Annotated in this window: 49 protein-coding genes and 1 riboswitch (2 of these 50 running past the window's edge); of the genes, 35 read left to right on the top strand and 14 right to left on the bottom strand. The window is 73.8% G+C overall.

The genetic code is table 11. From position 1 onward, the window contains the following. The 6 genes from aroB to nusB all read left to right on the top strand — a co-directional run. A protein-coding gene (aroB, locus tag ACSUPT_RS03985) for a 3-dehydroquinate synthase (RefSeq protein WP_351962968.1) crosses the window boundary here: on the top strand, nucleotides 1-669 show its 3' portion. 420 nt of this gene lie to the left of the window's left edge; the window shows 669 of its 1,089 coding nt (coding positions 421-1,089); its start codon lies off the left edge, out of view; the stop codon is at nucleotides 667-669. Further along, nucleotides 666-1,106, top strand: coding sequence for a type II 3-dehydroquinate dehydratase (gene aroQ, locus ACSUPT_RS03980; protein WP_351962967.1), 441 nt, complete (start codon nucleotides 666-668; stop codon nucleotides 1,104-1,106). The genes aroB and aroQ overlap by 4 nt, the downstream gene beginning before the upstream one ends. 126 nt (nucleotides 1,107-1,232) lie before the next feature. After that, nucleotides 1,233-2,180 (top strand): AAA family ATPase, encoded by a 948-nt coding sequence (locus ACSUPT_RS03975; RefSeq protein WP_361660164.1) that lies wholly within the window; start codon nucleotides 1,233-1,235, stop codon nucleotides 2,178-2,180. Between the two features lie 190 nt (nucleotides 2,181-2,370). Beyond that, complete coding sequence (locus ACSUPT_RS03970; RefSeq protein WP_351962965.1) at nucleotides 2,371-3,489, top strand: aminopeptidase P family protein; 1,119 nt, start codon at nucleotides 2,371-2,373, stop codon at nucleotides 3,487-3,489. A gap of 57 nt (nucleotides 3,490-3,546) precedes the next feature. After that, on the top strand, nucleotides 3,547-4,113 hold the full coding sequence (efp, locus tag ACSUPT_RS03965; RefSeq protein ID WP_351962964.1) for an elongation factor P: 567 nt from the start codon (nucleotides 3,547-3,549) through the stop codon (nucleotides 4,111-4,113). A 2-nt stretch (nucleotides 4,114-4,115) separates the two neighbouring features. After that, a complete protein-coding gene (gene nusB / locus ACSUPT_RS03960) occupies nucleotides 4,116-4,544 on the top strand; it encodes a transcription antitermination factor NusB (protein ID WP_351962963.1) in 429 nt (142 codons plus the stop codon). A 333-nt stretch (nucleotides 4,545-4,877) separates the two neighbouring features. Here the strand turns inward: nusB and bldD are convergent, their stop codons facing one another. Continuing rightward, complete coding sequence (gene bldD, locus ACSUPT_RS03955) at nucleotides 4,878-5,378, bottom strand: transcriptional regulator BldD (protein WP_005319862.1); 501 nt, start codon at nucleotides 5,376-5,378, stop codon at nucleotides 4,878-4,880. Nucleotides 5,379-5,576: 198 nt separating this feature from the next. On the opposite strand from bldD, the gene pyrR reads away from it, so the two are divergent. The 13 genes from pyrR to metK all read left to right on the top strand — a co-directional run bounded on the left by pyrR (nucleotide 5,577) and on the right by metK (nucleotide 20,291). Then, a complete protein-coding gene (gene pyrR / locus ACSUPT_RS03950) occupies nucleotides 5,577-6,152 on the top strand; it encodes a bifunctional pyr operon transcriptional regulator/uracil phosphoribosyltransferase PyrR (protein WP_351962962.1) in 576 nt (191 codons plus the stop codon). A 265-nt stretch (nucleotides 6,153-6,417) separates the two neighbouring features. Next, the gene (locus ACSUPT_RS03945) at nucleotides 6,418-7,413 is read left to right on the top strand and encodes an aspartate carbamoyltransferase catalytic subunit (protein WP_365727289.1); all 996 of its coding nucleotides are present in this window, start codon (nucleotides 6,418-6,420) and stop codon (nucleotides 7,411-7,413) included. 6 nt (nucleotides 7,414-7,419) lie between these two features. After that, nucleotides 7,420-8,706, top strand: a complete 1,287-nt coding sequence (locus ACSUPT_RS03940) for a dihydroorotase (protein WP_436943477.1) — start codon at nucleotides 7,420-7,422, stop codon at nucleotides 8,704-8,706. After that, on the top strand, nucleotides 8,703-9,290 hold the full coding sequence (locus ACSUPT_RS03935) for a hypothetical protein (protein ID WP_436943476.1): 588 nt from the start codon (nucleotides 8,703-8,705) through the stop codon (nucleotides 9,288-9,290). Before ACSUPT_RS03940 ends, ACSUPT_RS03935 begins: the two co-directional genes overlap by 4 nt. Beyond that, nucleotides 9,287-10,426 (top strand): glutamine-hydrolyzing carbamoyl-phosphate synthase small subunit, encoded by a 1,140-nt coding sequence (carA, locus tag ACSUPT_RS03930; RefSeq protein ID WP_436943475.1) that lies wholly within the window; start codon nucleotides 9,287-9,289, stop codon nucleotides 10,424-10,426. Before ACSUPT_RS03935 ends, carA begins: the two co-directional genes overlap by 4 nt. Further along, nucleotides 10,419-13,727 carry a carbamoyl-phosphate synthase large subunit gene (gene carB, locus ACSUPT_RS03925; protein ID WP_361660174.1) on the top strand — a complete coding sequence of 1,103 codons (3,309 nt, stop codon included), beginning with the start codon at nucleotides 10,419-10,421 and terminating at the stop codon, nucleotides 13,725-13,727. The genes carA and carB overlap by 8 nt, the downstream gene beginning before the upstream one ends. Nucleotides 13,728-13,814: 87 nt before the next feature. Then, a complete protein-coding gene (locus ACSUPT_RS03920) occupies nucleotides 13,815-14,924 on the top strand; it encodes a quinone-dependent dihydroorotate dehydrogenase (RefSeq protein ID WP_351962956.1) in 1,110 nt (369 codons plus the stop codon). Then, on the top strand, nucleotides 14,921-15,754 hold the full coding sequence (pyrF, locus tag ACSUPT_RS03915) for an orotidine-5'-phosphate decarboxylase (protein ID WP_351962955.1): 834 nt from the start codon (nucleotides 14,921-14,923) through the stop codon (nucleotides 15,752-15,754). Before ACSUPT_RS03920 ends, pyrF begins: the two co-directional genes overlap by 4 nt. A 460-nt stretch (nucleotides 15,755-16,214) precedes the next feature. Beyond that, on the top strand, nucleotides 16,215-16,538 hold the full coding sequence (locus tag ACSUPT_RS03910; RefSeq protein WP_010470436.1) for an integration host factor: 324 nt from the start codon (nucleotides 16,215-16,217) through the stop codon (nucleotides 16,536-16,538). 51 nt (nucleotides 16,539-16,589) lie between these two features. Next, nucleotides 16,590-17,183 carry a guanylate kinase gene (gene gmk, locus ACSUPT_RS03905; RefSeq protein WP_023589665.1) on the top strand — a complete coding sequence of 198 codons (594 nt, stop codon included), beginning with the start codon at nucleotides 16,590-16,592 and terminating at the stop codon, nucleotides 17,181-17,183. 32 nt (nucleotides 17,184-17,215) lie between these two features. Next, nucleotides 17,216-17,488, top strand: a complete 273-nt coding sequence (gene rpoZ / locus ACSUPT_RS03900; protein WP_003982715.1) for a DNA-directed RNA polymerase subunit omega — start codon at nucleotides 17,216-17,218, stop codon at nucleotides 17,486-17,488. A 140-nt stretch (nucleotides 17,489-17,628) separates the two neighbouring features. Beyond that, complete coding sequence (coaBC, locus tag ACSUPT_RS03895) at nucleotides 17,629-18,837, top strand: bifunctional phosphopantothenoylcysteine decarboxylase/phosphopantothenate--cysteine ligase CoaBC (RefSeq protein ID WP_361660179.1); 1,209 nt, start codon at nucleotides 17,629-17,631, stop codon at nucleotides 18,835-18,837. 245 nt (nucleotides 18,838-19,082) lie between these two features. Then, nucleotides 19,083-20,291: a methionine adenosyltransferase gene (metK, locus tag ACSUPT_RS03890; protein WP_351962953.1), complete on the top strand. Its 1,209-nt coding sequence runs from the start codon at nucleotides 19,083-19,085 to the stop codon at nucleotides 20,289-20,291. Between the two features lie 68 nt (nucleotides 20,292-20,359). Here metK and ACSUPT_RS03885 read toward each other — a convergent pair whose 3' ends face one another. The 4 genes from ACSUPT_RS03885 to ACSUPT_RS03870 form a co-directional block, all read right to left on the bottom strand. After that, a complete protein-coding gene (locus ACSUPT_RS03885) occupies nucleotides 20,360-21,454 on the bottom strand; it encodes a hypothetical protein (RefSeq protein ID WP_436943474.1) in 1,095 nt (364 codons plus the stop codon). Beyond that, nucleotides 21,451-23,472, bottom strand: coding sequence for a hypothetical protein (locus ACSUPT_RS03880; protein ID WP_436943473.1), 2,022 nt, complete (start codon nucleotides 23,470-23,472; stop codon nucleotides 21,451-21,453). Before ACSUPT_RS03880 ends, ACSUPT_RS03885 begins: the two co-directional genes overlap by 4 nt. Next, on the bottom strand, nucleotides 23,469-24,212 hold the full coding sequence (locus ACSUPT_RS03875; RefSeq protein ID WP_361660188.1) for a toll/interleukin-1 receptor domain-containing protein: 744 nt from the start codon (nucleotides 24,210-24,212) through the stop codon (nucleotides 23,469-23,471). The genes ACSUPT_RS03880 and ACSUPT_RS03875 overlap by 4 nt, the downstream gene beginning before the upstream one ends. Nucleotides 24,213-24,342: 130 nt before the next feature. Next, nucleotides 24,343-25,587: a helix-turn-helix domain-containing protein gene (locus tag ACSUPT_RS03870; protein WP_436943472.1), complete on the bottom strand. Its 1,245-nt coding sequence runs from the start codon at nucleotides 25,585-25,587 to the stop codon at nucleotides 24,343-24,345. 341 nt (nucleotides 25,588-25,928) lie between these two features. Here ACSUPT_RS03870 and ACSUPT_RS03865 point away from each other — a divergent pair, with 341 nt between their 5' ends. Further along, nucleotides 25,929-28,061: a primosomal protein N' gene (locus tag ACSUPT_RS03865; RefSeq protein WP_436943471.1), complete on the top strand. Its 2,133-nt coding sequence runs from the start codon at nucleotides 25,929-25,931 to the stop codon at nucleotides 28,059-28,061. A gap of 658 nt (nucleotides 28,062-28,719) precedes the next feature. Here ACSUPT_RS03865 and ACSUPT_RS03860 read toward each other — a convergent pair. Next, nucleotides 28,720-29,244: a hypothetical protein gene (locus tag ACSUPT_RS03860; RefSeq protein ID WP_361660197.1), complete on the bottom strand. Its 525-nt coding sequence runs from the start codon at nucleotides 29,242-29,244 to the stop codon at nucleotides 28,720-28,722. 329 nt (nucleotides 29,245-29,573) lie between these two features. Here ACSUPT_RS03860 and fmt point away from each other — a divergent pair, with 329 nt between their 5' ends. The 6 genes from fmt to ACSUPT_RS03830 all read left to right on the top strand — a co-directional run bounded on the left by fmt (nucleotide 29,574) and on the right by ACSUPT_RS03830 (nucleotide 36,983). Next, nucleotides 29,574-30,506, top strand: coding sequence for a methionyl-tRNA formyltransferase (gene fmt / locus ACSUPT_RS03855; protein WP_361660200.1), 933 nt, complete (start codon nucleotides 29,574-29,576; stop codon nucleotides 30,504-30,506). A 345-nt stretch (nucleotides 30,507-30,851) separates the two neighbouring features. Continuing rightward, on the top strand, nucleotides 30,852-32,288 hold the full coding sequence (locus ACSUPT_RS03850; protein WP_351962949.1) for an RsmB/NOP family class I SAM-dependent RNA methyltransferase: 1,437 nt from the start codon (nucleotides 30,852-30,854) through the stop codon (nucleotides 32,286-32,288). A gap of 225 nt (nucleotides 32,289-32,513) precedes the next feature. After that, entirely contained in the window at nucleotides 32,514-33,197 is a 684-nt protein-coding gene (rpe, locus tag ACSUPT_RS03845) for a ribulose-phosphate 3-epimerase (RefSeq protein WP_023589672.1), read from the top strand. A gap of 85 nt (nucleotides 33,198-33,282) precedes the next feature. After that, nucleotides 33,283-34,329 (top strand): sugar-binding transcriptional regulator, encoded by a 1,047-nt coding sequence (locus ACSUPT_RS03840; RefSeq protein ID WP_351962948.1) that lies wholly within the window; start codon nucleotides 33,283-33,285, stop codon nucleotides 34,327-34,329. Between the two features lie 167 nt (nucleotides 34,330-34,496). Further along, nucleotides 34,497-35,939: a GuaB1 family IMP dehydrogenase-related protein gene (locus ACSUPT_RS03835; RefSeq protein WP_361660207.1), complete on the top strand. Its 1,443-nt coding sequence runs from the start codon at nucleotides 34,497-34,499 to the stop codon at nucleotides 35,937-35,939. Nucleotides 35,940-36,131: 192 nt separating this feature from the next. Then, a complete protein-coding gene (locus ACSUPT_RS03830; protein WP_399219158.1) occupies nucleotides 36,132-36,983 on the top strand; it encodes an RNA polymerase sigma factor SigF in 852 nt (283 codons plus the stop codon). Between the two features lie 484 nt (nucleotides 36,984-37,467). On the opposite strand, the gene ACSUPT_RS03825 is transcribed toward ACSUPT_RS03830, so the two are convergent. Next, entirely contained in the window at nucleotides 37,468-37,944 is a 477-nt protein-coding gene (locus tag ACSUPT_RS03825; RefSeq protein ID WP_399219159.1) for an ATP-binding protein, read from the bottom strand. 64 nt (nucleotides 37,945-38,008) lie between these two features. Then, nucleotides 38,009-39,061 carry a GDSL-type esterase/lipase family protein gene (locus ACSUPT_RS03820; protein WP_436943470.1) on the bottom strand — a complete coding sequence of 351 codons (1,053 nt, stop codon included), beginning with the start codon at nucleotides 39,059-39,061 and terminating at the stop codon, nucleotides 38,009-38,011. Nucleotides 39,062-39,416: 355 nt separating this feature from the next. Here ACSUPT_RS03820 and ACSUPT_RS03815 point away from each other — a divergent pair, with 355 nt between their 5' ends. Further along, complete coding sequence (locus ACSUPT_RS03815) at nucleotides 39,417-40,889, top strand: amino acid permease (protein ID WP_351962944.1); 1,473 nt, start codon at nucleotides 39,417-39,419, stop codon at nucleotides 40,887-40,889. A gap of 10 nt (nucleotides 40,890-40,899) precedes the next feature. Further along, nucleotides 40,900-41,355, top strand: a complete 456-nt coding sequence (locus ACSUPT_RS03810; RefSeq protein WP_023589679.1) for an Lrp/AsnC family transcriptional regulator — start codon at nucleotides 40,900-40,902, stop codon at nucleotides 41,353-41,355. A 109-nt stretch (nucleotides 41,356-41,464) separates the two neighbouring features. Here the strand turns inward: ACSUPT_RS03810 and ACSUPT_RS03805 are convergent, their stop codons facing one another. Further along, nucleotides 41,465-42,106, bottom strand: a complete 642-nt coding sequence (locus tag ACSUPT_RS03805) for a Repetin (RefSeq protein WP_436943469.1) — start codon at nucleotides 42,104-42,106, stop codon at nucleotides 41,465-41,467. 284 nt (nucleotides 42,107-42,390) lie between these two features. Between ACSUPT_RS03805 and ACSUPT_RS03800 the strand changes: the two genes are divergently transcribed. Together ACSUPT_RS03800 and ACSUPT_RS03795 are read left to right on the top strand one after the other, a co-directional pair. After that, nucleotides 42,391-43,188: a carbon-nitrogen hydrolase family protein gene (locus ACSUPT_RS03800; protein ID WP_436943468.1), complete on the top strand. Its 798-nt coding sequence runs from the start codon at nucleotides 42,391-42,393 to the stop codon at nucleotides 43,186-43,188. An 89-nt stretch (nucleotides 43,189-43,277) separates the two neighbouring features. Continuing rightward, complete coding sequence (locus tag ACSUPT_RS03795; protein ID WP_351962941.1) at nucleotides 43,278-44,969, top strand: flavin monoamine oxidase family protein; 1,692 nt, start codon at nucleotides 43,278-43,280, stop codon at nucleotides 44,967-44,969. 160 nt (nucleotides 44,970-45,129) lie between these two features. On the opposite strand, the gene ACSUPT_RS03790 is transcribed toward ACSUPT_RS03795, so the two are convergent. Both ACSUPT_RS03790 and ACSUPT_RS03785 read right to left on the bottom strand, forming a co-directional pair. Further along, nucleotides 45,130-46,524, bottom strand: coding sequence for a uracil-xanthine permease family protein (locus ACSUPT_RS03790; protein WP_436943467.1), 1,395 nt, complete (start codon nucleotides 46,522-46,524; stop codon nucleotides 45,130-45,132). Nucleotides 46,525-46,809: 285 nt separating this feature from the next. Next, the gene (locus tag ACSUPT_RS03785) at nucleotides 46,810-48,000 is read right to left on the bottom strand and encodes an MFS transporter (protein ID WP_351962939.1); all 1,191 of its coding nucleotides are present in this window, start codon (nucleotides 47,998-48,000) and stop codon (nucleotides 46,810-46,812) included. 127 nt (nucleotides 48,001-48,127) lie between these two features. Between ACSUPT_RS03785 and ACSUPT_RS03780 the strand changes: the two genes are divergently transcribed. After that, nucleotides 48,128-49,426, top strand: a complete 1,299-nt coding sequence (locus ACSUPT_RS03780) for an ROK family transcriptional regulator (RefSeq protein WP_399219171.1) — start codon at nucleotides 48,128-48,130, stop codon at nucleotides 49,424-49,426. An 87-nt stretch (nucleotides 49,427-49,513) separates the two neighbouring features. Here the strand turns inward: ACSUPT_RS03780 and ACSUPT_RS03775 are convergent, their stop codons facing one another. The 3 genes from ACSUPT_RS03775 to ACSUPT_RS03765 form a co-directional block, all read right to left on the bottom strand. Continuing rightward, entirely contained in the window at nucleotides 49,514-50,266 is a 753-nt protein-coding gene (locus ACSUPT_RS03775) for an SDR family oxidoreductase (RefSeq protein WP_351962937.1), read from the bottom strand. A 31-nt stretch (nucleotides 50,267-50,297) separates the two neighbouring features. Then, a complete protein-coding gene (locus ACSUPT_RS03770; protein WP_351962936.1) occupies nucleotides 50,298-51,218 on the bottom strand; it encodes an RNA polymerase sigma-70 factor in 921 nt (306 codons plus the stop codon). 302 nt (nucleotides 51,219-51,520) lie between these two features. Next, nucleotides 51,521-53,857, bottom strand: a complete 2,337-nt coding sequence (locus ACSUPT_RS03765) for a chitinase C-terminal domain-containing protein (protein ID WP_436946166.1) — start codon at nucleotides 53,855-53,857, stop codon at nucleotides 51,521-51,523. Between the two features lie 312 nt (nucleotides 53,858-54,169). Next, a riboswitch (FMN riboswitch) is annotated at nucleotides 54,170-54,300 on the top strand. 164 nt (nucleotides 54,301-54,464) lie between these two features. On the opposite strand from ACSUPT_RS03765, the gene ribD reads away from it, so the two are divergent. The 4 genes in view from ribD to ribB are tightly spaced (each overlapping or abutting the next) and all read left to right on the top strand, a layout consistent with a single transcriptional unit that may run on beyond the window. Beyond that, nucleotides 54,465-55,565, top strand: coding sequence for a bifunctional diaminohydroxyphosphoribosylaminopyrimidine deaminase/5-amino-6-(5-phosphoribosylamino)uracil reductase RibD (gene ribD, locus ACSUPT_RS03760; RefSeq protein WP_351962935.1), 1,101 nt, complete (start codon nucleotides 54,465-54,467; stop codon nucleotides 55,563-55,565). Further along, entirely contained in the window at nucleotides 55,566-56,168 is a 603-nt protein-coding gene (locus ACSUPT_RS03755; RefSeq protein ID WP_361661408.1) for a riboflavin synthase, read from the top strand. Continuing rightward, entirely contained in the window at nucleotides 56,165-56,815 is a 651-nt protein-coding gene (locus ACSUPT_RS03750) for a nicotinamide mononucleotide transporter family protein (RefSeq protein WP_351962933.1), read from the top strand. The genes ACSUPT_RS03755 and ACSUPT_RS03750 overlap by 4 nt, the downstream gene beginning before the upstream one ends. Then, a protein-coding gene (gene ribB / locus ACSUPT_RS03745) for a 3,4-dihydroxy-2-butanone-4-phosphate synthase (RefSeq protein ID WP_436943466.1) crosses the window boundary here: on the top strand, nucleotides 56,812-57,671 show its 5' portion. 514 nt of this gene lie beyond the right edge of the window; the window shows 860 of its 1,374 coding nt (coding positions 1-860); it begins with the start codon at nucleotides 56,812-56,814; its stop codon lies off the right edge, out of view. The genes ACSUPT_RS03750 and ribB overlap by 4 nt, the downstream gene beginning before the upstream one ends.

The raw sequence follows: 57,671 nt of genomic DNA, 5'->3' as shown, positions 1-57,671 counted from the left end.
GCGGTCGGCGGGAAGACCGGCATCAACACCGCCGAGGGCAAGAACCTCGTCGGCGCCTTCCACCCGCCCGCCGGCGTGCTGTGCGACCTGGCCGCGCTGGACTCGCTGCCCGTCCACGACTACGTCAGCGGCCTCGCGGAGGTCATCAAGGCCGGTTTCATCGCCGACCCGGTGATCCTCGACCTCATCGAGGCGGACCCGGCCGCCGCCCGCACCCCCGCCGGACCGCACACGGCCGAGCTGATCGTCCGCTCCATCAAGGTCAAGGCGGAGGTCGTCTCCTCCGATCTGAAGGAGTCGGGCCTGCGGGAGATCCTGAACTACGGCCACACCCTGGCCCACGCCATCGAGAAGAACGAGCGGTACAAGTGGCGGCACGGCGCCGCCGTCTCCGTCGGCATGGTCTTCGCCGCCGAGCTGGGACGCCTCGCCGGCCGCCTGGACGACGCGACCGCCGACCGGCACCGCACGGTGCTGGAGTCGGTCGGGCTGCCGCTGACGTACCGCGGCGACCAGTGGCCGAAGCTGCTGGAGACGATGAAGGTCGACAAGAAGTCCCGCGGCGACCTGCTGCGCTTCATCGTCCTCGACGGCCTGGCCAAGCCGACCGTCCTGGAGGGCCCCGACCCGGCCGTGCTGCTCGCGGCGTACGGGGAGGTGTCGGCGTGACCCGCCGCGTCCTCGTCCTGAACGGCCCCAACCTGGGCCGGCTCGGCTCGCGCGAACCGGACGTGTACGGCTCCACCTCGTACGCGGGCCTGGTGGACGCCTGCCGGACGCTCGGCAAGGAGCTGGGCTTCGACGTCGAGGTGCGCGAGACCAACGACGAGGGCGAGCTGATCCGCTGGCTGCACGAGGCGGCGGACGGCGCGCTCCCGGTCGTCCTCAACCCCGGTGCGTTCACCCACTACTCGTACGGCATGCGCGACGCGGCCGCCCAGCGCACGGCGCCGCTCATCGAGGTCCACATCTCGAACCCGTACGCCCGAGAGGAGTTCCGGCACACGTCGGTCGTCGCCGCGGTCGCCACGGGGACGGTCGCCGGGTTCGGCATCGGGTCGTACCGGCTCGCCCTGCGCGCGCTCGCCGACGAGTTGACGGACTGACGGCAGTTGACGCAACCCTCCCGGACCGTTCACCGTCTGACGGGCCGGGAGGGTACGGTTCGATAACGGCGCGCCGTCGAACGGCCGCCCGATCAGCGTCAGTCGTACGAGACGGAGTGGCACCGGATGCAGCACGCAGTGGGGGCCCCGCTGCCGCCGCCCCACCAGCCGGGCAGCGCGGCGGCCGGGTGGCCCCAGCAGGCACACCACCCCGGCCCGCCGCCACCCCCGCACGCCCCGGCGGCCCCCCAGGCCCCGGCGCCGCAGGGCCCGCCCGCGCACCCGCACCCCGGTCACGCGCCGCAGGGCCCGGCGCCGCACCGGCAGCCCATGCCGCCGCAGGGCCCGCCGCCCGTGCCGCACACACCGGGCCGCGCCTGGCCGGCCCCGCACCACGCCCCGGCGCCGCACGCCCCGCGCGACACGGCGACCGGCCACATCCACCTGCCGCCGGTGCCCCCGGTCACCGCGCCGCCGGCCGCCGAGCCCGGCACCGGCCCCGCACTCGGCACGGGCACCGCCACGCTCGCCGTCCTGCTGATAGGCCCGGCGGGCGCGGGGAAGACGACCGTCGCCCGGTACTGGGCGCAGCACCGCCGCGTCCCCACCGCCCACATCAGCCTGGACGACGTCCGCGAATGGGTGTGCTCCGGCTTCGCCGACCCGCAGTCGGGGTGGAACGACCAGTCCGAGGCCCAGTACCGGCTGGCCCGCCGCACCTGCGGCTTCGCCGCGCGCAACTTCCTGGCCAACGGCATCAGCTGCATCCTGGACGACGCCGTCTTCCCCGACCGCCCGGTCGTCGGCCTCGGCGGCTGGAAGCGCCACGTCGGCCCCGGCCTGCTGCCGGTGGTCCTGCTGCCCGGCCTGGAGATCGTCCTGGAGCGCAACGCCGAGCGCAGCGGGAACCGGCGCCTGTCGGACGAGGAGGTGGCGGGCATCCACGGCCGCATGGCCGGCTGGCACGCCTCGGGCCTGCCCATCATCGACAACTCCAACTACGACGTGGAGACCACGGCCCGGGCCCTCGACGAGGTCCTGGCCCGCTCCCTCACCAGCCCCCCGAGCTGGTAGGCCGCGGCCACGACAGGGCTGGCGGGCGCCGCCCGCCAAACCCCCGCCCCGGCGGCGGCGACCGCCCCGGCGCGGCGACCGCCCCGGCGCGGCGACCGCCCCGGCGCGGCGACCGCCGCGGGGAGCGGGGGCAGCCCCGGTCGGACCCCCACGAACTGCCGGGTCGGGCGACCGCTCGTACGCTCGGGACATGCCCCAGGTGTACGCGGACCGCCGCTCCCGTCTCCGCGCCCGCTGCACAGCAGCCGGTTCCGCGGCGGCACTGGTCTCCCGCCCCGCCAACGTCCGCTACCTCACGGGCGCCTGCCCCCCGGGCGCCGTACTCCTCCTGGGCGCGGGCACCGGCGACGACGCCGACGTCCTGCTGTGCCCCCGCACCCCCACCGGCGATCCCGTGGAGGGCCGCGCCGACGAGGCCCTGCGCCTCACCGTCCTGCCGCCCGCGGCCGCCGACCCCGCCGTCGCCGCCGCCGAGCTCGCGCACAAGGCGGGCGCCGACTCGCTGGCGCTGGAGGAACGCCATCTGAGCGTCGCCCGGTACCGCGCCATCGGCTCCGCCGCCCCGCGACTGCGCCTCGCCGACCTCGGCACCGCCGTCGAGCAGGAGCGGCTCGTCAAGGACGACGAGGAGATCACCTGCCTGCGCATCGCCGCCGAGATCACCGACCAGGCCCTCGGCGAACTCCTGGAGTCCATCCTCGTCGGCCGCACCGAGCGCCACCTCGCCCTGGAGCTGGAGCGGCGCCTCGTCGACCACGGCGCCGACGGCCCCGCGTTCCCCACCTCCGTCGCCACCGGGCCCCACTCCGGGCGCGGCCGCCACCGCCCCTCCGACCGACGGGTGGAGGAGGGCGACTTCCTCTCCGTCTGCCTCGGCGCCAACTACCGCGGCTACCGCTGCGAGATCGGCCGTACGTTCGTCATCGGCTCCACCCCCGCCGACTGGCAGATCGAGCTGTACGACCTGGTCTTCACCGCCCAGCGCGCCGCCCGCGAGACGCTCACGCCGGGGGCCGCGTACAGCGACGTCGACCGGGCCGCCCGGCAGATCCTGGACGCCGCCGGGTACGGCGACGGCCTCGCCCCGTCCCTCGGGCACGGGGTCGGCCTGGAAATCCAGGAGGACCCGCAGCTCTCCCCGTCGGCCATGGGTAAACTGGACGCTTGCGTGCCGGTCACCGTCGAACCAGGGGTTCACCTCCCGGGACGGGGCGGAGTCCGGATCGATGACACGCTCGTCGTACGCCAGGAGGCGGACGGCGGACCCGAGCTACTCACCATCACGACCAAGGAGCTGCTCGCGCTCTAGCGCGTACCGTGCCTTCCTCGGTCGTCCACCAGCGTCAGTCCAGGAGATTCCGCAACCGTGGCCACCACGAACGACCTCAAGAACGGCATGGTGCTCAAGCTCGACAACGACCAGCTCTGGTCCGTCGTCGAGTTCCAGCACGTCAAGCCCGGCAAGGGCCCGGCCTTCGTGCGCACCAAGCTCAAGAACGTGCTCTCCGGGAAGATCGTCGACAAGACCTTCAACGCCGGTGTCAAGGTCGAGACGGCCACCGTCGACCGCCGTGACATGCAGTTCTCGTACATGGACGGCGAGTACTTCGTCTTCATGGACATGCAGACGTACGACCAGCTCCACGTCTCCCGCGCCGCCGTCGGCGACGCCGCGAACTTCCTGGTCGAGGGCTTCACCGCCACCGTCGCCACGCACGAGGGCGAGGTGCTCTACGTCGAGCTGCCCGCCGCCGTCGAGCTGACCGTCGCCGAGACCGAGCCGGGCGTCCAGGGCGACCGCTCCACCGGTGGCACCAAGCCCGCGACGCTGGAGACCGGTCACCAGATCCAGGTCCCGCTCTTCATCACCACCGGTGAGAAGATCAAGGTCGACACCCGTACGAGCGACTACCTCGGCCGGGTGAACAGCTAACCGTGGCTGCCCGCAACAAGGCCCGCAAGCGCGCCTTCCAGATCCTCTTCGAGGCCGACCAGCGCGGGGTCTCCGTGCAGGAAGTCCTCGCGGACTGGATCCGGCACGCCCGGTCCGACGACCGGCAGCCGCCGGTCAACGAGTACACGATGGAGCTCGTGGAGGGGTACGCCGCGTACGCCCGCCGCATCGACGAGCTCATCGCCACCTACGCGGTGGGCTGGACACTCGACCGGATGCCGGTCGTGGACCGGAACATCCTGCGCCTCGGTGCGTACGAGCTCGTCTGGGTCGACGGGACCCCGGACGCGGTGGTCATCGACGAGGCGGTCCAGCTCGCCAAGGAGTTCTCCACGGACGAGTCGCCGTCGTTCGTCAACGGCCTGCTGGCCCGCTTCAAGGAACTGAAGCCGGGCCTCCGCCGGGACTGACGCGAAGAAGGGCCCGCAGCGCGACGCTGCGGGCCCTTCTCCATGCCCGCACGCCGGAGGCGGCGCCCGCCACGCGGTCGCAGTACGGCCCGGGGCCGGGCGCTGCCCGGCCCTCGGGCCGGGCGCGCCCAGGGGTGCCGGCCCGTCCGCGGAGCAGGCGCCCCCGGTGCGGGGTGTCCTCGCGCGGGGCGCGCCGTACCGGCTGGGGCGCCCCACGGGACGCGCCGTACCGGCTGGGGGCGCCGTCCGGGCGTCGGGCGCGGGGTCGGAAACGCACCGGAGGGCGGCCCCGGCTCGCGGGACCGCCCTCCGGCGGCAACGTTTCTGCTGCGGTCAGCTCTCCTCGTGCGCGACCGCGCGGCGGGCGTCCGCGTCCAGGACGCCCCAGCTGATCAGCTGCTCGGTCAGGACCGACGGCGACTGGTCGTAGATGACGGCCAGGGTGCGCAGGTCGTCCTGGCGGATCGACAGCACCTTGCCGTTGTAGTCACCGCGCTGGGACTGGATCGTCGCGGCGTACCGCTGCAGCGGGCCCGCCTTCTCCTGCGGGACGTGCGCCAGGCGCTCCAGGTCGAGGACCAGCTTCGGCGGGGGCTCGGCGGCGCCGCCCGGCGTGGTGCCCGGCAGGAGCTCCTGCACCGGCACGCCGTAGAAGTCGGCCAGCTCGGCGAGACGCTGCACGGTCACGGCGCGGTCACCGCGCTCGTACGAACCGACCACGACGGCCTTCCAGCGGCCCTGGGACTTCTCCTCCACACCGTGGAGGGACAGGCCCTGCTGGGTGCGGATCGCACGGAGCTTGGCCCCGAGCTGTTTTGCGTATTCGCTGGACATATAGCTCCCTGGACACTGTTACAACGTGCGGCTCCGCCGCGTGGCTGGTAACTCACTGTGAGGTTACGCAGCGTTACTTGGGTGCGTCAAGCCGAACGGTGCGTACCGAGCACCTTCCGGGCCCTGGTACGGTTGAACACGCAATTCCGACGTCCTTTAAGGTCCGTCCCGTGAGGCGGAGAAGGAGGTCCGTTCCGTATGGACGCCCCCCAGCAGTCCGATGCCCGCCCCGTCCTCGAGGGCCCGGACATCGCGCGGGTCCTGACCCGCATCGCCCACGAGATCGTCGAACGCGCCAAGGGCGCCGACGACGTGGTCCTCCTCGGCATCCCCACGCGCGGCGTGTTCCTCGCCCGGCGCCTGGCCGAGAAGCTGGAGCAGATCACCGGCCGCGTGACGCCGGTCGGCTCCCTCGACATCACCATGTACCGCGACGACCTGCGGTTGCGCCCCGCGCGCGCCCTCGCCCGCACCGACATCCCCGGTGACGGGATCGACGGCCGCCTGGTGGTCCTCGTGGACGACGTGCTGTTCTCCGGCCGCACCATCCGCGCCGCCCTCGACGCGCTCGGCGACATCGGCCGCCCCCGCGCCGTACAGCTCGCCGTCCTGGTCGACCGCGGCCACCGGGAGCTGCCCATCCGCGCCGACTACGTCGGCAAGAACCTGCCCACGTCGCTGCGCGAGGCGGTCAAGGTCCAGCTGGCCGAGGAGGACGGCCGCGACGCCGTGCTGCTCGGCGTACGCGAGCCCGCCCCCGCCGGCGAGAACTAGCCACCCGTACGCCTCCGCCGCCCCGCGCACGTCCACGCGCCCGCGCACACCCGCGCACGGGTCCGGCGCACCGGGTGGACGGCCGGGCGCACCGCCCCGCCGCGCCCGCGCACCGGCACCGGCCGCGAACCGCCCCCGACCGGCACACCCCGGCCGCCCGCGACCGGCACCCGGCGGCCACGCCCGCCCGGAGAGCGCCCGGAAAGCCCCCATACGCCCGGTACGCCCACGGAACCGACCTCCACACCCACCGGAGAACACCCAGATGAAGCGCCACCTCATCTCGGCCGCCGACCTCACCCGGGACGACGCCGTACTCGTCCTCGACACCGCCGAGGAAATGGCCCGCCTCGCCGACCGGCCGATCAAGAAGCTGCCCACCCTGCGCGGCCGCACGATCTGCAACCTCTTCTTCGAGGACTCCACCCGTACCCGGATCTCCTTCGAAGCCGCCGAGAAGCGCCTCTCCGCCGACGTCATCAACTTCTCCGCCAAGGGCTCCAGCGTCTCCAAGGGCGAATCCCTCAAGGACACCGCCCAGACCCTCGCCGCCATGGGCGTCGACGCCGTCGTCATCCGGCACAGCGCCTCCGGCGCCCCCTACCGGCTCGCCAACTCCGGATGGATCGACGCGCCCGTCATCAACGCCGGCGACGGCACCCACCAGCACCCCACGCAGGCGCTCCTCGACGCCTTCACCCTGCGCCGCCGCCTCATCGGCCACGAGGCCGGCATCGGCCAGGACCTCTCCGGCAAGCGGATCACCATCGTCGGTGACGTCCTCCACAGCCGCGTGGCCCGCTCCAACGTCGACCTGCTCCACACCCTCGGCGCCGAGGTCACCCTGGTCGCCCCGCCCACCCTCGTCCCGGTCGGCGTCGACCACTGGCCCTGCGAGGTGTCGTACGACCTCGACAGCGCCCTGCCCAAGGCCGACGCCGTCATGATGCTGCGCGTCCAGCGGGAGCGGATGAACGCCGCGTTCTTCCCCACCGAGCGCGAGTACTCCCGCCGCTACGGCCTCGACGCCGAGCGGATGGCGAAGATCCCCGAGCACGCCGTCGTCATGCACCCCGGCCCCATGGTCCGCGGCATGGAGATCACCGCCGAGGTCGCCGACTCGCCCCGCTGCACCGTGGTCGAGCAGGTCGCCAACGGCGTCTTCACCCGCATGGCCGTCCTCTACCTGCTGCTCGGCGGCAACGAGCCCGCCGTCACCCAGCCGTCGTCCCCGTCGTCGTCCCGTACCGAGGAGAAGTAACCCAGCATGAGCAAGACCCTGATCCGTGGTGCGAAGGTCCTCGGCGGCGAGGTCCAGGACGTCCTCGTCGACGGCGAGACGATCGCCCAGGTCGGCACCGGCCTCAGCGCGGACGGCGCGACCGTGGTCGAGGCCGAGGGGCAGATCCTGCTGCCCGGCCTCGTCGACCTCCACACCCATCTGCGCGAGCCCGGCCGCGAGGACTCCGAGACCGTCCTCACCGGCACCCGCGCCGCCGCGAGCGGCGGCTACACCGCCGTCTTCGCCATGGCCAACACCTTCCCCGTCGCCGACACCGCCGGCGTCGTCGAGCAGGTCTGGCGCCTCGGCCGCGAGCACGGCTACTGCGACGTCCAGCCCATCGGCGCCGTCACCGTCGGCCTGGATGGCAAGAAGCTCGCCGAGCTCGGCGCCATGCACGAGTCCGCGGCCGGCGTCACCGTCTTCTCCGACGACGGCAAGTGCGTGGACGACGCCGTGATCATGCGCCGCGCCCTGGAGTACGTGAAGGCCTTCGGCGGCGTCGTCGCCCAGCACGCCCAGGAGCCCCGCCTCACCGAGGGCGCCCAGATGAACGAGGGCGTCGTCTCCGCCGAGCTCGGCCTCGGCGGCTGGCCCGCCGTCGCGGAGGAGTCGATCATCGCCCGCGACGTCCTCCTCGCCGAGCACGTCGGCTCCCGCGTCCACATCTGCCACCTGTCGACCGCCGGCTCCGTCGAGATCGTCCGCTGGGCCAAGTCCCGCGGCATCGACGTCACCGCCGAGGTCACCCCCCACCACCTCCTCCTCACCGACGAGATGGTCCGCACGTACAACCCCGTCTACAAGGTCAACCCGCCGCTGCGCACCGAGCGCGACGTGATGGCGCTGCGCGAGGCGCTCGCCGACGGCACGATCGACATCGTCGCCACCGACCACGCGCCCCACCCGCACGAGGACAAGGACTGCGAGTGGGCCGCCGCCGCCATGGGCATGGTCGGCCTGGAGACCGCGCTCTCCGTCGTCCAGCACACCATGGTCGACACCGGCCTCCTCGACTGGGCCGGCGTCGCCGACCGGATGTCCTTCGCCCCCGCCCGGATCGGCTCCGCCGCCGGCCACGGCCGCCCCGTCTCGGCTGGCGAGCCCGCCAACCTCACGCTGGTCGATCCGGCATACCGTGGAACCGTGGACCCCGCGGGCTTCGCCTCCCGCAGCCGCAACACCCCCTACGAGGGCCGCGAGCTGCCGGGACGCGTCACCCACACGTTCCTGCGGGGCAGGGCAACGCTCATGGACGGGAAGCTCGCGTGACATCTCTCATCCCCCTCGCCGCCGAACCCCGCTCGGCCGAGGTGACCGACTGGACCGCCCGGCTCGGCTGGGTCGGCGTACTGCTCCTCTTCATCGCCCTGGCCTACTGGCTGATGCGCCAGGGCTGGAAGTGGCGCGGCAGCGTCCAGGCGGCCGCCCTGCCGGAACTGCCCGCGGCCCCGGACGCCCCCGGCGAGCCCAGGCTGACCATGAGCGGCCGCTACCACGGCTCCACCACCGCCGGGCAGTGGCTCGAACGGATCGTCGCCCACGGCCTCGGCACCCGCAGCCGCGCCGAGCTCACCCTCACCGACGCGGGGCTGGACGTCGTACGCCCCGGGGCCACCGACTTCTTCATCCCGGCCGACCGGCTGCGCGGCGCCCGCCTCGACAAGGGCATCGCCGGCAAGGTCCTCACCGAGGGCGGCCTGCTCGTCGTCACCTGGGCCCACGGGGACCAGCTGATCGACTCCGGCTTCCGCTCCGACCGCGCGTCCGAGCACGCCGCCTGGGTCACCGCACTCACCGCCCTCAGCACCACCCCCAGCACCGAGAACACCACGACGGAAGGCGCCGCACGATGACGACCTCCACCCGGGGAACCAGGGTTCCCGCCGTACTCGTCCTGGAGGACGGCCGCAGCTTCCGCGGCCGCGCCTACGGGGCCGTGGGGGAGACGTTCGGCGAGGCCGTCTTCTCCACCGGCATGACCGGCTACCAGGAGACGCTGACCGACCCCTCGTACCACCGCCAGGTCGTCGTCATGACGGCCCCGCACGTCGGCAACACCGGCGTCAACGACGAGGACCCCGAGTCCGCCCGCATCTGGGTGTCCGGGTACGTCGTCCGCGACCCCGCCCGCACCCCCTCCAACTGGCGCGCCACCCGCACCCTCGACGAGGAGCTGGAGCGCCAGGGCGTCGTCGGCATCAGCGGCGTCGACACCCGCGCCCTCACCCGCCACCTGCGCGAGCGCGGCGCCATGCGCGTCGGCATCTTCTCCGGCGACGCCGTCGCGAGCGACGCCGACATGCTCGCCAAGGTCAAGGCGCAGCCCGAGATGAAGGGCGCCGACCTCTCCGCCGAGGTCGCCACCAAGGAGCCGTACGTCGTCCCCGCGATCGGCGAGAAGAAGTACACCGTCGCCGCCGTCGACCTCGGCATCAAGGGCATGACCCCGCAGCGGATGGCCGAGCGCGGCATCGAGGTGCACGTCCTGCCCGCCACCGCCACCGCCGACGACGTGTACGCCGTCAACCCCGACGGGGTGTTCTTCTCCAACGGCCCCGGCGACCCGGCCACCGCCGACCACCCCGTCGCCGTGATGCGCGCCGTCCTGGAGCGCAAGACGCCCCTGTTCGGCATCTGCTTCGGCAGCCAGATCCTGGGCCGCGCCCTCGGCTTCGGCACCTACAAGCTGAAGTACGGCCACCGCGGCATCAACCAGCCCGTGCAGGACCGCACGACCGGCAAGGTCGAGGTCACCGCGCACAACCACGGATTCGCCGTCGACGCCCCGCTCGACACCGTCTCCGACACCCCCTTCGGCCGTGCCGAGGTCACCCACGTCTGCCTCAACGACAACGTGGTGGAGGGCCTCCAGCTGCTCGACCAGCCGGCCTTCAGCGTCCAGTACCACCCGGAAGCGGCCGCGGGTCCCCACGACGCCGCGTACCTGTTCGACCGCTTCGTTGCCCTGATGGAGGCCGAGCGTGCCTAAGCGCACCGATATCCAGTCCGTCCTGGTCATCGGCTCCGGCCCGATCGTCATCGGTCAGGCCGCCGAGTTCGACTACTCCGGCACCCAGGCGTGCCGCGTCCTCAAGGCCGAGGGCCTGCGCGTCATCCTCGTCAACTCCAACCCGGCGACGATCATGACCGACCCGGAGATCGCCGACGCCACCTACGTCGAGCCGATCACCCCCGAGTTCGTCGAAAAGATCATCGCCAAGGAGCGCCCCGACGCCCTCCTGCCCACCCTCGGCGGCCAGACCGCGCTCAACACCGCGATCTCCATGCACGAGCAGGGCGTCCTGGAGAAGTACGGCGTCGAGCTGATCGGCGCCAACGTCGAGGCCATCCACAAGGGCGAGGACCGCGACCTCTTCAAGGGCGTCGTCGAGGCCGTCAACGCCAAGATCGGCCACGGCGAGTCCGCCCGCTCGGTCATCTGCCACTCCATGGACGACGTCCTCAAGGGCGTCGAGACCCTCGGCGGCTACCCCGTCGTCGTCCGCCCCTCCTTCACCATGGGCGGCGCCGGCTCCGGCTTCGCCCACGACGAGGAGGAGCTGCGCCGCATCGCCGGCCAGGGCCTCACGCTCTCCCCGACCACCGAGGTGCTCCTGGAGGAGTCCATCCTCGGCTGGAAGGAGTACGAGCTGGAGCTGATGCGCGACAAGAACGACAACGTCGTGGTCGTCTGCTCCATCGAGAACTTCGACCCCATGGGCGTCCACACCGGCGACTCCATCACCGTCGCCCCGGCGATGACCCTCACCGACCGCGAGTACCAGACCCTCCGGGACATCGGCATCGCGATCATCCGCGAGGTCGGCGTCGACACCGGCGGCTGCAACATCCAGTTCGCCGTCAACCCCGAGGACGGCCGGGTCATCGTCATCGAGATGAACCCGCGCGTCTCCCGCTCCTCCGCCCTGGCGTCCAAGGCGACCGGCTTCCCCATCGCCAAGATCGCCGCCAAGCTCGCCGTCGGCTACACCCTGGACGAGATCCCCAACGACATCACCCAGGAGACCCCGGCGTCCTTCGAGCCCACGCTCGACTACGTCGTCGTCAAGGCGCCCCGCTTCGCCTTCGAGAAGTTCCCCTCCGCCGACTCCACCCTCACCACCACCATGAAGTCGGTCGGCGAGGCCATGGCCATCGGCCGCAACTTCACCGAGGCGCTCCAGAAGGCCCTGCGCTCCCTGGAGAAGAAGGGCAGCCAGTTCTCCTTCACCGGCGACCCGGGCGACAAGGACGAGCTGCTGCGCGAGGCCGTGCGCCCCACCGACGGCCGCATCAACGCCGTCATGCAGGCCATCCGCGCCGGCGCCACCCGCGAGGAGGTCTTCGACGCCACGAAGATCGACCCGTGGTTCGTCGACCAGATGTTCCTCATCAAGGAGATCGCCGACGAGCTCGCCGCCGCCGAGAAGCTCGACCCCGAGCTGCTCGCCGAGGCCAAGCGCCACGGCTTCTCCGACCAGCAGATCGCGGAGATCCGCGGTCTGCGCGAGGACGTCGTCCGCGAGGTCCGGCACGCGCTGGGCGTCCGCCCCGTCTACAAGACGGTCGACACCTGCGCCGCCGAGTTCGCCGCGAAGACCCCGTACTTCTACTCCTCGTACGACGAGGAGACCGAGGTCGCGCCCCGCGAGAAGCCCGCCGTGATCATCCTCGGCTCCGGGCCCAACCGCATCGGCCAGGGCATCGAGTTCGACTACTCCTGCGTCCACGCCTCCTTCGCGCTGAGCGACGCCGGCTACGAGACCGTGATGGTCAACTGCAACCCGGAGACCGTCTCCACGGACTACGACACCTCCGACCGCCTGTACTTCGAGCCGCTCACGCTGGAAGACGTGCTGGAGATCGTCCACGCCGAGCAGCAGGCCGGCCCCATCGCGGGCGTCGTCGTCCAGCTCGGCGGCCAGACCCCGCTCGGCCTCGCCCAGGCCCTCAAGGACAACGGCGTGCCCGTCGTCGGCACCTCGCCCGAGGCCATCCACGCCGCCGAGGACCGCGGCGCCTTCGGCCGCGTCCTGAAGGAGGCCGGCCTCCCCGCGCCCAAGCACGGCACCGCCACCACGTTCGCCGAGGCCAAGGCCATCGCGGACGAGATCGGCTACCCCGTCCTCGTACGCCCCTCGTACGTGCTCGGCGGCCGCGGCATGGAGATCGTCTACGACGAGACCCGCCTGGAGTCGTACATCGCCGAGTCCACCGAGATCAGCCCCACCCGGCCGGTCCTGGTCGACCGCTTCCTCGACGACGCCATCGAGATCGATGTCGACGCCCTCTACGACGGCCACGAGCTCTACCTCGGCGGCGTCATGGAGCACATCGAGGAGGCCGGCATCCACTCCGGCGACTCGGCGTGCGCCCTGCCCCCGATCACCCTCGGCGGCTTCGACATCAAGCGCCTGCGCGCCTCCACCGAGGCCATCGCCAAGGGCGTCGGCGTCCGCGGCCTGATCAACATCCAGTTCGCCATGGCCGGGGACATCCTCTACGTCCTGGAGGCCAACCCGCGCGCCTCCCGCACGGTGCCCTTCACGTCCAAGGCGACCGCCGTGCCGCTGGCCAAGGCCGCCGCCCGCATCTCGCTCGGCGCCACCATCGCCGAGCTGCGCGCCGAGGGCCTCCTCCCGGCCCGCGGCGACGGCGGCGAGCTGCCGCTCGACGCGCCGATCTCCGTCAAGGAGGCCGTCATGCCGTGGTCGCGCTTCCGCGACATCCACGGCCGCGGCGTCGACACGGTCCTCGGCCCGGAGATGCGCTCCACCGGCGAGGTCATGGGCATCGACTCGGTCTTCGGCACGGCGTACGCCAAGTCGCAGGCCGGCGCGTACGGCCCGCTGCCCACCAAGGGCCGCGCGTTCATCTCCGTCGCCAACCGCGACAAGCGCTCGATGATCTTCCCGGCGCGCGAGCTGGTCGCCCACGGCTTCGAGCTGCTCGCCACCTCCGGCACCGCCGAGGTCCTCAAGCGCAACGGCATCAACGCCACCGTCGTCCGCAAGCAGTCCGAGGGCGAGGGCCCCGGCGGCGAGAAGACCATCGTCCAGCTCATCCACGCCGGCGAGGTCGACCTCATCGTCAACACCCCGTACGGCACCGGCGGCCGCCTCGACGGCTACGAGATCCGCACCGCCGCGGTGGCGCGCGGCGTCCCGTGCCTCACGACGGTCCAGGCGCTCGCCGCGGCCGTCCAGGGCATCGACGCCCTCAACCACGGCGGGGTCGGCGTCCGCTCCCTCCAGGAGCACGCCGAACACCTGATCGCGTCCCGCGACTAGCGGCCCCGAGGGCCCGCGACCAGCCAGCCCACGAGGGGGACACCGCCACCGCGGTGTCCCCCTCCTCATGAGGACACAGCCACCGGAATGTACGAACTCTTCTTCCACCTCGTCTTCAAGCGGATGGACCCCGAGCGCGCCCACCACATGGCCGTCCGCTGGATCCGCCTCACCGCGGCCGTCCCCGTCCTGCGCACCTTCGTCGCCGCCGCGCTCGCCCCCCGCCACAAGGAGCTGCGCACCGAGGCGCTCGGCCTGCGCATGCACGGCCCGTTCGGCCTCGCCGCAGGCTTCGACAAGAACGCCGTCGCGATCGACGGCATGGCGATGCTCGGCTTCGACCACGTCGAGATCGGCACCGTCACCGGCGAGCCCCAGCCCGGCAACCCGAAGAAGCGCCTCTTCCGCCTCGTCGCGGACCGCGCCCTGATCAACCGCATGGGCTTCAACAACGAGGGCTCCGCCGCCGTCGCCAGGCGCCTTCGCGAACGCGTGCCGGTCTTCAGGACGGTCGTCGGCGTCAACATCGGCAAGACCAAGGCCGTCCCCGAGTCCGAGGCCGTCGCGGACTACGTGAAGTCCACCGAGCGCCTCGCCCGCCACGCCGACTACCTCGTCGTCAACGTCTCCTCGCCCAACACGCCCGGCCTGCGCGACCTCCAGGCGACCGAGGCGCTGCGCCCGCTGCTCACCGCCGTGCGCGAGGCCGCCGACCGCACGGTCACCGACCGCCGCGTCCCGCTGCTGGTGAAGATCGCCCCCGACCTGGCCGACGAGGACGTGGACGCCGTCGCCGACCTCGCCGTGGAGCTGGGCCTGGACGGGATCATCGCCACCAACACGACCATCGCCCGCGAGGGCCTCGGCCTGGCCTCCGACCCGAAGCTGGTCGCGGAGACCGGCGGCCTGTCCGGCGCCCCGCTCAAGGAGCGCTCCCTCGACGTCCTGCGCCGCCTCTACGCGCGCGTGGGCGACCGCCTCGTCCTCGTCGGCGTCGGCGGCATCGAGAACGCCGAGGACGCCTGGCAGCGCATCCTGGCCGGCGCGACCCTGGTGCAGGGCTACAGCGCCTTCATCTACGAGGGCCCCTTCTACGCCCGCGCCGTCCACAAGGGGCTGGCCGCCCGGCTGAAGGCCTCCCCGTACGCCACCCTCGCCGAGGCCGTCGGCGCCGACACCCGAAAGGCCACCGCATGACCCCCTTCGGCGCCCGCCTCCGCGCGGCCATGGACACCCGGGGCCCGCTCTGCGTCGGCATCGACCCGCACGCCTCCCTGCTGGACGCCTGGGGGCTGGCCGACGACGTGGACGGCCTGGAGGCCTTCACCCGCACCGTCGTCGACGCCCTGGCGGGCACGGTCGCCGTGTTCAAGCCGCAGAGCGCCTTCTTCGAGCGGTTCGGCTCGCGCGGCGTCGCGGTGCTGGAGCGGGCCGTCGCCGACCTGCGGGAGGCCGGCGCCCTGGTCGTCATGGACGCCAAGCGCGGCGACATCGGCTCCACCATGGCCGCGTACGCGGAGACCTTCCTGCGCGCGGGCTCCCCGCTGTTCTCCGACGCGCTCACCGTCTCCCCGTACCTCGGCTACGGCTCCCTGAAGCCCGCCGTCGACCTCGCCCGCGAGAACGGCGCCGGACTCTTCGTCCTGGCCCTCACCTCCAACCCGGAGGGCGCCGAGGTCCAGCGGGCCGTGCGCGAGGACGGGCGGACCATCGGCGCGACCATGCTGGCCCACCTGGCCGAGGAGAACGCGGGCGAGACCCCCATGGGCTCCTTCGGCGCGGTGGTCGGCGCGACCCTCGGCGACCTGTCCTCCTTCGACCTGGACGTCAACGGCCCCCTCCTCGCGCCCGGCATCGGCGCGCAGGGCGCCACCCCGGCCGACCTCCCGGCGGTCTTCGGCGCCGCCGTGCGCAACGTCGTGCCGAACGTCAGCCGCGGCGTCCTGCGCCACGGCCCGGACGCGGCGGCCCTGCGGGACGCGGCGGAGCGGTACGCGGACGAGGTCCGGGCGGCCGTCGGCGCCTGAGCCGGTGGCGGCCGCCGCTCCGGGCCGCGCCGCAGGAGGCGCCCGGGGCGGCGCGGGGCCGACGGCCCCCGGCGGGGCCGGGAAGGACGTCCGGGGCGGCGCCGGGTGTCGGCCGAAGCGGTGTTCGAGGCCGCCGCAGGTGTGACGTACCTCACGGACGCCCGCGTTCCCGGCGGGCGTCCGGCCCTGTCCGGGGCGTGACGCCCCCGGAGCGGCCGGTGACGGGTGTTGACGGATTCGGCACACAAACCGGTGCGTTATGTCGCGTTTGTCTGGCAGGATCGATGCTGACCAGGACTTTTCCTCTGTTCTCGCTGACTCGAGCGGCCCAGGCCGCTAGTCTCCGACGAGAGTCAGCGTTCGCGACGGTCACTGCGTTGCTCGTTGCTCCCTTGGTGTGGGCCGACTAGGTTCCTCACCGGTCCGTATCCGACAGTTCGACATCCGAGGTGACGTAGGCGTGGCTCTTCCGCCCCTTACCCCTGAACAGCGCGCAGCCGCGCTCGAAAAGGCCGCCGCGGCTCGCCGGGAGCGGGCCGAGGTCAAGAATCGACTCAAGCACTCCGGCGCCTCGCTCCACGAGGTCATCAAGCAGGGCCAGGAGAACGACGTCATCGGCAAGATGAAGGTCTCCGCCCTCCTGGAGTCCCTGCCGGGCGTGGGCAAGGTCCGCGCCAAGCAGATCATGGAGCGCCTGGGCATCTCCGAGAGCCGCCGCGTCCGCGGGCTCGGGTCCAACCAGATCGCCTCCCTGGAGCGCGAGTTCGGCGGCTCCAAGGCCTGACGGCCGGAACCCGGCGTCCGGGGCACTCCCGGAAGCTGGAATAATCGCCCCATGGCTGCAACATCCCGGGGGACGACCCCCGAGCCCCCGGACGTACGTCCGCGGCTGACCGTGCTCTCCGGCCCCTCCGGGGTCGGCAAGAGCACGGTCGTCGCCCATATGCGCAAGGTCCACCCCGAGGTGTGGCTCTCGGTGTCGGCCACGACCCGCAAGCCGCGCCCCGGCGAGCAGGACGGCGTGCAGTACTACTTCGTCACGGACGACGAGTTCGACAAGCTCATCGCCAACGGCGAGCTGCTGGAGTGGGCCGAGTTCGCCGGCAACCGCTACGGCACGCCGCGCCGGGCCGTCCAGGAGCGTCTGGAGTCCGGAGAGCCGGTGCTCCTGGAGATCGACCTCCAGGGCGCCCGGCTGGTCCGCGAGTCCATGCCCGACGCCCAGCTGGTCTTCCTGGCCCCGCCGAGCTGGGACGAGCTGGTCCGCCGCCTCACCGGCCGCGGCACCGAGTCCGCCGAGGTCATCGAGCGGCGGCTGGAGGCGGCCAAGGTGGAGCTCGCCGCCGAGTCCGAGTTCGACGTCACCCTGGTCAACACCTCCGTCGAGGACGTGGCGCGTGAGCTGCTAGCCTTGATGGACGTTGTCTGATTCTCTTTGTCCACTTTTTCGGAAGGTAGAGCGTGTCCTCTTCCATCACCGCGCCCGAGGGCATCATCAACCCGCCGATCGACGAGCTGCTCGAGGCCACGGACTCGAAGTACAGCCTCGTGATCTACGCGGCCAAGCGCGCGCGGCAGATCAACGCGTACTACTCGCAGCTCGGTGAGGGCCTGCTCGAGTACGTCGGTCCGCTGGTGGACACCCACGTCCACGAGAAGCCGCTGTCGATCGCCCTGCGCGAGATCAACGCGGGCCTGCTGACCTCCGAGGCCGTCGAGGGCCCGGCGCAGTAAGCGCACCCCAACAGCATCCCCAGGCCCGGCGGTCGTCCGCCGGGCCTGCGGTGTGTCCCGACCAGCCGCGCGACCCCGGCCGCCGCGCCCGCGCGGCCGTACGCCGGGACGCCGTACCAACCCTCAGAGCGGGAGGCGCAGTGCCCGAGCCCAAGCCCAAGGTCGTCCTCGGAGTCAGCGGCGGAATCGCCGCGTACAAGGCGTGCGAGTTGCTGCGCCGGCTCACCGAGTCGGGCCATGACGTGCGGGTCGTCCCGACCGCGTCCGCCCTCCACTTCGTCGGCGCCGCCACCTGGTCCGCGCTCTCCGGCAACCCGGTCTCCGACCAGGTGTGGGAGGACGTCCACGAGGTCCCGCACGTCCGCATCGGGCAGAGCGCCGACCTCGTCGTCGTCGCCCCCTGCACCGCCGACATGCTCGCCAAGGCCGCCCACGGCCTCGCCGACGACCTGCTCACCAACACGCTGCTCACCGCGCGCTGCCCGGTCGTCTTCGCCCCCGCCATGCACACCGAGATGTGGGAGCACCCGGCCACCCAGGAGAACGTCGCCACCCTGCGCCGCCGGGGCGCCGTGGTCATCGAGCCCGCCGTCGGCCGCCTCACCGGCGTCGACACCGGCAAGGGCCGCCTGCCCGACCCCGCGGAGATCTTCGAGGTCTGCCGCCGGGTCCTCGCCCGCGGCGCCACCGCGCCCGACCTCACCGGCCGCCATGTCGTCGTCAGCGCCGGCGGCACCCGCGAGCCCCTGGACCCCGTCCGCTACCTGGGCAACCGCTCCTCCGGCAAGCAGGGCTACGCCCTCGCCCGCACCGCCGCCGCGCGCGGCGCCCGCGTCACGCTCGTCGCGGCCAACACGGACATGCCCGACCCGGCCGGGGTCGACGTGGTCCGCGTCGGCACGGCCCTCCAGCTGCGCGAAGCCGTCCTGAAGGCGGCCGCCGACGCGGACGCCGTGGTCATGGCCGCGGCCGTGGCCGACTTCCGCCCCGCGACGTACGCCGAGGGCAAGATCAAGAAGCGTGAGGGCCAGGAGCCGGCGCCCGTCGCGCTCGTCCGCAACCCCGACGTCCTCGCGGAGCTCTCCGCCGACCGCGCCCGCCCCGGACAGGTGGTCGTCGGCTTCGCCGCGGAGACCGACGACGTCCTCGCCAACGGCCGCGAGAAGCTCCGCCGCAAGGGCTGCGACCTGCTCGTCGTCAACGAGGTGGGGGAGCGCAAGACCTTCGGCTCCGAGGAGAACGAGGCCGTCGTCCTGGGCGCCGACGGCACCGAGACCCCCGTCCCGTACGGCCCCAAGGAAGCCCTCGCGGACACCGTCTGGGACCTGGTGGTGCCGCGCCTGCCATGAGGGTGAATCCCGTGATTCCCCTCACAGCGGACCCATCCGCCCAAGCGGGGCAACTCCCCCCGCGCAGAAAGGCGATCTTGCCGTCGTGGGTGGGGCCGATGTGGCCAAACTGGCTTCCGATGTGCGAGATGCCTGGTCCCATGTCCGAGAGCGCCCGATAAACTGTTCGCGGAACGACGCGGGGCGCAGCCCCCTGCCGGTCCACAAATGATCAGCCAGCAGCCGCTGCAAACCCAGGGAGCGTTGTGTCCCGTCGTCTCTTCACCTCGGAGTCCGTGACCGAAGGTCACCCCGACAAGATCGCTGACCAGATCAGCGACACGATTCTCGACGCGCTGCTGCGGGAGGACCCCACCTCCCGCGTCGCCGTGGAGACGCTGATCACCACCGGCCTGGTGCACGTGGCCGGCGAGGTGACCACCAAGGCGTACGCCGACATCCCGACGCTCGTCCGCGAGAAGATCCTCGAGATCGGCTACGACTCCTCGAAGAAGGGCTTCGACGGCGCGTCCTGCGGCGTGTCGGTCTCCATCGGCGCGCAGTCCCCGGACATCGCCCAGGGTGTGGACGCCGCCTACGAGCAGCGGGTCGAGGGCGACGAGGACGAGCTGGACAAGCAGGGCGCCGGCGACCAGGGCCTGATGTTCGGCTACGCGTCGGACGAGACGCCCGAGCTGATGCCGCTCCCGATCCACATCGCGCACCGGCTGTCCAAGCGCCTCACCGAGGTCCGCAAGAACGGCACGATCCCCTACCTGCGCCCCGACGGCAAGACGCAGGTCACCATCGAGTACGACGGCGACAAGGCCGTCCGCCTCGACACGGTGGTCGTCTCCTCGCAGCACGCCTCCGACATCGACCTGGACTCGCTGCTCGCCCCGGACATCCGCGAGTTCGTCGTGGAGCACGTCCTCAAGCAGCTCCTCGAGGACGGCATCAAGCTGGAGACCGAGGGCTACCGCCTCCTGGTCAACCCGACCGGCCGCTTCGAGATCGGCGGCCCCATGGGCGACGCCGGCCTCACCGGCCGCAAGATCATCATCGACACGTACGGTGGCATGGCCCGCCACGGCGGCGGCGCCTTCTCCGGCAAGGACCCGTCGAAGGTCGACCGCTCGGCCGCCTACGCCATGCGCTGGGTCGCCAAGAACGTCGTCGCCGCGGGCCTCGCCTCCCGCTGCGAGGTCCAGGTCGCCTACGCCATCGGCAAGGCCGAGCCGGTCGGCCTGTTCGTGGAGACCTTCGGCACCGCCAAGGTCGAGGTGGAGAAGATCGAGAACGCCATCACCGAGGTCTTCGACCTCCGCCCGGCCGCGATCATCCGCGACCTCGACCTGCTGCGCCCGATCTACTCCCAGACGGCCGCCTACGGCCACTTCGGCCGCGAGCTGCCCGACTTCACGTGGGAGCGCACGGACCGCGTCGACGCCCTGCGCGCGGCGGCCGGCCTGTAGACGGCCCGCACCCGAAAGGCCCCGGACCCCGCGGTCCGGGGCCTTCGCCATGCCCGGGGGCCGGGCGCTCAGCCGTACGGACCAGGCTCCGCGGCGCCATCCGTGCCGTCCGTGCCGTCCGGGTCGGCCCCGTCGGCCGCCCCGGTGAGGTCCGTCGGGTCGAAGCGCTCACGCAGGGCGGACGCCAGGTCGTCGTCCACGTCCTTCAGGGTGGCGGCGGTCTGCTCCGTGAGGAAGACGTACACGTCGTCGTCCGGCGTCAGCCCGGCGGCGGCCAGGAAGTCCGCGAAGAGATCCACGGCGTCCCGCTCCACGGCGTCCTCCTCCACAGGGCCGTACGACGGGGTGCGGGACGCCTCCGGCACCTCGGTGGCCGCCGTCGGCACGAGGTGCCGGAACGGCTCCGCCACATGCTCGTTCTTCGACGCCGACGTCAGCTGCGCGAGCAGCCCGATGTCCTGCACCGTCTTCGCCACCGAGTCGTCGTTCTTGTTGAGCCACCACACCACCGCCGAGCCGGTGTCCTTGAGCACGTCCTCGCCGAGATACGTACGGCGGCTCTGCTCGTACCGGCGCTCGTGGGCCCACACCTCCTCGTCCTTGCGGACAGCGGCCAGCTTGTCGAGACGCGCCTGATCCTCGTCCGACAGCGTCAGCGTCACGTCCAGCGCCATCGACCGGACGAGTCCCGAGTCGTCCGGCCGCAGCGTCGCGAGCAGTCCGCCCAGTTCGTGCTGGACGAGCGCGCAGCGGGACGGCGGACGTGCCGAGGTGATCGCCCGCGCCCGTTCGAGTACGGCGTCCACGGCGAGTCCGCCCGCGTTGACGGCGGGCGTCTCGGCGGCGGCCTCCGACGGGCACCAGCGCACCGTCGCCGAGAACAGGAAGTCGTAGTCGTCCGCGCTGCTGGGCAGAGCCACCTGCGTGACGCGCACCTCGCGCCGCTCGGGCTGCGGGACCGGTGCCTGCGGCAGCGTGCCCGCAGGGAACAGCTCCTTCCGGCGGCCGGCGCCCGCGACGAGCACCCCCACGCCGAGGCACAGCGACACCCCGGCCACGGCCCACGCCCACCAGGGCCAGCCCTGGGCGATCCCGCAGATCCCGACGAGCAGGGCGGCGATCAGGGCGACGAAGACGGTGACGGTCCTTTGTCCGGTGGTCATGGTGCTGATGTCCCCTCGTTCCGTGGCGACCGGCCGCGCTGGGACCGGCTGATCTTCTCCATGAGTACGGCGGGCAGGGCCCCACGCTCGGGGTGTGCCCCCGGCACCTCCCGCGCCCATGCCCGGGCGGTTCTGTACAGGCGCGCCCACGCCCCGTTGACGGCCCCGGCGGCCACGAGGATGTCGAGGAGCCAGTGCCGGAACGCGGCGGGCGCGTCGCCGCAGGCCGCGTCGAACCAGGCGCGGACCGGGCCGCGCCACTCCTCGGGGGGCGCCTCGGCGAAGACGGCCCGCCAGCCCTCGGTCAGGCATCGCGACACATCCGGTTCGGCGAGCAGCGGCGTCGCCGTGCCGAGCAGTCCCCGCGGCTCGGCGAGGGCGAGGAACAGGGCGCGGTCGGTCGCCCTGCTGCGCTGGGCCGCGGGCGCCGCCAGCCGGGCCAGCATCCAGGCGTGCAGCCGGGCGTCGCACAGGACGAGTTCCACGAGCGTGTCGCGCGCCTCCGTGCCAGGTGCCTCGCGCGCCGCCAGGTGGTGGAGTCGTACGGCGGCGGCATACGGGTGGCGCAGCGCGAGGACCGAGAAGCACACACCGATCAGCACCTTCCGCAGCCCGCCGGACAGCCTGCCGTCCGTGGACCACCGGTAGATCCGGGCCCGGCACTCCGCGCCGATCCGCGGGTCCTCCACGCCGTGCCCCAGCAGCTGGGCCGCCGCGCGGATCGAGGGGCCCCGGTCCCTCCCCGCCGTCCAGCTCTCCACGAGCGCGAACAGGTCCTCGGCGCGGCGCGTGCGGCAGCACTGCTCCGCGAAGCGCGCCACCAGGTGCTCGCGGTCCTCGTCGGTCAGCCCTGCGAGCGTCAGCACGTTCTGGACCCAGGTGCGGAGCGGGCCGTACAGATCAGGGTGGTTGTCCCAGAAGTGGTCGCGTACGGCCGCGTCGAACCGCAGCCGGTCGAACCGGACCCTCCCGTCGTCCGTCTGCGCCGCCTCGATCCGTGCGAGGCGGCTGCCCAGCCCCTGCCGCTCCAGCGGCGAGATGGTGTTCTCGGGGTGGCCGATGGCCGCGAGCAGGGTGTCCGACGCCTGGTGGACGGTGTCCGCCCGTACGCCGTGCAGCATGGCGGCCGACAGCAGCAGCGCGCGCTGCGGGGCGCGGCGCTGCCGCTTCACCAGGGTGTCCACCTCGACGCCGCAGTCCGACACGGCGGCGAGGGCCGCCTCGCACCAGTCCCGGAACGTCTGTCCGGGCCTGGCCGCCTGCCCGGCCTCGCACAGCAGACGGGCGAGTTCGGCGACGTCCCGCAGAGGCGGCCGCCGGTCCAGGTGCTCGCGCAGCACGGCGGGCAGCGGGTCCGCCGCCGCGGGGTCGAGACCGGCCAGGCGCAGATACCGCTTGATCAGGTCGTGCTCCAGTTGGAGGCCCGGCGGCCGGCTGATCGGCACGCGCAGGGCCGCGTACTCGGGGCTCAGCCGACGGTCGGCGTGGCGGGGGAGCACCACCGTGAGGTGGGCCCCGCGGTCCGCCACCGCCTTCCGGAACGCCGACAGTCTGGCCTCGGCCTCGTGCCACGTCAGGTCGTCCGCGCCGGACATGTCGAGGAGCAACTGATCGGCGTCGCCCACCTGGTCCGGGTCGAGCCACTGCTCCTCCGCCTCCTTCGCGGGCGGCAGTTCGAGGAACCGCCCGCCGGTGTGCGGCAGGTCGAGCAGCAGCATGCGGGCCGTCGCCCGCCGGCCGCTGCCGGGCGCCCCGTCGACCAGCACGGTGTGCCGCGCGGCGAGCGTGTCGTACGCCGCTTCGTAGCCGACCGGGTGGATGAACCGGCGGCGCAGCCACCGCAGTTCGTCCTCCGCGACGGCCCGTGGCGCCTTGCCCCGCGCGCTGTCCGCCAGCCTTCGGGCGTCCCCGTCGCCGCCTCCGTAGTAGTGAATGTGCTGGTCTCCGGGGCCGGTGTGCGTCGGGCCGGACGACGAGACGCCCGGCGGGGGAGCGCCTGGCGGGGGCGTGCCGCTCACCGGCGCCGGTCCTCGTCCCGCCGGCCGCCCCACGCGTGGTGCACGCCCCCGTTGTTGTCGCCCGCGACGTACTGCGCGCCGTCGCCCGCCAGGTGGGGGGAGTGGTTGTGCTGGTCGCCCGAGCCCAGGTGGAGCGGTCCGTGGACGCCCTTCACGACCGTGCCGCCCACGTCCCCGCCGATGTCGCGTGCCTGCACGTTCGTACGGCCCGACACACTGTCCATGGAGCTGTGCACCGAGCCGCTTTCGGCCGCCACGGCCCGGGGAGCGCTCGTCCGCTCGGCCCGCGCGAGGGCGGGGACATGGTCCACGGCGATGTCACCGATCCTGCGGAGGCCCGCCTCCGCGTCCTGGGTGTCGAAGCGGATCGAGTGGCAGCGGGCCAGCCGCTCCAGGCTCGGGGGCAGCAGGTCGGCGCGGAGCCGCTCGGTGTGCCTGCCGACGAGGACGGGGACCACCGGCACGGCACAGCGGAACGCCTCCTCCAGCTCCCTGCGCACCCAGTCGTCCTCGCTGTGGAGCTGGGCGAAGCCCGTCCAGCGGCTTCCGATGACGGCGAAGAGCACACCGCTGCGCCGCACGTTCGTCAGCAGCCCGTCGTCGAAGGCCTCTCCCGGTCGCAGCGATTTGCTGGCCCGGAAGATCCGATCGCTGCCGAACCGGTGCGACAGCTCGCGCTCGATGGCCACGGCGGTCTCCTCGCCGTCGCCTGTGCGGTAGTTGACGAAGACGTCGGGCATGGCGGAATTCCTCTCCTGAAGCGGTGCCGGGAAGGTGTGAAGCGGTGTCGGGACGGTGCGTGATGACGGACGCGAGTGATCGGCTCCGGGCCGAGCGGAAGCCGCCGGGCCGGGCCGGTGGCGGGGCGTACTAGCCCACCGGGCTCGCGGAGGCCAGCGCGGCCGTGAGGCGGGGCGCGATGGCGAGGTAGGCCGGGTGGTGAGAGTGCCTGGCCAGGGTCCTGGCCAGCCGCCGCAGATCGACGGCGATGGTGGCGGAGCCGACGATGTCGCTGGTCAGCAGCAGGCGGCCGACCAGGTCGCAGGCCCGCTCCGGATCGCCGGCGAGCGCGTGGGCCAGCGCGCGCCGGACGCCGTACCGGGCCTGTGTCCGCAGCGCCTGCGTCGGCAGCCGCGGGCACTCGCGGTCCAGGACCTCGGCGGCCCGCGCCGGGTGTCCGAGGTCCAGCAGGCACCAGCCCAGTGCCATCGAGGCGGGGTCGGTGACGTTCGTCGTGCCGAGGACCGGCGCGCCGTCCTCCCGCACCGACAGGGCGAGCAGTGCCCGCGCCTCGTCCAGGGCGCGCATGCAGGCGTCGTACTCGCCGGCCAGCGCGTGCCCCTGCGCCCGCCGCTGCGCCGCGAGGCCCCTGATGCGCGGGGGCAGACCGCCGCCCGAGGCGCCGTCGACCAGCGCGACGGTCTCGGCGGCCTCTCCCCGGTAGTACGTGATCAGACCCCGGCGGACCAGCGCGTACGACGCCAGGTGCTCGTCCCCGGCGGCGGCCGCGAGCGCCACCGCCTGGTCGGTCCGCCGCAGCGCGCCCGCTTCGTCACCGGCCTCCTGCGCCATCCACCCGGCGTACTCGGCGTACCGCGCGGAGAGGGCGACCAGGCCGCGGGAGGTGCGGCGGCCCGTGCGCCCGGCGAGCGACCCGAGAAGCGTGATCTGCTCGTCCAGTGCCGGGATGACGGCTCCCGGCGGCGCGGACTGTCCCAGTCGGCGGAACTGGTCGAACAGTGCCCGCGAGACTTCCAGCAGCGTCTCGCCGCCGGTGTCGCCGTGCGCCGCCGGTGCCTGGCCGCCCCACGCCAGGAAACCCGCGGCCCCCGCGCCCAGGATCTGCCGCCTGCCGACGAGGGAGGAGCGGTCGGCCGGGCCGCCCTTCGCGCGGGCCGCGCCGGTGGGTAACAGCGCCTCCAGCGCCCCGTCGGCGCGCAGCTCCGCGTCACACAGCCGGGCCAGCTGCGGCGAAGGCCGCTTGGCCCCGGTCTCCACCTTGCTCAGCTGGGCCTTGCTGTAGTGAACCCGCGCCGACAAGGCCCCCAGAGACAGTCCGGCGGCGATGCGCCGCCTGCGCAGCTCCTCACCGAACGAGTGTGCTCGCTCAAACACGTGTGCCCATTCCCCCCCTCGGTTCGTGGAAGACGGATCCCCCGCCGGGCGGCCCCGCGCCGCCTGCCGCGCACCGCGGCGCGCCGACGCGCTCCGCGTGCAGCTTCGCTGCGCCGCGTACCGCAGTGCGTCGCCGCGTCCCCAGGTTCGGCCCGGCGCGGAGTGGCCGGCAAGGCGCTCATCGTTGTTTCCCGTTTCCTCTTCGGCCCCGCCGACCCCCGCCTCCCTGTCGGAACGGAGCGAACATCACGGGCGGGGCCGTGTCGAGAAGGCCGTTTCGGCCAGTGCGGGTGACCGGGTGGCGGGGGACGGTGTCGGTGGGGTCTGGTAGGGATGGGGCTGTGAGCAGGGAGAGTGGGAAGTCGGGTGACGGGGCTGAGCAGCTCGCGCTCATCCGGGAGTCCGTACGGAAGGCGAAGGCACCCCGGGCCAAGCCGCGGACGTGGCGGGGGGCCGCGCTGGCCAAGGAGCTGCCCGTCGCGCGCGTCGTCGTGAACAAGGGCGTCCTCCACCTCGACCAGTACTTCGACTACGCCGTCCCCGAGGAACTCGACGCCGTCGCGCGGCCCGGCGTGCGGGTGCGGGTGCGGTTCGGCGCGGGGGCGCACCAGGTGCAGGGCGGGCGGCGCGAGGGCGGCCGGCTCATCGACGGGTTCCTCGTCGAGCGGCGCGCCGACACGGACTACACCGGCCCCCTCGCGGCGCTCGCCGACGTCGTGTCGCCCGAGCCCGTCCTCGGACCCGAGCTGCTCGGCCTCGCCCGCGCGGTCGCCGACCGGTACGCGGGCAGCCTCGCCGACGTCCTCCAGCTCGCCGTGCCGCCGCGCAGCGCCCGCGCCGAGAGCCGGCCGTCCCCCGAGCCGCTGCCCCCGCCGCCCGCGCCGGAGCCCGGCACCTGGACGCGGTACGCCCACGGGGAGGCGTTCCTCGGCTCCCTCGCCCGCGGCGGCGGCCCCCGCGCCGTCTGGAACGCCCTGCCCGGCCCCCACTGGGCGGACGAGCTGGCCCGCGCGGTCGGCGCGACGCTCGCCTCCGGGCGCGGCGCCCTCGTCGTCGTCCCCGACGGACGGGCCGCCGCCCGGCTGGACGCCGCCCTGACCGCCGTCCTCGGCGAGGGCCGGCACGCGCTGCTGACCGCCGAGGCCGGCCCCGAGAAGCGCTACCGCCAGTGGCTCGCCGTGCGGCGCGGCTCCGTGCGCGCCGTCGTCGGCACCCGCGCCGCGATGTTCGCGCCCGTACGGGACCTCGGGCTCGTCGCCATCTGGGACGACGGCGACGGCAGCCACAGCGAGCCGCACGCCCCCCAGCCGCACGCCCGCGACGTGCTGCTGCTGCGCGCCGCCCACGACAAGTGCGGCTTCCTGCTGGGCAGTACGAGCTGCACGGTCGAGGCCGCCCAGCTCGTCCAGAGCGGTTGGGCCAAGCCGCTCACGGCGCCGCGCGAGCGGGTACGGGCCGCCGCCCCGCTCGTACGGACCGTCGGCGACGGGGAGTTGGCGCGCGACGAGGCCGCGCGGGCCGCCCGCCTGCCGTCCCTTGCCTGGCAGGCCGTACGCGACGGGCTGAAGTCCGGGCCGGTGCTGGTTCAGGTGCCCCGGCGCGGGTACGTGCCCCGACTGTCCTGCGAGCGGTGCCGCACGCCCGCCCGCTGCCGCCACTGCGCGGGCCCTCTGGAGGCTCCCGAGCAGCGGGAGCTGCGCTGCGGCTGGTGCGGGCGCGGCGAACCGGACTGGCGCTGCTCCGAGTGCGGCTTCACCCGGCTGCGCGCCCGCGTGGTGGGCGCCCGCCGTACCGCGGAGGAGCTGGGGCGGGCGTTCCCCGCGGTGCCGGTACGGACCTCCGGACGCGATCACGTCCTGGACTCCGTGCCGGGGCGCCCCGCCCTGGTCGTCAGCACACCGGGCGCCGAACCGGTCGCCGAAGGCGGCTACGCGGCCGCGCTGCTGCTGGACGGCTGGGCCCTGCTGGCGAGGCCCGACCTGCGGGCCGGCGAGGAGGCGCTGCGCCGCTGGATCGACGCCGCGTCCCTCGTGCGCGGCCAGGACGAGGGCGGCACGGTCGTCGTGGTCGCGGAGCCGACGCTGCGGCCCGTGCAGGCGCTGGTGCGCTGGGACCCGGTGGGCCACGCCCAGCGGGAGCTCGCCGAGCGCGCGGAGCTGGGCTTCCCGCCGGTGTCCCGGATGGCCGCGGTGGCGGGCCGCCCGGAGGCCGTCGCGGAGTTCCTGGCGGCTGCCGAACTGCCGCCGGGCGCCGAGGTGCTGGGGCCCGTACCGCTCCGGCCCGCGACCCCCGGCGGGCCGCGCCGTCCGGGGGACCCGCCCGTCGGCGAACTGTGGGAGCGGGCTCTGGTGCGGGTGCCCCCCGGCACGGGCGCGGCCCTGGCGGACGCCCTGAAGAAGGCCCAGGCCACCCGCCTCGCACGGGGTGGCAGCCTCCCGGTGCGGATCAGGATGGACCCGCCCGACATCGGGTGAGGGCCGTGCCGCGCACCAGCGGGGCGGGACCGCCGAGCCGTGGCCGCGCGCCCTGCTGCCGCTTCGGGGGCGGAAGGGGGTCGGCTTTCGCCACCGGGACGACCCGGCTCCCGCCCTCGGAGGGGCTGGTTCTTACAGGCGGAGGGGCAGGGCTTCTGCCACCGGGACGGCCCGGCTCAGCAGGAGGACGTGTCCGGCAGCCGGAAGGGCCCGGATCCCCGTCACCGGAGGCCTGGCTCAGCGGGCGGAAGTGCTCGCTTCCCCAGCCGGAAGCGCCTGCTCCCCCAGCCGGAACGGGGCCTCACGGCGGGGCCCGGCCCGGAGAGCGCCCCGCAGTGGCACGCGCCCGAGCCGGCGACGCGGTCGGAAGCCGCACCCCGAAGCGCGCCATGAAGCCCGGGGCCTCCGGCAGCGGGCCGCTGCACCCGCCCGCCCCCACCCCAGCAGCGGGCCACCGCACCCGCGCCCCAGCAGCGGGCCACGCCGCCGAGGCGGCCCGACGCCGGGGGAGGGGGCATGAAGCCGGGACGGCCCGGGGGAGTGGCCGTGCCGCCGAGGCGGCCCGGAGGGGCGGGGCCGCGCAGTCGGGCCGGGCCTGGAGGGCGCGTCCCGAGCGGGGCGCGCGTCCCACAGGCCCGGCCGTGGAGGGGGTACCGCCTCAGCCGTTGCGCGGGGACGGGAAGGGCGCCGGGCGCGGCTCGTCCCGGTGCGGCTGGTCCCGGACCGTCTGCGCCGCCGTCGGCTGCGGCGGCATGGAGCGCGCCGCCGGGACCGACGCCGCGGGCATCGTGCGGGGCTGCGCCGGGCGGTCCGCCGCGGCCGGCTGCTGGGCGGCCGCGCGGCGCGCGCCGTAACGCCGGTGCACCGCCTGCTTGGTGACGCCCAGGGCGGAGCCGACCGCGTCCCACGAGAAGCCGAGCGAGCGGTCGAAGTCGACGGCGGCGGTCACCAGGGTCTCGACGCTGTCCCGCAGTTCCTGCGCGAGCCGGACGGTGGGCGCCGGGGCCCTGCCGTAGACGACGAAGCCCGTCGACGGGCCGGAGCGACGCGGGCGGTAGACGTTGCCCAGCTGGGCGGTGAGCGTGCGCAGAGCGTCCACCTGCCGGCGGACCCGCTCGATGTCCCGCACCAACAGGTGCAGGCTTGCCCGGGCTTGGGCGTCATGGGTTGCGTGGTCGGCCATTGACAAGCCTCTCGAACCGGCGTTGAAAAGGGGCGGGCCGCATCCGAGGGCGGCCCGATTCGGTCAATCTCCTTTGACAACGCGCCAGCTGTCGCCGGGGTCACGCAGCAGGGGCGTATCCGCATATGCGCGAGGCGCGCGAGCACGCGTACGCCCCCCGGAGCGCCCGCGCCAAGGCCCGCGGCCCCGGGAGCGTCCGCCACACGAGGCCCTAGACTGGTGCGCTGCCCCGACCGCCCCGTGGACCGCACCGGCAGGGCCTCGCCCGTCGCGACTCCGGCGCATCCGGCGCACCCGGCGTATCCGATGAACAAGCGAGGTAACACCGAGTGAAGCTCGTCTTCGCAGGCACCCCCGAGGTCGCCGTCCCCGCCCTGGACGCCCTGCTCGCCTCCGGGCGGCACGAGGTGGCGGCCGTCGTCACACGGCCCGACGCCCCCGCCGGGCGCGGGCGCCGGCTGGTCGCGAGCCCCGTCGCCGAGCGGGCCGCCGAGGCGGGCATCGAGGTGCTGAAGCCCGCGAAGCCGCGCGACGAGGAGTTCCTCGCCCGGCTCCGCGAGATCGCCCCGGACTGCTGCCCGGTCGTCGCGTACGGCGCGCTCCTCCCCAAGGTCGCGCTGGACATCCCCGTCCACGGCTGGGTGAACCTGCACTTCTCGCTGCTGCCCGCGTGGCGCGGCGCCGCGCCCGTGCAGCACGCGCTGATGGCCGGGGACGAGGTGACCGGCGCGTCGACGTTCCAGATCGAGGAGGGCCTCGACTCGGGGCCGGTCTACGGGGTCGTCACCGAGGAGATCCGCCCCACCGACACCAGCGGCGACCTGCTGACCCGGCTCGCGTTCGCGGGCTCCGGGCTGCTGGCCGCCACGATGGACGGCATCGAGGACGGGACGCTCAAGCCGGTGCCGCAGCCCGCCGAGGGCGTCACGCTCGCCCCGAAGATCACCGTCGAGGACGCCCGCGTCGACTGGAGCGCGCCCGCCCTCCGCGTCGACCGCGTGGTGCGCGGCTGCACCCCCGCGCCCGGCGCGTGGACCGCCTTCCGCGGTGAGCGCCTGAAGCTCGTGCAGGCCGCCCTGGTGCCGGACCGCACCGACCTGGCGCCCGGCGAGCTGTCGGCCGGCAAGAACAACGTGTACGTCGGTACCGGCTCCCACGCGCTGGAGCTGCTGTGGGTCCAGGCCCAGGGCAAGAAGCCGATGCGCGCCGCCGACTGGGCCCGAGGCGTCCGCATCGCCCACGGCGAGCACCTGGGCGCCTGAGCCGCCGGGCGCCCGGATGGACGCCTCCAGCCGCCGGTCGCCCCGCGCGCCTGAGCCGCCGGTCGGGCCGGGACCCCTGAGAGACGCCCGGTCGGGCCCGGGCGCCGGAGCGAGAAGCCGCCCCGGACGCCTCCAGCCGCCCCCGGACGCCTCCAGCAGCCGGTCTGCCCGCGGCCTGAGCCGCCGGTCGGCCCGGGCGGCGCCGTCTCCCGTCGCGGCTGCCGTCGTCGTACGTACCGGCGGTGAACCGTCGGCGCCGGTAGCCCGCCAGCCCAGCCCCCGTGGGCCGCGGCGGGCGGGGGACTACCCTTGGAGGGTTGGAACCATCGCGAAGCGGAGCACCTTTTGAGCGAGCAAGGCCGTCGCCGTCCCTCCAAGCCGTACCGGCGTCCCCGGAAGGATCCGGTGCGCCTCCTGGCCTTCGAGGCGCTGCGCGCCGTGGACGAGCGGGACGCGTACGCGAACCTCGTGCTGCCGTCGCTGCTGAAGAAGGCCCGCGAGAAGGACGGCTTCGACGCCCGTGACGCCGCTCTCGCCACGGAGCTGGTGTACGGCACGCTGCGCCGCCAGGGCACGTACGACGCGATCATCGCCGCCTGTGTGGACCGCCCCCTGCGCGAGGTCGACCCGCCCGTGCTCGACGTCCTCGCGCTCGGCGCGCACCAGCTGCTCGGCACCCGCATCCCCACCCACGCCGCCGTGTCCGCCAGCGTCGAGCTGGCGCGCGTCACGCTCGGCGACGGGCGGGCCAAGTTCGTCAACGCCGTGCTGCGCCGCGTCGCCCAGCACGACCTGGACGGCTGGTTGGAGAAGGTCGCGCCGCCCTACGACGAGGACCCCGAGGACCACCTCGCCGTCGTGCACTCCCACCCCCGCTGGATCGTCTCCGCCCTGTGGGACGCCCTCGGCGGCGGCCGCGCCGGCATCGAGGACCTCCTGGAGGCCGACAACGAGCGCCCCGAGGTCACCCTCGTCGCCCGCCCTGGCCGCGCCACCCCCGGCGAGCTGCTGGACGTCCTGGACGAGGGCGCCGGACAGCCCGGCCGCTGGTCGCCGTACGCCGTGCGGCTCCCGGAGGGCGGCGAGCCCGGCGCGCTCGACGCCGTACGGGAGGGCCGCGCGGGCGTCCAGGACGAGGGCAGCCAGCTCGTCGCCATCGCCCTGGCCGACGCCCCGCTGGAGGGCCCCGACACCCGCTGGCTCGACGGCTGCGCGGGCCCCGGCGGCAAGGCCGCCCTGCTCGGCGCCCTCGCGGCGCAGCGCGGCGCCGCCCTGCTCGCCGCCGAGAAGCAGCCGCACCGCGCCCGCCTCGTCCAGCGCGCCCTCGCCGGGAACCCCGGCCCCTACGAGGTCGTCGCCGCCGACGGCACCCGCCCGCCGTGGCGCCCCGGCTCCTTCGACCGCGTCCTAGTCGACGTGCCCTGCTCGGGCCTGGGCGCCCTGCGCCGCCGCCCCGAGGCCCGCTGGCGGCGCCGCCCCGAGGACCTGGACGGCTTCGCCCCGCTGCAGCGCGCCCTGCTCGCCGAGGCGTTGAAGGCCGTCCGGGTCGGCGGGGTCGTCGGGTACGCCACCTGCTCGCCGCACCTCGCCGAGACCCGCGCCGTCGTGGACGACGTCCTCAAGGGGCGCGGGGGAGCACAGGGCGTGCGGGCCGACTGGATCGACGCGCGCCCCCTGATGCCCGGCGTGCCCGCGCTCGGCGACGGCCCGGACGTCCAGCTGTGGCCCCATCTGCACGGCACGGACGCCATGTACCTGGCGCTGCTGCGCCGCACCGCCTGAGCGGACGGGCCGCCCGACCGCACGCGCCGCCACGCGGCCCGGCCCCCGGTACCCCGCGTGCGACCCGTACGCCCTCGGGACCGGCGGGGGGCGGCCGACCGACCGTACGGACGGGGAAGAGCCGTCAGGGGTTTGCGGGGTTTCGGGCGGAGTGTCCCGCCCCCGGCGCGGCCGCGCCGGGGGATCGGGGCGAGGAAGGGGCGCGCGGCATGGCAGGCTTTGCACATGGCCCAGATCAACCCCAGCATCCTGTCCGCCGACTTCGCCCGCCTCGCCGACGAGGCGCGGGCCGTCGAGGGCGCCGACTGGCTCCACGTCGACGTCATGGACAACCACTTCGTGCCCAACCTCACCCTGGGCGTGCCGGTCGTCGAGTCGCTCAGCCGGGCGACGGACACCCCGCTGGACTGCCACCTCATGATCGAGGACCCCGACCGCTGGGCCCCGCAGTACGTGGAGGCCGGCGCCGGATCGGTCACCTTCCACGTGGAGGCCGCCGCCGCGCCCGTGCGGCTGGCGCGCGAGATCCGGGCCAAGGGCGCGCGCGCCTCCATGGCGCTCAAGCCCGCCACGCCCATCGAGCCGTACGAGGACCTGCTGCCCGAGCTGGACATGCTGCTGATCATGACGGTCGAGCCGGGGTTCGGCGGGCAGGCGTTCCTCGACATCATGCTGCCGAAGATCCGCCGCACCCGTGAGCTGATCTCCAAGCACGGTCTGGAGCTGTGGCTCCAGGTCGACGGCGGGGTCTCGGAGGCCACCATCGAGCGGTGCGCCGAGGCCGGTGCCGACGTCTTCGTGGCCGGTTCCGCCGTGTACGGGGCCGACGACCCGGCCGGGGCCGTACGGGCGCTGCGCGAGCGGGCCGACCGCGCGACGGCGGCCGCGGGCTGGGCGTGCGGACACTGAGCCACCGGTGGGTCACCGGCAGATGAACGCCAACCAACAGGACTGATCGAGGGTCGCCGGATCTGCAAGGATGGCGATCCGGAGCATGAACAGCAGTGAGGAGAACGCGGTGTCTGCAATGTCGGCGGGACGTCCAGCCCTGCGGATGGGACCCGCGGAGCTGGTGCAGGCGGCGGCCATGGCCCGTCGCTTCTATCTCGAGGGCAAGTCCAAGATCCAGATCGCCGAGGAGTTCGGCGTCAGCCGCTTCAAGGTCGCCCGCGTCCTGGAGACGGCCCTGGAGAGGGACCTCGTACGGATCGAGATCCGCGTCCCGGCGGAGCTCGACGCGGAGCGCTCCGACGCGCTGCGCGCCCGCTACGGCCTGCGCCACGCCGTCGTCGTCGAATCCCCCGCCGAGGGCGAGGACGAGTCGCCCGACCCGGAGAACCTGGGCGAGGTCGCGGCCGACCTCCTCGGCGAGCTGGTGACCGAGGGCGACGTCCTCGGCCTGGCGTGGGGCCGGTCCACCATCCACATGGCCGCCGCCCTCGACCGGCTGCCCCCGTGCACGGTCGTCCAGCTGACCGGCGTGTACGACGCGGGGACCGCCGAAAGAGGCTCGGTCGAGGCCGTCCGCCGCGCCGCGCAGGTGTCCGGCGGCGAGGCCCACCCCATCTACGCGCCGATGCTGCTGCCCGACCCGGCCACCGCCGCCGCGCTGCGCAACCAGACCGGCATCGCCCGCGCCTTCGAGTACTTCGACAAGGTCACCGTAGCCGCGGTGTCCATCGGCTCGTGGGAACCGGGCATCTCCACCGTCCACGACATGCTCAGCGACGAGGAGCGCGCCCACTACGCCTCGCTCGGCGTCGCCGCCGAGATGTCCGCCCACCTCTTCGACGCGAGCGGCCGCCGCGTCGGACGCGACCTGGGGGAGCGGTGCATCACGGTGGAGGCCGACCGGCTCCGCCGCATCCCGGAGGTCGTCGCCATCGCGGGCGGCTCCCGCAAGGCCGCCGCCATCGGGGCGGTGCTCCGCTCCGGCCTGGTCACCAGCCTCGTCACGGACACATCGGCCGCGGACTACCTGCTGACCGAGTCGCAGCCGGGACCGCGCCCCGCCCTGGAGCGCTTCGACCCGGACAACTGAGCACCCCCGGCACCCGCCCTTGGAGGAACCTCCTAGGTCACCCGCTGTGACCTGGAGGTTCCGCCCGGGGGTCGAACACGCGTCGGCATGGGACAATGAAGTACGTGCGTTTTCCCCCCGGCTGAGATGCCCGGGGGCCAACTCCGAACGACTGGGATGTTCAGCACGTGCGTTTCCTCAATGACCTGAAGCCGCCGTACGACCTCACGTACGACGATGTGTTCATGGTGCCTAGCCGCTCGGCCGTGGGCTCCCGCCAGGGCGTCGACCTCACCAGCCCCGACGGCACCGGGACCACCATCCCGCTGGTCGTGGCCAACATGACCGCCATCGCCGGCCGCCGCATGGCCGAGACCGTCGCCCGCCGCGGCGGCCTGGTGGTCATCCCCCAGGACATCCCGATCGACGTCGTCACCGACGTCGTCACCTGGGTCAAGAGCCGCCACCACGTCCTCGACACGCCGATCGTCCTCGACCCCGCCCAGACGGTCGCCGACGCGCTGTCGCTGATCACCAAGCGGGCCCACAACGCCGGTGTCGTCGTCGACGCCGACCACAAGCCCGTCGGTGTCGTCACCGACCAGGACCTCACCGGCGTCGACCGCTTCACGCAGCTCTCCGAGGTCATGTCCCGGGACCTGCTGCTCCTCGACGCGGACATCGACCCCATCGAGGCGTTCAACACCCTCGACCACCACAACCGGCGCTACGCCCCCGCCGTCGACGGCGACGGCCGCCTCGCCGGCATCCTCACCCGCAAGGGCGCCCTGCGCGCCACGCTGTACACGCCCGCCGTCGACGACCGCGGCCGGCTGCGCATCGCCGCCGCCGTCGGCATCAACGGCGATGTGGCCGGCAAGGCCAAGCAGCTCCTCGACGCCGGTGTGGACACCCTCGTCATCGACACGGCCCACGGCCACCAGGAGTCGATGATCAACGCGATCCGCCTGGTGCGCGGCCTCGACCCGCAGGTCCCGATCGTCGCGGGCAACATCGTCGCCGCCGAGGGCGTCCGCGACCTCATCGAGGCCGGCGCGGACATCATCAAGGTCGGTGTCGGCCCCGGCGCCATGTGCACCACCCGCATGATGACCGGTGTGGGCCGCCCGCAGTTCTCCGCCGTCCTGGAGTGCGCCGCCGAGGCGAAGAAGTACGGCAAGCACGTCTGGGCCGACGGCGGCGTCCGCCACCCGCGCGACGTGGCCATGGCCCTCGCCGCCGGCGCCTCCAACGTCATGATCGGCTCCTGGTTCGCCGGGACGTACGAGTCGCCCGGCGACCTCCAGCAGGACGCCGACGGCCGGCTGTACAAGGAGTCCTTCGGCATGGCCTCCGCGCGCGCCGTCCGCAACCGCACCAGCGAGGAGTCCGCCTACGACCGGGCCCGCAAGGCCCTGTTCGAGGAGGGCATCTCCACCTCGCGGATGTACCTGGACCCGGCCCGCCCCGGCGTCGAGGACCTGATCGACTCGATCATCGCCGGTGTCCGCTCCTCCTGCACCTACGCGGGCGCCGCCTCGCTGGAGGAGTTCGCCGAGAAGGCCGTCGTCGGGGTGCAGAGCGCCGCCGGCTACGCCGAGGGCAAGCCCCTCCACTCCAGCTGGAGCTGACCCCCGGCACCCTACGAGCCGTCCCCGCGCCCGCCGCGCGGGGACGGCTCGTTCCCGTACCGGCCCCGGCCCAGGGGCGCGCCGGCCGCCGATGCGGACGGCGCGGAAGGGAACCGGGGAGAAATCGTGGGCATGTCCCGTGTGCGGCGGGGTACACGCGCCTCGGCAATGTCGAGACGAAGGGAGGGCAACGTGTCCACGGCGACCACGACCCCGACGGAGACGACGGCACCCGCGATGCCCCTGCCGCGGGTCCCCGACCCCACCGAGGTCGCACCCCAGGACGCCAAGGAGCTCTCGAAGCAGTTCTTCGCGCGGCTCGCGGTCCTCGAAGAGGGGACCGAGGAGTACCAGTACGTCCGGAACACGCTGATCGAGCTGAACCTCTCCCTGGTCAAGTACGCGGCCACCCGCTTCCGCAGCCGGTCGGACCAGATGGAGGACATCGTCCAGGTCGGCACCATCGGGCTGATCAAGGCCATCGACCGCTTCGAGCTGAGCCGCGAGGTCGAGTTCGCGACCTTCGCCATGCCCTGTGTGATCGGTGAGATCAAGCGCTTCTTCCGCGACACGAGCTGGTCCGTGCATGTGCCCAGGCGCCTCCAGGAGATGCGCATCGACATCGCCCGCGCCACCGACGAACTCTTCCAGGAACTGGACCGGTCCCCGACGGCGGCGGAACTCGCCGCGCACCTCGGCATCACGGAGGACGAGGTGATCGAGGGCCTGGTGGCGGCCAACGGGTACACGGCCGCGTCGCTGGACATGCCGCTCGACGAATCGGGCGAGCCCGCGTCGGCCACCCTCGCGGACCTCATAGGCGAGGAGGACCGCGACATGCAGCTCACCGAGAACATCCAGGCGCTCAAGCCGCTCGTGGCGCAGCTCGACGACCGCGACAGGGCGATCCTGCGGATGCGGTTCGCCGAGGAGATGACGCAGGCCGAGATCGGGGAGCGGCTCGGCGTGTCGCAGATGCACGTGTCGCGGCTCCTGGCCCGGATGACCAAGCGGATGCGCGAGGGGATGCTCAGCGAGGGCTGACCGCCGGGCACCGGGGCCACGCCCTCCACGGGCGTGGAGCCGACGGGCGTGTACGGGTGCCGGGTGCGGCCGCTCGGGCCGCCGTCCCCGTTTCTCCCGCGTCGGCCGGCGCCTCGGGCCGCCGTGCCGGGTGCGGGCCGCCGTGGCCCACTGGACGAGGAGCCCCGCGGAGCTGGACAGGAGCCCCGCGGGGAGGAACCCGTCCAGGTGGGCGCGCGCTGGACGAGCGGGCACGAGGTCCCTTCCGGGGGTCCACGCGCTGGACGAGCGGCGGGCGGCCCCCTCCGGGGTTCCACGCGCTGGACGCGGGCCCGAGGTCCCTTCCGGGGGTCCGCGCGCTGTACGTGCGGCAGCTGGTCCCTTCCGGGGTCCGCGCGGGGCGGCGGGCAGTTGTACCGGCGTGGCCCGCGCGCCGGGCAGCCGTACCCCGGTGGGCCCGTGCGGCGGCCCGGCCGTACCGATGCGGTCCCGAGCGGCGGGAGGCCTACCCGGCGTCCACCAGGCGCTGGCCCGGCTCCGTGCGCGTTGCGCGGCCCGCCGCGCCGGCGGACGCCGCCCGGCCACCCGGCCGCGCCTCCGCCTTCCCCTCCCGCCGCCGCTCGGCCGGAACCCACCACTCCGCCCGCACGGTCTTGCCCGAGGGGCCCGGACGCACGTCCACCCGGTCGGCCAGCTGCTCCACCAGCCGCCACCCGAAGCCGCCGCCGCCCGCGAAGTCGGGCTGCCGGGCCGCGGGCATGGCGGCGCTCGCGTCGTCCAGCTCCAGCGTGAGCCGCTGCTCCTGGGCGCGCAGGCGCAGGCACCAGTCGCCGTCGGTGTGGTGCAGCACGTTCGCCAACAGTTCGGTCACCACCAGGCGCACCGCGGCCAGATCCGCCCACGGGCAGCGGTCGGCGACGAAGCCGGTGACGGCGTCCCTCACCTCGGCGCTGTCGACGGTACGTGAGTCCAGTACAAGCACGGTCGCCTCCTTCCCCGCCTCGCGTACCCGCTCACCCCCGCCTTCACTACCGCTCCCGCCCCCGTCACGCGCCTGTCGCCCCAACGGCCCCCTGAGCGGGCAGCCCGAGCCCCCGTACGGCGCCGGCGACCGCCGCCGCCAGGCGGGCGTGCCCCGTGTCGTCCGGGTGGAGGCCGTCCCAGAGGTGCCCGGGGTCCAGCAGCGGGCGGCCGGGCAGCAGGGCCAGCCGTGCGTCGCCGGCCGCGCACAGGTCCCATACGGCCTCCTCCTGCGCCGCCCGCAGCTCCGCCAGCGTGGCGCTCCCGCCCGGTGCGGCCTCGGCCTCCGCCGCGGGGCGCAGCAACGGCGAGACGACCAGCAGCGGCGTGTCGGGGTGACCCTCGCGGACCGTGGTGACGAAGCGGCGCGTCAGCGCGTACAGGGCGGGCGGGGTCGTCGGGAGGGGCGCCCAGCAGTTCGTGCCGAAGGCGAGCGTGACCAGCGCGGCGGGCAGCGCGGCCAGCTGCCGGGCGACGGGCAGTTCGCCGCGCCCCGTGCCCGCGTAGCCCAGGTTCACCGGGTCCAGGCCCAGCGCGCGCCCGGCCACGGCGGGCCAGGCGCGGGCGGGACGCGTCGCCCACCAGCCCTCGGTGATCGAGTCCCCGTACACGAGCCAGCGGGGCCGCCGCGGCGCGGGCGCGACAGGGCCGCCGACCCCGCGCAGCGCGAGCACCACCGGCGCCGCCACCTCCGGCAGGTACACCGTGTACGCCGCGCCGGCCCCGGCGGGCGGCAGCGTCAGCGTCACCACGTCCACCTCCGCGTCCGGGCACCGGTACGCCTCACCGACGCACCGCCCGTCCCGCCACAGCGCGAAGCAGTGCGCCGGTACGGGAGGACCGCCGTCGCCCCCGCCGGGCACCCGCGCCCGGTAGCGCACCTCCACCGCCCGCGTCCCCGAGGCCGCGGTCAGCTCCAGCCGTACGCCGACCGGCAGCGCGGCGCGCTCCACCAGCTCCCACGGCAGCACGCCCACGACCGCCGGATCGACCCGCACGGGCCGCCGGCCGTCCCACCACGCGACCCCGCGCAGAAACGGCTCCGGGTCCCGCCAGCCGCCGTCTCCCGCCCGCTCCATCCGGTCCCCTCCCGCGCAGCCTTCCGGTGCCGTTTCGGCCCCCTCGCGCACCCTCTGTGCCCTCGACGGCTCTTTCCCCCGCCGAATGCCCCAATGTGTCGATTCATGCGGCAGCGCGCAATGTTTCCCCGTGCGTGCCCGAAGCGCGCAATGATCATCCGTCGGTGCGCAACAACACTGCATTTCGGAATGCGAAGTTCTCCCCGTAGGCTCAGGGCCCGTACCTGGAGTGGCGGTGACCGCCGGCTCGGCGGTTCCCCCCTTCCCCCGTGGGTTTCCCAGTGGGCTCTCCCTGCCCGCGCACCGCCGCCGGTCCCCGCCGTACCCCCGACCGCAGCGATGAAGGAGCCCCGCAGTGCTCGATCAAGGCGCAGCCCCACCGGCCACCGAGCCCTCTGCCCCGAAGACCGCCGGACCCTCCGCGCTCTCCGCCCTCGGCCGTCGCAAGCCGGTGGAAACCCTGGTCGCGGAGGGTGGTCAGGGTGAGGGCGGCTCGCTCCGCCGCTCGCTGTCCATGTGGCAGCTGACCATGATCAGCATCGGTGCCACGCTGGGCACCGGCATTTTCGTCGTCCTCGGCGAGGCCGTTCCGATGGCCGGCCCGGCCGTCACCCTCGCGTTCGTCTTCGCGGGCCTGACGGCGCTGTTCTCGGCGCTCTCCTACGCCGAGCTGGCCGGCACGATCCCGGTCGCCGGCTCCTCGTACTCGTACGCGTACGCAACGATGGGCGAACTCGTCGCCTGGGTCTGCGGCTGGTGCCTGCTCCTGGAGTACGGCGTCTCCGTGGCCGCCGTGGCCGTCGGCTGGGGCGACTACCTCAACGAGCTGCTGGCCGGCACGATCGGCGTGACCCTCCCCGAGGCCCTCACCGCGCCCCCCGGCGACGGCGGCATATTCAACCTGCCGGCGCTGATCGTGGTCGTCCTGGCGATGATCTTCCTGCTCGGCGGCGCCAAGGAGTCCGCCCGCGCCAACACGATCATGGTCATCGTGAAGATCGCCGCGCTGGTCCTCTTCTGCGCCATCGGCTTCATGGGCTTCAAGTCCGGCAACTACTCCGACTTCATGCCGCTCGGCGTGTCCAGCATCGGCGCCGCCGGGGCGATCCTGTTCTTCTCGTACATCGGCTTCGACGCCGCCTCCACGGCCGGCGAGGAGGCGAAGGACCCCAAGCGCGACCTGCCCCGCGCGATCATGCTCTCGCTGGTCATCGTCACCGGCCTGTACGTCCTCGTCGCCGCGGTCGCCGTCGGCGCCTGGGACTGGAAGAAGTTCGAGGGCTCCGAGGCCTCGCTCGCCGCGATCATGAACGATGTCACCGGCCAGAGCTTCTGGGGCACCCTCCTCGCCGCCGGCGCGGTCATCTCCATCGCCAGCGTCGTCCTCACCGTGCTCTACGGCCAGACGCGCATCCTCTTCGCCATGTCCCGCGACGGCCTGGTCCCCAAGGTCTTCGCCAAGGTCAACCCGAAGACCGGCACGCCCCGCGCCAACACCGTGATCGTCTCGCTCTTCTGCGGCGTCCTGGCCGCGGCCATCCCGCTCGGCGAGCTGGTCAACGCCACCAGCATCGGCACGCTCTTCGCGTTCGCGCTGGTCAACGTCGCGGTCGTCGTCCTGCGCGCCAAGCGCCCGGAGCTGCACCGCAGCTTCAAGGTGCCGTTCGGTCCGCTCTTCCCGGTCCTCGGCTTCCTGTTCTGCGGCTACAGCATGTACAGCCTCGACATGGTCACCTGGGCCGTCTTCGGACTCTGGATGGCGGCGGGCCTCGTGTTCTACTTCCTGTACGGCATGCGCCGCTCCCGTCTGGCCACAGCAGAGAAGTGATCCACCCCCCGTGCGACTGAACGACCTCGACGAACGCATCGTCCACGCCCTCGCCGAAGACGCCCGCCGCAGCTACGCCGACATCGGCTCGCTGGTCGGACTGTCCGCGCCGGCCGTGAAGCGGCGCGTGGACCGGCTCAGGGCCGAGGGCGCCATCACCGGGTTCACCGTCCGCGTGGACCCGGCGGCGCTCGGCTGGGAGACCGAGGGGTTCATCGAGATCTACGCACGGGGCAACACCTCGCCCGAGACCATCCAGCGCGGTCTCGAGCGGTACCCGGAGATCGCGTCCGCCTCCACCGTGACGGGGGAGGCGGACGCCATCGTCCAGGTCTTCGCGTCCGACATGCGCCACTTCGAGCGCGTGCTGGAGCGCATCGCGGGCGAGCCCTTCGTGGAGCGCACCAAGTCGGTGCTGGTGCTCTCGCCGCTGCTGCGGCGGTTCTCCTCGGGCTCGCCCGCCTGAGGCCGCCCCGGTCCGGGCGCGCGCTCCCGTCCGCGGCCCCGGCCCGCGGCCCGGCGGGTGCCCGCCCGAGCCCCCGGCGGGCCGCTCGCACCGGTGGGCGCCGCGGCGGCTACTCGTACACCGGCTGCCAGGGCAGGACGCGGAAGTCCCCGGTCTTCCCGTCGACCTTCTCGAAGGGTGCCGAGCTCGTGCACGGCGGCACATCGCCCGCCGCCGGGTCCTGGGTCGCCCAGCTGTAGCCGAGCCGGTCGTGGCGGCCCGCGTCGTGGACGGTGACCCCGACCCGCCGCCCCCGCGGCCAGCGGTCGCTCTCCTCGACCACGCCTGTCACCACGGCCACCCTGCCGCCCGTGATCAGGCAGTCCACGCGGGCGCGGGCCCAGCCCGATGAGCCGTCCGGGAAGACGTGCCGGAGCCGGAAGGTGCCGGTGGCCGCCGCCGGGTCCATCCGGTCCTCGCCGGCCAGATGGGCGTCGAAGGTGAAGCCGATGTCGTGGCCGGGCCGGTACAGCTTCGCCGTCCCGGTGAGCGCGGCGGCCTCCCGGGCCACCGCGGCCTGCGCGGCCCGCACCGCCTGCCCGCCCGGCAGGGCGAGGGCGACCCCGTCCCGTACCGGCGCCTCGGACCGCGCCGGCGCCTCGGACCGCGCCGGTGCGTGGTGCTCCCCGGAGGCGGCTCCGGCCGACCCCGCCGCCCCGGCGGTGAGCAGCAGCGCGGCGCCGATCGCGGCGGCCCTCGTACGACGTTCCATGGTGGCGCTCCCTCCTCGCCGGGTCCCGCTGACCCGGCGCCCGCCACTCTTCCGCGAGGGCCGTCCCGGCACATCGCGCCACGGTCGCGTCCCGCCTCCGCCGCACGGCGGGGCACCCCTCACCCCGCGGTCGGAGTGGCGCGCAACGAATCGCCGCCGACCCCCGCAACCGCGCAACGGTTCGGCGGTCGGTCCGCAACGGTCACGCCTTGTCCGGGGAGAAGTCCGGACCGTACCTTTTTTGCATCTCCCTCCTGTCTTCCGCACCCCGACGAGGTCTGCCCATGCCGCCGCTGCGCACCGCCCTGCTCCAGAGCTCCGGTCAGCTCGGTGACGTGGCCGCCAATCTGAAGATCCTCGACGAGGCCGCCGCCCGCGCGGCCGCCGGCGGTGCGGGGCTGCTGGTCGCGCCCGAGCTGTTCCTCACCGGGTACGCGATCGGCGCCGACATCGCCCGGCTCGCCGAGCCCGCCGAGGGGCCCTCCGCCCGTGAGGCCGCCGCCATCGCCGTACGCCACGGCCTGGCGATCGCCTACGGCTACCCGGAGCGCGACGGGGAGGCCGTGTACAACTCCGCGCGCCTCGTCGGCGCCGACGGCACGCTCCTGGTCAACTACCGCAAGACCCACCTGTACGGCGGCTTCGAGCAGGACTGGTTCACCCCCGGTGACCAGCCCGTCGTGCAGGCCGAGGTCGGCGGCGTCCGGGTCGGGCTGATGATCTGCTACGACGTGGAGTTCCCGGAGAACGTCCGGGCGCACGCCCTGGCCGGTACGGACCTCCTCCTCGTACCGACCGCGCTGATGCACCCGGCCGAGATCGTCGCCGAGGCCGTCGTGCCGGTCCGCGCCTTCGAGAACCAGCTGTACATCGCGTACGCCAACCGGACCGGGCCCGAGGGCGACTTCGAGTTCGTCGGCCTGTCCGCGCTCGCGGGCCCCGACGGCACCGCCCGCGCCCGCGCCGGACGCGGCGAGGAGCTCGTCACCGGCGATGCCGACCCGGAGCTGCTGCGGCGCTCCCGCGACGAGAACCCGTACCTCAGGGACCGCCGTCCCGCCCTGTACGCCGGGCTCGTCTGACCGCACAGCCCCACCGACCCGAGCTGGAGCGGGCCTCCGCCGCCCAGCGCCCCCCTCATCTCCACCCCCGTGCAAGGAGTCCGTACCCCATGACGTCCACGGTGCCCACCGCCGTCCAGCACACCGACGCCCAGCCGCCGATCACCATGTTCGGTCCGGACTTCCCCTACGCGTACGACGACTTCCTGGCCCACCCGGCCGGCCTCGGCCAGATACCCGCCACCGAGCACGGCACCGAGGTCGCCGTCATCGGCGGCGGCCTGTCCGGCATCGTCGCCGCGTACGAGCTGATGAAGATGGGCCTCAAGCCCGTCGTGTACGAGGCCGACCAGCTCGGCGGCCGGCTGCGCACCGTCGGCTTCGAGGGCTGCGACCCGGAGCTCAACTGCGAGCTGGGCGCGATGCGCTTCCCGCCGTCGTCCACGGCCCTGCAGTACTACATCGACCTGGTCGGCCTGGAGACCAAGCCGTTCCCGAACCCGCTCGCCGAGTCGACGCCGTCCACCGTCGTGGACCTCAAGGGCGAGACGCACTACGCGGAGACGATCGACGACCTGCCGCAGGTCTACCGCGACGTCGCCGACGCCTGGAACAAGTGCCTGGAGGAGGGCGCGGACTTCTCCGACATGAACCGCGCCATGCGGGAGCGGGACGTGCCGCGCATCCGCGAGATCTGGGCGAAGCTCGTCGAGAAGCTCGACAACCAGACGTTCTACGGCTTCCTCTGCGAGTCCGAGGCGTTCAAGTCGTTCCGCCACCGTGAGATCTTCGGCCAGGTCGGCTTCGGCACCGGCGGCTGGGACACCGACTTCCCCAACTCCATCCTGGAGATCCTCCGCGTCGTCTACACGGAGGCGGACGACTTCCACCGCGGCATCGTCGGCGGCAGCCAGCAGCTTCCGCTGCGGCTGTGGGAGCGCGAGCCGGAGAAGATCGTCCACTGGCCGCTCGGCACCTCCCTGAAGTCGCTGCACGGCGGCGAGCCCAAGCCGGCCGTGACCCGGCTGAACCGCACGTCCGGCAACCGGATCACCGTCACCGACGCGAACGGCGACATCCGCACCTACCGCGCGGCGATCTTCACCGCCCAGTCGTGGATGCTGCTCTCCAAGATCGACTGCGATGACTCGCTCTTCCCGATCGACCACTGGACGGCGATCGAGCGCACCCACTACATGGAGTCCTCGAAGCTGTTCGTCCCCGTCGACCGGCCGTTCTGGCTGGACAAGGACGAGGAGACCGGCCGTGACGTCATGTCGATGACGCTCACCGACCGGATGACCCGCGGCACGTACCTGCTGGACAACGGCCCGGACAAGCCGGCCGTCATCTGCCTCTCGTACACCTGGTGCGACGACAGCCTGAAGTGGCTGCCGCTGTCCGCGAACGAGCGGATGGAGGTCATGCTCAAGTCGCTCGGCGAGATCTACCCGAAGGTCGACATCCGGAAGCACATCATCGGCAACCCGGTGACGGTCTCCTGGGAGAACGAGCCCTACTTCATGGGCGCCTTCAAGGCCAACCTGCCGGGCCACTACCGCTACCAGCGCCGCCTGTACACCCACTTCATGCAGGACCGGCTCCCCGAGGACAAGCGGGGCATCTTCCTCGCCGGCGACGACATCTCGTGGACGGCCGGCTGGGCCGAGGGCGCCGTGCAGACCGCGCTGAACGCGGTGTGGGGCGTCATGCACCACCTGGGCGGCGCGACCGACCCGTCCAACCCGGGCCCGGGCGACGTCTACGACGAGATCGCCCCGGTCGAGCTGCCGGAGGACTGAACCCCGGCGGCACCGTGACGGGAGCCGGTCGAGGCGTGGCGAGCACCCTCGGCCGGCTCCGTTCATGTCCGCCGCGGACCGTGCCCGTACGCGGGACGCCCCCGGGCCCGGCCTCTTCACGAGGCCGGGCCCGGGGGCGTTCGGCTCGGTGGGGGAGCCGTCAGGGCTTGGGGGTGTCGGCGGGTTCGTCGTCGTAGCTGGACGTGCCCGCGTCCAGGAGGGGCTCCTGCGTCTTCAGGTGGGCGGGGGCGAAGGCGCGCAGGGTGTGGTAGCCGGTGATGACGACGATCGTGCCGAGCGCGATGCCGCCCAGCTCGAACGTGTCGGTGATCTTCAGGCTGACGCCGCCGACGCCGATGATGATGCCCGCGGCGGCCGGGACCAGGTTCAGCGGGTTGCGCAGGTCCACCTTGGCGTTGATCCAGATCTGCGCGCCGAGCAGGCCGATCATGCCGTACAGGATGACGGTGATGCCGCCGAGCACCCCGCCCGGGATCGCCGCGACGACCGCGCCGAACTTGGGGCACAGGCCGAACAGCAGCGCGAAGCAGGCGGCGGCCCAGTAGGCGGCCGTCGAGTAGACGCGGGTCGCGGCCATGACGCCGATGTTCTCGGAGTACGTGGTGTTCGGCGGGCCGCCCACGGCGGTGGACAGCATCGAGGCGGCGCCGTCGGCGGCGATGGCCGTGCCGAGCTGGTCGTCCAGCGGGTCGCCGGTCATCTCGCCGACCGCCTTCACATGGCCCGCGTTCTCCGCGATCAGGGCGATCACGACGGGCAGGGCCACCAGGATCGCCGACCACTCGAAGCTCGGCGCGTGGAACGACGGCAGCCCGATCCAGTCGGCCTTGGCGACGCCCGACAGGTCCAGCCGCCAGTGGTCGACCGCCTCCGCGCCGCCCGCCGGCGAGTGGATCTTGCCGAAGGCCAGGTCGAGCACCCATGACAGGGCGTACCCGAAGACCAGGCCCAGGAAGATCGCCACCCGCGACCAGAAGCCGCGCAGGCACACCACGGCCAGACCGGTGAACAGCATCACCAGCAGCGCGGTCCACTGGTCCTGCGGCCAGTACGTGGAGGCGGTCACCGGTGCCAGGTTGAAGCCGATCAGCATCACGACGGCGCCGGTCACGATGGGCGGCATCGCCGCGTGGATGATCCGGGCGCCGAACCGCCGCACGGCCACACCGGCGAGGAACAGCGCGAGGCCCACGACGAGGATCGCGCCCGTGACCGTGGAGCTGTCGCCGCCGGACGCGCGGATCGCCGCGGCGACGCCCACGAACGACAGCGAGCACCCCAGATAGCTGGGCACCCGGCCGCGCGTCGCGAGCAGGAAGAGCATCGTCGCGACGCCCGACATCATGATCGCCAGGTTCGGGTCGAGGCCCATCAGCACGGGCGCCACGAAGGACGCGCCGAACATGGCCACCACGTGCTGGGCGCCCAGCCCGGCCGTGCGCGGCCACGAAAGCCGCTCGTCCGGGCGCACCACGGCTCCGGGAGCGGGGGTCCTCCCGTCGCCGTGCAGGGTCCAGCGCACGCCGAGGTTCATGGGTGGGTCGCTCCCGTTCTGTCGGCCTCACCGCCCGGTCCGGGCGGGGGCGGAGGGGCGGCCGCGCGGAGGGCGATCGGCCGGAAATAATCGAACGCCATGGTACGGGGACGGGGGCACGGCCCCCGCGCTCACCCGCCCGCCCCCGTCCGCCGTCACGCGGCCCCGCTCAGCCGCCGCCCGCGCCCCTGCCTGCGCCGGGCACCCGCTCGCGGCCCCGTGGCGGCGCCGACGGCATCGGCGCGGACGCCCCGCGCCCGGGTGCCCGCCGCCGCGCCCGCGCGCTCAGGTGCCGCTGCCCGCCACAGCCTTCGCGCCGCGCCCGCCGCCCGTACCGCTCCGGCGGCCCGGCGCCAGGACGCCCGCCCCCGCCACCAGCCCGAACGCCAGCACCGTGACCACCGCGAACGACGCGGTCAGCGACGTGAGATCGGCCAGACCGCCGATCAGCGACGGGGCGATCAGCCCGGAGGTGTACGTGATCGTGGCGACGCCGGCGATGGCCTGGCTCGGGTTGGGCCCGCTGCGCGCCGCCGCCGCGAAGGCCAGCGGCACCACGACGGCCACGCCGAGGCCCATGAGACCGAATCCGGCCATCGCGGCCACCGGGTGCGGCGCGAGCACCACCAGCACGCCGCCCGCCGTCGCGAGGAGGCCCCCCGCCCGTACCGTGCGCACCGCGCCGAACCGGTCCACGACCCGGTCGCCGACCAGCCGCGCCACCGCCATCGTCAGCGCGAACGCCGTCGTGGACGCCGCGGCCGCGCCCGGCGACGAGCCGAGCACGTCCTTCAGGTACACGGCCGACCAGTCCAGGCTGGCGCCCTCCGCGAAGACCCCGCAGAAGCCGATCGCCCCGATGACCAGCGCCGAGCGCGGCGGCAGCGCGAACCGCGGCGGCGGCTCCTCGTCCGGCGCGCTGCGCAGGTCCAGTACCCCCTGGCAGAAGACCAGCCCCAGCACCGTGAGGACCGCGGCGGCCAGCAGGTGGTGCAGGCGCGCGTCGCTGCCCAGGTGCGCGGCGAGGGTCCCGGCCGCCGAGCCGATCAGGGCGCCGGCGCTCCACATCCCGTGCAGGCTCGACATGATGGAGCGGCCCAGCCGGTTCTCCACCTCGACGCCCAGCGCGTTCATCGCCACATCGGACATGCCGGAGGTGGCGCCGTACACGAACAGCGCGGCGCACAGCCCGTAGACGTTCGGCGCGAGCGACGGCAAGAGGAGCGACAGCGTCCACATCGCGAGCAGCACGCGCAGCGCCGTACGCGCGCCCAGGCGGTGGCTGACCGCGCCCGCCAGCGGCATGGCCAGCGACGCGCCCAGCGCCGGGAAGGCCAGCGCGAGGCCCAGCTGGCCGGGGCTCACCCCCGCGTGCTCCTGGATCCACGGGATACGGGTGGCGAAGCTGCCGGTGACCGCGCCGTGCACACAGAACACGGCGGCCACGGCGTACCGCGCCCGCCTCACTCTCTCCACGCTGTACGACACAGGCCCAGCCCTCCCCGATCCGGAACGTCCTCAAGCGCTCGGGGTACACCGGGCGCCTGCCGCGCGTAAATTATCAGGAACCCTGCCTGAAAGTAAGATCTGAAAGGATCGCGGCATGCCCTCCGCCCCCGCGTCCCCCAGCACCGCGCGTGCGATCAACGACCGGCTCGCCCTGCGACTGCTCCAGGAACAGGGCCCCCTGACGGCGAGCCGGCTGAAGGAGCTCACGGGCCTGTCGCGACCCACGGTCGCCGACCTGGTCGAGCGGCTCCAAGGCGCGGGCCTGGTCCGGGTGGTGGGGGAGTCGGGCGCCGAGCGGCGCGGCCCGAACGCCAAGCTGTACGGGATCGCCGCCGACCGGGCCCACCTGGCGGCCCTCGACGTCCGGCTCCGCGGCGTGACCGTCACCGTCACCGACCTGCTGGGGGCCCCGCTCGCCGAGGCGTCCGCGCCCATCGGCGGCGACATGGACACGGGCCCGGCGGTCGAGCGGGCCGCCGCGCTGCTGGAGCGCACCGTGCGCGAGTCCGGCGCGACCCGCCCGCACACGGTCGGCGTCGGCGCGCCCGGCCTGATCGACCCGGCCACGGGCGCCCTGCGCGACTCGGCCGGGCTGCCGGACTGGCACCGCCGGCTGGTCACCGTCCTGCGGGAGCGGACGGCCGCCACCGTCCTGGTGGAGAACGAGACCAACCTCGCGGCCATGGCGGAGCTGCGCGAGGGCGCGGCCCGCGACCGCGACACCTTCGTGCTGCTGTGGCTCGGGCACGGTGTCGGCGCGGCCGTCGTCCTGGACGGCGCGGTGCGGCGCGGCGCGTCGGGCGGCGCGGGCGAGATCGGCTTCCTGCCCGTGCCCGGCACGGGCGCGCTGCCCTCGGCCGGGGACTGCTCGGGGGGCTTCCACTCGCTGGCCGGTTCGGCGGCCGTACGGGCGCTGGCCGCGCGGTACGGGATCGAGGCCGCGGGCAGCGACACGGAGGGCGAACCGGCCGGCGCCTCGGCCGTACGCGCGGCCCTGGACGGCCTGGCCGGGCACGGGCCCGGTCCGGCGGACAGCCCCGGGCCCGGTGCGGCGGACGGCCCCGGGCCCGGTGCGGAGGACGGTCGCGGGCCCGGTGCGGAGGCGGCCGGCGCGTTCCTGGACGCCCTGGCGGAGCGCGTCGCCCTGGGCGCGGCCGCCGTGTGCGCCGTACTGGACCCGGGCTGCGTCGTGCTCGGCGGCGAACTCGGCCACGCGGGCGGGGCCGCCCTGGCCGCCCGCGTCGAGCAGCGCCTCGCGCCCCTGTCGCCGCTGCGCACCGAGGTCCGGGCGAGCGACCTGGGCGGGGCGGCGGTGCTGCGGGGCGCCCTCCTCACCGCGCGCGACGCCGCCCAGGACGCCCTGTTCGGCACCCCGCCCGCACCGCACGGCTGACGGCCTCGCGGGCGCGGAGGTTGCTGCGCTCCCGCGCGCCCCGGCGCCGACGGCCCTTCCCGCCGGGCCCGCGGGACGCGGCGGCGGCTACGCGCCCACGCGCCCCGAGAAGCGCCGCGCCAAGTGGTCCTCGAAGGTGCCCGTGCCCACCGCCCGCCCCGGCGCCAGATGACCGCCCTCGTGGTACGCCCGGTAGGCGCGGCCCCACAGCCGCACCGGGACCACCCGGCGCCGCCGCCCCGCCGCCCGCAGATACGCCCGCGCCAGGTCCTCCAGCGTCCGCACCTCGGGCCCGCCCATGTCCGGTACGCGCCCCGCGGGCCCGGCGAGGGCCAGTTCCGCCAGCCGCTCGGCCACCTCCCGCACCTCCACGGGCTGGTCCGGGACGCCCGCCGGGACGGGGAGCACCGGCAGCCGGGCGGCGCCCTCCAGCAGGCGCACCACCAGGTCGTGGAACTGCGTCGTCCGCAGGATCGTCCAGCCGAGGCCCGAGTGCTCCACCAGGCGCTCCACGGCCAGCTTCGTCCGGTAGTAGCCGAGCGGCACCCGGTCCACGCCCACGATGGAGATGTACACCAGATGGGTGACCCCGGCGCGCCCGGCCGCGTCGATCAGCCGGCGCGCGGCCCGCTCGTCGCCGCCGGTCGGCGTGGTGGCGCAGTGCACCACCGTGGTGGCGCCCGCCAGCGCCGCGTCCAGGCCCTTGCCGTCGCGCAGGTCCACCGCGTACGGCGTGGAGTGGCGGCTCACCACCCGCACCTCGCGGCCCGCCGCGCGCAGCCGCTCCGTGACGTGCCGCCCCAGGGTTCCCGTACCGCCCGTCACCACGATCGCGCCCATGGCCCCGCTGTCCTTCCGTCGTCGGTGTCCGTCACCGGTATGAACCGGCGGAATCCCCGGAATGTGACAGGCGGCGCTCCAGGACGGCGAGCTTCTCCGGGTTGAGCAGGTTGTGCACGACCGCGATGGCCCCGTCGCGCACCACGAACGACGCCACGGCGGCGAGCGTGGAGCCCGACCAGCCCAGCAGTGCGGGCGCGCCGTTGAGCTCGGCCCACTCCATGCGCAGCGCGTTCACGTCGCCCTTCAGCAGGCCGCCCAGGAACCGCACCACCTTGTCCCGGCCCTCGATGGGCCGCCGCGCCGACGACACGACGCCGCCGCCGTCGCTGATCCACACCACGTCGGCGGCGAGCGTCCGCTCCAGGGCGGCGAGGTCGCCCTCGCGCGCCGCCGCGACGAACGACTCGACCAGCTCCCGGTGGCGCCGCTCGTCCCGCTCGGTGAACCGGGTCTCGGCGGCGGCCACCCGCGCGGCGGCCCGGCGGTGCAGCTGGCGGCTGTTGGCCTCGCTGACGTCCAGGACGCCGGCGATCTCGCGGTGGCTGTACGCGAACGCCTCCCGGAGCACGTACACGGCCCGCTCGGTCGGGGTCAGCCGCTCCAGGAGCACCAGCAGCGCCATCGACACGGCGTCGCGCCGCTCGGCCGCCTCGGTGGGGCCGAGCACGGCGTCCTCGGTGACGACCGGTTCGGGCAGCCAGGGGCCGGGGTACCGCTCGCGTCGGGCGCGGGCGGAGGTGAGCCGGTTCAGGCACAGGTTGGTGACGACCTTCGCCAGCCACGCCGCCGGCTGCCCGATGTGCTCCCGGTCGGCGCCGCTCCAGCGGAGGTAGGCGTCCTGCACCGCGTCCTCGGCCTCGGCGGCGGAGCCGAGCATCCGGTACGCGAGGCCGAACATGCGCGGGCGGTGCGTCTCGAACTCTTCTGCGGTCTGGGACTCGGCGCTCACGGTCCCAGCCTGCCACGCGTGCTGCGGGGCCCGGCGCACGGTCCCGGCCCGGCCTCCCACGCACGCTCCGGGACCCGGCCTCCCACGCACGCTCCGGGACCCGGCCGCCCGCGGTCCGGGGCCCGGAGCGCCGTCCCGGACCGCCGTGCGCCATGAGGAGACCCGGTGGCGGGCAAGGGCCATATCTCACCGCCACCGGGTCTCCGTCCTTGTTCCCGGGGTCCCGGGCGTCAATCGCCCGGGACCCCGCCGTGCCCGGCCGGACCGTCAGGCGTCGGCCGCCCGGGGTCCGGCCGCGCGTGTCAGCAGGCGCCGAGGTCCTGCCAGACGCCCCACTCGCCGGTGGTGCCGGGCTCCTCGCCCTGCGTCCACCACTTCGCCCTCCAGCTGCGGGACTTGTGCGAGACGGTGGTGCCGCCGCCGTACGCGGCCGTGGCGTTCCACGCCGGCGCGGTGCAGGCGCCGGGGGTCGGCGTGGGGCTCGGCGTCGGGCCCGTCGGGTCCGGCGACGGACCCGTGCCCGTACCGGGCTCCACGACGGTGGTGCCGCGGGCGAGGTCGCCGACGAGCGCGTACGTCGTGCCCGCGATGTTCACCGTCCAGTTCGACGGGGTCGACACCGGCAGGTAGTAGTTGAAGGACAGGTCCACCGAGGCGCCCGGCGCGAGCGTCTGCCACGCGGGCAGCTTCAGCGAGACGCGGTGGAAGTCGCCCTTCAGCCCGCCCACGTTGTTGCCGGTGTGGTCGCTGCTGATCACCTTGGTGCCGAAGCCGGACTGGTCCGAGGCGTTGCCGGGCGCGGAGGTGGCGTAGTCGAACTGGAACTCCGTGCCGCCCGGGAGGGTCGTCTTCGTGTTGTTGGTGATCTTCACCTTGGGCGTGATCGGGTAGTTGGAGTCGCCGAGCTTGAACTCCCCGAACTGCACACCGATGTTGACGGCCTTGGTGGGCAGGGCCTTGTTGGAGACCTTCGCGCCGTACGGAGCGGCCGCCTTGAACTTGTCGTACATCAGCGAGGTCAGCGTCGAGCCGGGCTCGTACTGGCCCTTCGCGGCGTTCCAGGCGTAGTCGCCGGCCAGCTCCCAGACCATCGTGCCGCCGATGCCCTTGTCGACCACGTAGTCGGCCTTGCGGGCGACCGACTGCTCGTCCTCGGTGGAGAGGAAGACCTTCTTCTCGGCGTTCCACAGCCACGGCGCGACCAGCGTGGAGTCGTACTTGCGGGCGTAGGTGCCGGTCAGTCTGGTGTCGGCGGGGAAGCCGTACTTGGTGACGTAGTCGCCGACGACGCCCTTCTCCAGGTTCTTGGCGTGCCACATCGGGTTGGAGCCCGCCGGGGACTCCTTGCCGTTGTCGTCCTTGTCGTGCCACAGGTTGTCGATGCCGACCGCGCCGTCACCGCACTTGGTGAGCCCGGAGCCGGCCGGACAGGTGGCCGCGGCCGCCCTGCCCCACAGGCCGTCGGTGCCGCCCTGCACGTTCTTGAAGCCGCGCGTGTAGTAGGGCAGTCCGATGTTGATGCGCCCGGCGGGCATGGAGCCGCGGAAGTAGTGGTACGCCCAGTCGGTGTTGAGGTAGCCGATGCCGCCGTACTGCTGGCTGCCGTACACGTTGGCCGCGGCCAGCTCGGCGTCCTTGCCGTCGTCGAACAGCGAGGCGTTCGGGCCGACGTACTCGTTCCAGGCGCCGTGCAGGTCGTACGACATGATGTTGACGTAGTCGAGGTACTTCTGCTGCTGGTAGGTCTCCATGCCGCGCAGCAGGTAGCCCGACGAGGGGGCGGCGACGGTCAGCAGGTAGTGCCTGCCGTCGGCGGCGCCGGCCCGGTCGAGCTTCTCGCGCAGGGTCTTCATCAGCACCGAGTAGCCCTGGACGAGGCCGGCGCGGCGGGCGTTGGCGATCGGCCAGTCGAGCGGGTTGCCGGCGTCCTTCATCGTCGTCGGGTACTCGTAGTCGATGTCGACGCCGTTGAAGCCGTACTTCCGGATGAAGTCGACCGCCGAGTCGGCGAACGTGTCGATGCCCGCGTGGTTGACGGAGCCGTCGGCGTTGGTGGCCATCGAGTAGAAGCCGCCGGACGCCACGCGCTTGCCGCTGTCGTCGAAGTAGCCGCCCGTCTCCGCCCAGCCGCCGACCGAGATCAGCGTCTTGACGTCCGGGTGCTGCTTCTTGAACTTGTTGAGCAGGTTGAAGTGGCCCTTGTAGGGCAGGGCCGGGTCCATCTCGGCGCCCGGCACGCCCGGCCAGGTCATGCCGGTCGCGGGGTTGTTCGGCCCGTCGGTGCCGACGGAGATCTTGTGGCCCGCGCCGACGTGCGCGAAGGCGTAGTTGATGTGGGTGACCTTGTCCCAGGGGATGTTCGAGGCCAGGTAGGCGGGCGTGCCGTCCTTGCCGGTGCGCCAGCCGGTGAAGTAGCCGATGACGCGGCGCTGGTGGTCGGCGCCCATCTTCTCGCGGCCCTCGGAGTCGTACACCGAGCAGTAGGGGACGTCGACGCCGGGCGTCTTGTACAGGCCGTCGGGGCGGCAGGATTCGTGGTCGGAGGCGTACGAGACGCCGCCGGAGAGCGAGCTGAGCAGCAGTCCGGCGACGGCGGCGCCGGATGCGAGCAGCGAGGCTCTCGCACGGGGGGATGACAGCACGGTCGGCTCCTCCTGGGGAGTCGGGCTTCACACAACGTGCGGCTTCTGGCAGGGGGTTGGGGTCGTGCCGGGCCCGGGTGTGCGCACACCGGAGGGCCGTCTCCGCGGAGAGGTGACGCAGACATTAAGAGGACTAGACCACAGCGTCAATAGGTCTGGACCAATCTGGTACGCGCCCGCGTGCCCGGCCGCGCCCCCCGCGGGCGGCCCGGTGCGCGGGCGGTGACCCGCCCCGCGCTGTGAGTCACTCCACAGGGCCTCACCCGGATGGCCGCGCGAAGCCGTGGCACACTGGGCCTGTATCAGCAGCAGCGCACTCCGGGGTCGGTGCAATTCCGAACCGGCGGTTACAGTCCGCGACCCGGCCGCATCCAGTGGCCGGTTGACCAGGTGAAATTCCTGGACCGACGGTGAAAGTCCGGATGGGAGGCAGTGCGCGGCGGGCGACCCCTCAGGGGCGCGCCGTCGTCTGCCGGCGACCGGGCACACCCGGAACGCCGGCCGGCGCCATGGCGGCGTATCCCCGGTGAGGTGTCGTTCCGCTTTCGCTCCTGTCGTCATCGACAGGCCCCGGAGTCCGTGCCCGACGAGGCAGGAGGACCCGGTGGCCACAGCGGCCGACACGACCGCCATGCGCCGAGCCATCGCACTCGCCGCCCGCGGACTCGGCTACACCAGCCCCAACCCGGTCGTCGGGTGCGTCGTCCTCGACGCCTCCGGCCACGAGGTCGGCGCCGGGTACCACGAGCGCGCCGGCGGCCCCCACGCCGAGGTGCACGCCCTGCGCCAGGCCGGCGTCCTCGCCCGCGGCGGCACCGCGTACGTCACCCTCGAACCCTGCAACCACACCGGCCGCACCGGCCCCTGCGCGCAGGCCCTCATCGAGGCCGGCGTCACCCGGGTGGTCTACGCCGTCGCCGACCCGAACCCGCAGGCGAGCGGCGGCGCCGACACGCTGCGCGCGGCCGGCGTCCGGGTCGAGGGCGGCCTCCTCGCCGACGAGGCCGAGGCCGGCAACGCCGCCTGGCTCACCTCCGTGCGCCTCGGCCGCCCCCATGTCCGCTGGAAGTACGCCGCCACCCTCGACGGCCGGGTCGCCGCCGCCGACGGCACCAGCCGCTGGATCACCTCGCCCGAGGCCCGCGCGGACGTCCACCGGCTCCGTGCCGAGGCGGACGCCGTCGTCGTCGGCTCGGGCACCGCCCGCGCCGACGACCCGCACCTGGCCGTACGGGGCGTGGACGGCGCCCGCCAGCCCCTGCGCGTCGTCGTGGACACCGAGGCCACCGCCGTCAAGCCGGGCGCCCGCGTCCTGGACGACGCCGCGCCCACGCTGATCGCCGTCGCCGAGGACGCCGCGGCCGGCCACCTCGACACCGCCGAGGTCGTCCGCCTGCCCCGGGCGGCCGGCGGACGGGGCCTGGCCGTACCGGCCCTGCTGGCCGCCCTGCACGAGCGCGGCGTGCGCTCCGTACTCCTCGAAGGCGGCCCCACCCTCGCGGGCGCCTTCGCCGCCGAGGGCGCCGTCGACGAGGTCGTCGGCTACCTCGCCCCCGTCCTCCTCGGCGCCGGCCCCGCCGCGCTCGGCGACGCCGGGATCACCACCATCGCCGACGCCCTGCGGCTCACCGTCACCGACACCGTCCGCGTCGGCCCCGACCTGCGCGTCACCGCCCGCCCCCTCCCCACCACCAAGGAGACGTGAGTGTTCACCGGAATCGTCGAAGAACTGGGCGAGGTCACCGCCGTGGAGAACCTCGGCGACGCCTCCCGCTTCCGCCTGCGCGGCCCCGTGGTCACGCGAGGCGCGAAGCACGGCGACTCGATCGCCGTCAACGGCGTCTGCCTCACGGTCGTGGAGCACGAGGGCGACGAGTTCACCGCCGACGTCATGGCCGAGACCCTCAAGCGCTCCAGCCTCGGCGCGCTCACCGTCGGATCCCGCGTCAACCTGGAGCGGCCCATGGTCGCCGACGGCCGCTTCGGCGGGCACATCGTCCAGGGCCACGTCGACGGCACCGGCACCATCGTCGAGCGCACCCCGTCCGAGAACTGGGAGATCGTCAGGATCTCCCTCCCGGCCGGACTCGCCCGCTACGTGGTCGAGAAGGGCTCCATCACCGTCGACGGCGTCAGCCTCACCGTCGTGGAGGCGGGCGCGGACGACTTCACCGTCAGCCTCATCCCCACCACGCTCGCCCTCACCACGCTCGGCCACAAGCAGCCCGGCGACCCCGTCAACCTCGAGGTCGACGTCATCGCCAAGTACGTCGAGCGTCTCCTCGGCACCCGGGAGGCCACCCGATGAACGCCCTGTCCTGGCTGGGCGGAGAGGCGTTCACCGCCTTCGGCCAGCGCATCATCTGGTCCGACCTGATCGGCAACACGATCGGCCTGGCCGCCCTCGCCCTCGGCTGGCGCCGTTCCATCCTCACCTGGCCCGCCCAGCTGCTGTCCGGCCTGATCCTGGTCGCCGCCTACGCCTCCGCCCAGCTCAGCGGGGGCGTCGGCAAGCAGCTGCTGGTCATCGCCGTCGCCGCGTGGGGCTGGCGCCAGTGGCACCTGGGCCGCGGCCAGGCCCAGGACGGCTCCATCGCCGTCCGCTTCGCCACCTGGAAGGAGCGCGGCCTCCTCCTGGCCGGCGCCGTCCTCGGCACCCTCGCCGTCGGCGGGCTGTTCACCCTGTACCCGTCGCTGTCGTGGAGCCCGTGGGCCGACGCGTACATCTTCGTCGGCACGCTCGTGGCGATGGTCGCCCAGGCGCGCGGCATGGTCGAGTTCTGGTTCGCCTGGCTCCTCGTGGACATCGTCGGCGTCCCGCTCGCCTTCAGCAGCGGCCTGGCCTTCTCCGGGCTGGTCTACGTCATCTACTTCGCCCTCGTCCTGTGGGGTATGCGCGACTGGTGGCTGCGCACGCGCACCCCGGCCCAGGCCCTGGAAGGAGCCCCGGCATGACCACCGCACCCGAGCTGCCCCTGTGGGACGCCGCCGACCTCGCCCTCGACCCCGTCGAGCAGGCCATCCGCGACATCGCCGCGGGCCGGCCCGTCGTGGTCGTGGACGACGAGGACCGGGAGAACGAGGGCGATCTGGTCGTCGCCGCCGAGAAGGCCACGCCCGAGATCGTCGCCTTCATGATGAGCGAGTGCCGCGGCCTGATCTGCGCCCCCATGGAGGGCGAGGAACTGGACCGGCTCGGCCTGCCGCAGATGGTCGAGGACAACACCGAGTCGATGAAGACCGCCTTCACGGTCTCCGTCGACGCGGCCCCCGCCCACGGTGTCACCACCGGCATCTCCGCCGCCGACCGCGCCACCACCCTCCAGCTCCTGGCGAGCGGCACCGCCGAGCCGTCGGACCTCGTCCGCCCCGGCCACGTCTTCCCGCTGCGCGCCAGGCCCGGCGGCGTCCTCGCCCGCGACGGCCACACCGAGGCGGCCGTGGACCTCGCCCGCCTCGCGGGCCTGCGCCCGGCCGGCGCCATCGTGGAGATCGCCGGCGAGGACGGGGTGATGCTGCGCCTGCCCGAGCTGGTGCCCTTCGCCCGCAAGCACGGACTGACGATCATCTCCATCGAGGACCTGATCGCCTACCGCCGCGGCACCGCCCCGGCCACGGACTCCGGGACCGCGAGCGCGCCCGCGACCGGGCTCGCCCCCGTCCCGGCCGCCGCCCCGGCCCCGGCCGCCGCACCCGACGTCCGCCGGGAGGCCGAGGTGCGGCTCCCGACCGCGCACGGCGACTTCACCGCGTACGGCTACCGCTCCACCGCCGACGGCGTCGAACACGTCGCGCTCGTCCACGGCGACCT

Source organism: Streptomyces sp. SudanB25_2051, from assembly GCF_964272635.1.
Taxonomy (GTDB): Bacteria; Actinomycetota; Actinomycetes; order Streptomycetales; family Streptomycetaceae; genus Streptomyces.
This window is presented reverse-complemented; position numbering and strand designations above follow the sequence as displayed.

What these genes read in the sequence shown, in the direction of transcription:
- ACSUPT_RS03975 (WP_361660164.1), top strand. Translation starts at nt 1,233, where the DNA reads ATGCAGCACGCAGTGGGGGCCCCGCTGCCGCCGCCCCACCAGCCGGGC.
- ACSUPT_RS03970 (WP_351962965.1), top strand. Translation starts at nt 2,371, where the DNA reads ATGCCCCAGGTGTACGCGGACCGCCGCTCCCGTCTCCGCGCCCGCTGC.
- bldD (WP_005319862.1), bottom strand. Translation starts at nt 5,378, where the DNA reads ATGTCCAGCGAATACGCAAAACAGCTCGGGGCCAAGCTCCGTGCGATC.
- pyrR (WP_351962962.1), top strand. Translation starts at nt 5,577, where the DNA reads ATGGACGCCCCCCAGCAGTCCGATGCCCGCCCCGTCCTCGAGGGCCCG.
- ACSUPT_RS03945 (WP_365727289.1), top strand. Translation starts at nt 6,418, where the DNA reads ATGAAGCGCCACCTCATCTCGGCCGCCGACCTCACCCGGGACGACGCC.
- ACSUPT_RS03940 (WP_436943477.1), top strand. Translation starts at nt 7,420, where the DNA reads ATGAGCAAGACCCTGATCCGTGGTGCGAAGGTCCTCGGCGGCGAGGTC.
- carA (WP_436943475.1), top strand. Translation starts at nt 9,287, where the DNA reads ATGACGACCTCCACCCGGGGAACCAGGGTTCCCGCCGTACTCGTCCTG.
- ACSUPT_RS03920 (WP_351962956.1), top strand. Translation starts at nt 13,815, where the DNA reads ATGTACGAACTCTTCTTCCACCTCGTCTTCAAGCGGATGGACCCCGAG.
- pyrF (WP_351962955.1), top strand. Translation starts at nt 14,921, where the DNA reads ATGACCCCCTTCGGCGCCCGCCTCCGCGCGGCCATGGACACCCGGGGC.
- gmk (WP_023589665.1), top strand. Translation starts at nt 16,590, where the DNA reads ATGGCTGCAACATCCCGGGGGACGACCCCCGAGCCCCCGGACGTACGT.
- ACSUPT_RS03885 (WP_436943474.1), bottom strand. Translation starts at nt 21,454, where the DNA reads ATGACCACCGGACAAAGGACCGTCACCGTCTTCGTCGCCCTGATCGCC.
- ACSUPT_RS03875 (WP_361660188.1), bottom strand. Translation starts at nt 24,212, where the DNA reads ATGCCCGACGTCTTCGTCAACTACCGCACAGGCGACGGCGAGGAGACC.
- ACSUPT_RS03860 (WP_361660197.1), bottom strand. Translation starts at nt 29,244, where the DNA reads ATGGCCGACCACGCAACCCATGACGCCCAAGCCCGGGCAAGCCTGCAC.
- rpe (WP_023589672.1), top strand. Translation starts at nt 32,514, where the DNA reads ATGGCCCAGATCAACCCCAGCATCCTGTCCGCCGACTTCGCCCGCCTC.
- ACSUPT_RS03840 (WP_351962948.1), top strand. Translation starts at nt 33,283, where the DNA reads ATGAACAGCAGTGAGGAGAACGCGGTGTCTGCAATGTCGGCGGGACGT.
- ACSUPT_RS03820 (WP_436943470.1), bottom strand. Translation starts at nt 39,061, where the DNA reads ATGGAGCGGGCGGGAGACGGCGGCTGGCGGGACCCGGAGCCGTTTCTG.
- ACSUPT_RS03805 (WP_436943469.1), bottom strand. Translation starts at nt 42,106, where the DNA reads ATGGAACGTCGTACGAGGGCCGCCGCGATCGGCGCCGCGCTGCTGCTC.
- ACSUPT_RS03800 (WP_436943468.1), top strand. Translation starts at nt 42,391, where the DNA reads ATGCCGCCGCTGCGCACCGCCCTGCTCCAGAGCTCCGGTCAGCTCGGT.
- ACSUPT_RS03795 (WP_351962941.1), top strand. Translation starts at nt 43,278, where the DNA reads ATGACGTCCACGGTGCCCACCGCCGTCCAGCACACCGACGCCCAGCCG.
- ACSUPT_RS03790 (WP_436943467.1), bottom strand. Translation starts at nt 46,524, where the DNA reads ATGAACCTCGGCGTGCGCTGGACCCTGCACGGCGACGGGAGGACCCCC.
- ACSUPT_RS03780 (WP_399219171.1), top strand. Translation starts at nt 48,128, where the DNA reads ATGCCCTCCGCCCCCGCGTCCCCCAGCACCGCGCGTGCGATCAACGAC.
- ACSUPT_RS03775 (WP_351962937.1), bottom strand. Translation starts at nt 50,266, where the DNA reads ATGGGCGCGATCGTGGTGACGGGCGGTACGGGAACCCTGGGGCGGCAC.
- ACSUPT_RS03750 (WP_351962933.1), top strand. Translation starts at nt 56,165, where the DNA reads ATGAACGCCCTGTCCTGGCTGGGCGGAGAGGCGTTCACCGCCTTCGGC.